Annotated in this window: 61 protein-coding genes and 1 tRNA gene (2 of these 62 only partly in view); 21 read left to right on the top strand and 41 right to left on the bottom strand. The window is 43.5% G+C overall.

The features are described from left to right. From AACV32_RS12055 to AACV32_RS12020, 8 genes are all read right to left on the bottom strand, one after another. A protein-coding gene (locus tag AACV32_RS12055; RefSeq protein WP_170895102.1) for a terminase gpA endonuclease subunit crosses the window boundary here: on the bottom strand, positions 1–1,538 show its 5' portion. 550 nt of this gene lie to the left of the window's left edge; only the first 1,538 of its 2,088 coding nucleotides appear in the window; its start codon is at positions 1,536–1,538; its stop codon lies beyond the left edge, outside the window. Next, positions 1,519–1,989 (bottom strand): DUF1441 family protein, encoded by a 471-nt coding sequence (locus tag AACV32_RS12050; RefSeq protein WP_017042799.1) that lies wholly within the window; start codon positions 1,987–1,989, stop codon positions 1,519–1,521. Before AACV32_RS12050 ends, AACV32_RS12055 begins: the two co-directional genes overlap by 20 nt. 338 nt (positions 1,990–2,327) lie before the next feature. Further along, a complete protein-coding gene (locus AACV32_RS12045; protein WP_064626787.1) occupies positions 2,328–2,819 on the bottom strand; it encodes a lysis protein in 492 nt (163 codons plus the stop codon). Further along, the gene (locus tag AACV32_RS12040; protein ID WP_064626785.1) at positions 2,792–3,280 is read right to left on the bottom strand and encodes a lysozyme; all 489 of its coding nucleotides are present in this window, start codon (positions 3,278–3,280) and stop codon (positions 2,792–2,794) included. The genes AACV32_RS12045 and AACV32_RS12040 overlap by 28 nt, the downstream gene beginning before the upstream one ends. Beyond that, positions 3,264–3,452, bottom strand: a complete 189-nt coding sequence (locus AACV32_RS12035) for a hypothetical protein (RefSeq protein ID WP_232473143.1) — start codon at positions 3,450–3,452, stop codon at positions 3,264–3,266. Before AACV32_RS12035 ends, AACV32_RS12040 begins: the two co-directional genes overlap by 17 nt. Before the next feature lie 374 nt (positions 3,453–3,826). After that, the gene (locus AACV32_RS12030) at positions 3,827–6,307 is read right to left on the bottom strand and encodes a DEAD/DEAH box helicase family protein (protein ID WP_064626762.1); all 2,481 of its coding nucleotides are present in this window, start codon (positions 6,305–6,307) and stop codon (positions 3,827–3,829) included. A 655-nt stretch (positions 6,308–6,962) separates the two neighbouring features. Next, entirely contained in the window at positions 6,963–7,397 is a 435-nt protein-coding gene (locus AACV32_RS12025) for a hypothetical protein (RefSeq protein ID WP_017050076.1), read from the bottom strand. Then, positions 7,384–8,358 carry a hypothetical protein gene (locus tag AACV32_RS12020; RefSeq protein WP_170895103.1) on the bottom strand — a complete coding sequence of 325 codons (975 nt, stop codon included), beginning with the start codon at positions 8,356–8,358 and terminating at the stop codon, positions 7,384–7,386. The genes AACV32_RS12025 and AACV32_RS12020 overlap by 14 nt, the downstream gene beginning before the upstream one ends. A gap of 226 nt (positions 8,359–8,584) precedes the next feature. Here AACV32_RS12020 and AACV32_RS12015 point away from each other — a divergent pair, with 226 nt between their 5' ends. Continuing rightward, on the top strand, positions 8,585–8,800 hold the full coding sequence (locus AACV32_RS12015; protein WP_170895104.1) for a hypothetical protein: 216 nt from the start codon (positions 8,585–8,587) through the stop codon (positions 8,798–8,800). 162 nt (positions 8,801–8,962) lie between these two features. After that, positions 8,963–10,012 (top strand): DNA-methyltransferase, encoded by a 1,050-nt coding sequence (locus AACV32_RS12010; protein WP_170895105.1) that lies wholly within the window; start codon positions 8,963–8,965, stop codon positions 10,010–10,012. A gap of 191 nt (positions 10,013–10,203) precedes the next feature. Here AACV32_RS12010 and AACV32_RS12005 read toward each other — a convergent pair whose 3' ends face one another. The 7 genes from AACV32_RS12005 to AACV32_RS11975 are packed head-to-tail and all read right to left on the bottom strand — an operon-like array spanning position 10,204 to position 13,976. Then, positions 10,204–10,788 carry a hypothetical protein gene (locus tag AACV32_RS12005; protein ID WP_088729460.1) on the bottom strand — a complete coding sequence of 195 codons (585 nt, stop codon included), beginning with the start codon at positions 10,786–10,788 and terminating at the stop codon, positions 10,204–10,206. Further along, positions 10,789–11,421 (bottom strand): DNA N-6-adenine-methyltransferase, encoded by a 633-nt coding sequence (locus AACV32_RS12000; RefSeq protein WP_170895106.1) that lies wholly within the window; start codon positions 11,419–11,421, stop codon positions 10,789–10,791. It lies immediately after the preceding gene. Beyond that, on the bottom strand, positions 11,421–12,155 hold the full coding sequence (locus AACV32_RS11995) for an ATP-binding protein (protein WP_170895107.1): 735 nt from the start codon (positions 12,153–12,155) through the stop codon (positions 11,421–11,423). Before AACV32_RS11995 ends, AACV32_RS12000 begins: the two co-directional genes overlap by 1 nt. A gap of 2 nt (positions 12,156–12,157) precedes the next feature. Then, entirely contained in the window at positions 12,158–12,958 is an 801-nt protein-coding gene (locus AACV32_RS11990) for a hypothetical protein (protein WP_170895108.1), read from the bottom strand. Further along, positions 12,955–13,089 (bottom strand): hypothetical protein, encoded by a 135-nt coding sequence (locus AACV32_RS11985; RefSeq protein ID WP_017042101.1) that lies wholly within the window; start codon positions 13,087–13,089, stop codon positions 12,955–12,957. The genes AACV32_RS11990 and AACV32_RS11985 overlap by 4 nt, the downstream gene beginning before the upstream one ends. Before the next feature lie 44 nt (positions 13,090–13,133). After that, the gene (locus AACV32_RS11980) at positions 13,134–13,682 is read right to left on the bottom strand and encodes a toxin YdaT family protein (RefSeq protein WP_170895109.1); all 549 of its coding nucleotides are present in this window, start codon (positions 13,680–13,682) and stop codon (positions 13,134–13,136) included. A gap of 39 nt (positions 13,683–13,721) precedes the next feature. After that, positions 13,722–13,976, bottom strand: a complete 255-nt coding sequence (locus AACV32_RS11975) for a hypothetical protein (RefSeq protein WP_017042099.1) — start codon at positions 13,974–13,976, stop codon at positions 13,722–13,724. Between the two features lie 105 nt (positions 13,977–14,081). On the opposite strand from AACV32_RS11975, the gene AACV32_RS11970 reads away from it, so the two are divergent. The 6 genes from AACV32_RS11970 (at position 14,082) to AACV32_RS11945 (ending at position 17,271) form a co-directional block, all read left to right on the top strand. Next, positions 14,082–14,798 (top strand): S24 family peptidase, encoded by a 717-nt coding sequence (locus AACV32_RS11970; protein ID WP_170895110.1) that lies wholly within the window; start codon positions 14,082–14,084, stop codon positions 14,796–14,798. Positions 14,799–14,936: 138 nt separating this feature from the next. Then, entirely contained in the window at positions 14,937–15,197 is a 261-nt protein-coding gene (locus AACV32_RS11965) for a hypothetical protein (RefSeq protein ID WP_170895111.1), read from the top strand. 194 nt (positions 15,198–15,391) lie between these two features. After that, a complete protein-coding gene (locus AACV32_RS11960; RefSeq protein ID WP_170895112.1) occupies positions 15,392–15,649 on the top strand; it encodes a hypothetical protein in 258 nt (85 codons plus the stop codon). Beyond that, positions 15,646–16,029, top strand: a complete 384-nt coding sequence (locus tag AACV32_RS11955) for a hypothetical protein (RefSeq protein WP_170895113.1) — start codon at positions 15,646–15,648, stop codon at positions 16,027–16,029. The genes AACV32_RS11960 and AACV32_RS11955 overlap by 4 nt, the downstream gene beginning before the upstream one ends. A 77-nt stretch (positions 16,030–16,106) precedes the next feature. Beyond that, positions 16,107–16,310: a helix-turn-helix transcriptional regulator gene (locus tag AACV32_RS11950; RefSeq protein ID WP_017042942.1), complete on the top strand. Its 204-nt coding sequence runs from the start codon at positions 16,107–16,109 to the stop codon at positions 16,308–16,310. A 103-nt stretch (positions 16,311–16,413) separates the two neighbouring features. Continuing rightward, positions 16,414–17,271, top strand: a complete 858-nt coding sequence (locus tag AACV32_RS11945) for a DNA adenine methylase (protein ID WP_170895114.1) — start codon at positions 16,414–16,416, stop codon at positions 17,269–17,271. 12 nt (positions 17,272–17,283) lie between these two features. Here the strand turns inward: AACV32_RS11945 and AACV32_RS11940 are convergent, their stop codons facing one another. The 4 genes from AACV32_RS11940 to AACV32_RS11925 form a co-directional block, all read right to left on the bottom strand. Continuing rightward, on the bottom strand, positions 17,284–18,660 hold the full coding sequence (locus tag AACV32_RS11940; RefSeq protein WP_170895115.1) for a DNA double-strand break repair nuclease NurA: 1,377 nt from the start codon (positions 18,658–18,660) through the stop codon (positions 17,284–17,286). After that, the gene (locus AACV32_RS11935) at positions 18,650–20,839 is read right to left on the bottom strand and encodes a helicase HerA domain-containing protein (RefSeq protein ID WP_249339487.1); all 2,190 of its coding nucleotides are present in this window, start codon (positions 20,837–20,839) and stop codon (positions 18,650–18,652) included. Before AACV32_RS11935 ends, AACV32_RS11940 begins: the two co-directional genes overlap by 11 nt. 42 nt (positions 20,840–20,881) lie before the next feature. Continuing rightward, positions 20,882–22,075, bottom strand: coding sequence for a tyrosine-type recombinase/integrase (locus AACV32_RS11930; protein WP_170895116.1), 1,194 nt, complete (start codon positions 22,073–22,075; stop codon positions 20,882–20,884). Positions 22,076–22,466: 391 nt separating this feature from the next. Then, positions 22,467–24,473, bottom strand: a complete 2,007-nt coding sequence (locus AACV32_RS11925; RefSeq protein WP_170895117.1) for a DEAD/DEAH box helicase — start codon at positions 24,471–24,473, stop codon at positions 22,467–22,469. A 362-nt stretch (positions 24,474–24,835) separates the two neighbouring features. Between AACV32_RS11925 and rnb the strand changes: the two genes are divergently transcribed. Then, complete coding sequence (rnb, locus tag AACV32_RS11920; RefSeq protein ID WP_170895118.1) at positions 24,836–26,845, top strand: exoribonuclease II; 2,010 nt, start codon at positions 24,836–24,838, stop codon at positions 26,843–26,845. Between the two features lie 61 nt (positions 26,846–26,906). On the opposite strand, the gene AACV32_RS11915 is transcribed toward rnb, so the two are convergent. Further along, positions 26,907–27,257, bottom strand: coding sequence for a DUF3024 domain-containing protein (locus AACV32_RS11915; RefSeq protein ID WP_026027345.1), 351 nt, complete (start codon positions 27,255–27,257; stop codon positions 26,907–26,909). A 174-nt stretch (positions 27,258–27,431) separates the two neighbouring features. Here AACV32_RS11915 and AACV32_RS11910 point away from each other — a divergent pair, with 174 nt between their 5' ends. After that, positions 27,432–28,253, top strand: a complete 822-nt coding sequence (locus tag AACV32_RS11910) for a phosphate ABC transporter substrate-binding protein (protein WP_166538007.1) — start codon at positions 27,432–27,434, stop codon at positions 28,251–28,253. 53 nt (positions 28,254–28,306) lie between these two features. On the opposite strand, the gene AACV32_RS11905 is transcribed toward AACV32_RS11910, so the two are convergent. After that, the gene (locus AACV32_RS11905) at positions 28,307–28,984 is read right to left on the bottom strand and encodes a MaoC family dehydratase (protein ID WP_013868538.1); all 678 of its coding nucleotides are present in this window, start codon (positions 28,982–28,984) and stop codon (positions 28,307–28,309) included. 315 nt (positions 28,985–29,299) lie between these two features. On the opposite strand from AACV32_RS11905, the gene AACV32_RS11900 reads away from it, so the two are divergent. Continuing rightward, a tRNA-Ser gene (locus AACV32_RS11900) sits at positions 29,300–29,390 on the top strand. A 189-nt stretch (positions 29,391–29,579) separates the two neighbouring features. Here the strand turns inward: AACV32_RS11900 and AACV32_RS11895 are convergent. Further along, on the bottom strand, positions 29,580–30,122 hold the full coding sequence (locus AACV32_RS11895) for a GNAT family N-acetyltransferase (protein WP_013868537.1): 543 nt from the start codon (positions 30,120–30,122) through the stop codon (positions 29,580–29,582). Between the two features lie 174 nt (positions 30,123–30,296). Here AACV32_RS11895 and AACV32_RS11890 point away from each other — a divergent pair, with 174 nt between their 5' ends. Both AACV32_RS11890 and dcuC read left to right on the top strand, forming a co-directional pair. After that, positions 30,297–31,424: an acyl-CoA desaturase gene (locus AACV32_RS11890; RefSeq protein WP_017050757.1), complete on the top strand. Its 1,128-nt coding sequence runs from the start codon at positions 30,297–30,299 to the stop codon at positions 31,422–31,424. Between the two features lie 297 nt (positions 31,425–31,721). Then, on the top strand, positions 31,722–33,089 hold the full coding sequence (gene dcuC / locus AACV32_RS11885) for an anaerobic C4-dicarboxylate transporter DcuC (RefSeq protein ID WP_017050042.1): 1,368 nt from the start codon (positions 31,722–31,724) through the stop codon (positions 33,087–33,089). 66 nt (positions 33,090–33,155) lie between these two features. Here dcuC and AACV32_RS11880 read toward each other — a convergent pair whose 3' ends face one another. Together AACV32_RS11880 and narQ are read right to left on the bottom strand one after the other, a co-directional pair. Continuing rightward, complete coding sequence (locus AACV32_RS11880) at positions 33,156–33,788, bottom strand: response regulator (RefSeq protein WP_013868534.1); 633 nt, start codon at positions 33,786–33,788, stop codon at positions 33,156–33,158. Further along, a complete protein-coding gene (narQ, locus tag AACV32_RS11875; protein ID WP_013868533.1) occupies positions 33,775–35,499 on the bottom strand; it encodes a nitrate/nitrite two-component system sensor histidine kinase NarQ in 1,725 nt (574 codons plus the stop codon). The genes AACV32_RS11880 and narQ overlap by 14 nt, the downstream gene beginning before the upstream one ends. 215 nt (positions 35,500–35,714) lie before the next feature. Here narQ and napF point away from each other — a divergent pair, with 215 nt between their 5' ends. The 6 genes from napF (at position 35,715) to AACV32_RS11845 (ending at position 40,290) form a co-directional block, all read left to right on the top strand. Further along, positions 35,715–36,209, top strand: coding sequence for a ferredoxin-type protein NapF (gene napF / locus AACV32_RS11870; RefSeq protein WP_017045373.1), 495 nt, complete (start codon positions 35,715–35,717; stop codon positions 36,207–36,209). Between the two features lie 2 nt (positions 36,210–36,211). Beyond that, positions 36,212–36,517 carry a chaperone NapD gene (locus AACV32_RS11865; RefSeq protein WP_013868531.1) on the top strand — a complete coding sequence of 102 codons (306 nt, stop codon included), beginning with the start codon at positions 36,212–36,214 and terminating at the stop codon, positions 36,515–36,517. Next, positions 36,514–39,003, top strand: a complete 2,490-nt coding sequence (napA, locus tag AACV32_RS11860) for a periplasmic nitrate reductase subunit alpha (RefSeq protein ID WP_115340080.1) — start codon at positions 36,514–36,516, stop codon at positions 39,001–39,003. Before AACV32_RS11865 ends, napA begins: the two co-directional genes overlap by 4 nt. Positions 39,004–39,076: 73 nt before the next feature. Further along, positions 39,077–39,532 carry a nitrate reductase cytochrome c-type subunit gene (locus AACV32_RS11855; protein WP_013868529.1) on the top strand — a complete coding sequence of 152 codons (456 nt, stop codon included), beginning with the start codon at positions 39,077–39,079 and terminating at the stop codon, positions 39,530–39,532. 32 nt (positions 39,533–39,564) lie between these two features. Further along, positions 39,565–40,143: a NapC/NirT family cytochrome c gene (locus AACV32_RS11850; protein WP_013868528.1), complete on the top strand. Its 579-nt coding sequence runs from the start codon at positions 39,565–39,567 to the stop codon at positions 40,141–40,143. Positions 40,144–40,155: 12 nt separating this feature from the next. Then, positions 40,156–40,290: a TIGR02808 family protein gene (locus AACV32_RS11845; RefSeq protein ID WP_170895119.1), complete on the top strand. Its 135-nt coding sequence runs from the start codon at positions 40,156–40,158 to the stop codon at positions 40,288–40,290. 101 nt (positions 40,291–40,391) lie between these two features. Here AACV32_RS11845 and secF read toward each other — a convergent pair whose 3' ends face one another. From secF to srlA (AACV32_RS11780), 13 genes are all read right to left on the bottom strand, one after another. Next, a complete protein-coding gene (secF, locus tag AACV32_RS11840) occupies positions 40,392–41,294 on the bottom strand; it encodes a protein translocase subunit SecF (RefSeq protein WP_013868526.1) in 903 nt (300 codons plus the stop codon). Positions 41,295–41,296: 2 nt separating this feature from the next. Continuing rightward, positions 41,297–43,135: a protein translocase subunit SecD gene (gene secD / locus AACV32_RS11835; RefSeq protein WP_170895120.1), complete on the bottom strand. Its 1,839-nt coding sequence runs from the start codon at positions 43,133–43,135 to the stop codon at positions 41,297–41,299. Between the two features lie 97 nt (positions 43,136–43,232). Then, positions 43,233–43,736: a hypothetical protein gene (locus tag AACV32_RS11830; protein WP_170895121.1), complete on the bottom strand. Its 504-nt coding sequence runs from the start codon at positions 43,734–43,736 to the stop codon at positions 43,233–43,235. A gap of 92 nt (positions 43,737–43,828) precedes the next feature. Beyond that, positions 43,829–44,506 (bottom strand): SH3 domain-containing protein, encoded by a 678-nt coding sequence (locus tag AACV32_RS11825; protein ID WP_237333147.1) that lies wholly within the window; start codon positions 44,504–44,506, stop codon positions 43,829–43,831. Between the two features lie 344 nt (positions 44,507–44,850). Continuing rightward, positions 44,851–45,207 carry a PTS glucitol/sorbitol transporter subunit IIA gene (locus AACV32_RS11820; protein WP_017046963.1) on the bottom strand — a complete coding sequence of 119 codons (357 nt, stop codon included), beginning with the start codon at positions 45,205–45,207 and terminating at the stop codon, positions 44,851–44,853. 6 nt (positions 45,208–45,213) lie between these two features. Then, the gene (gene srlE, locus AACV32_RS11815; protein WP_272870178.1) at positions 45,214–46,185 is read right to left on the bottom strand and encodes a PTS glucitol/sorbitol transporter subunit IIB; all 972 of its coding nucleotides are present in this window, start codon (positions 46,183–46,185) and stop codon (positions 45,214–45,216) included. Beyond that, positions 46,182–46,745, bottom strand: coding sequence for a PTS glucitol/sorbitol transporter subunit IIC (gene srlA / locus AACV32_RS11810; RefSeq protein ID WP_017045367.1), 564 nt, complete (start codon positions 46,743–46,745; stop codon positions 46,182–46,184). Before srlA (AACV32_RS11810) ends, srlE (AACV32_RS11815) begins: the two co-directional genes overlap by 4 nt. 192 nt (positions 46,746–46,937) lie before the next feature. Then, positions 46,938–47,714: a glucitol operon DNA-binding transcriptional repressor SrlR gene (srlR, locus tag AACV32_RS11805; RefSeq protein ID WP_013868510.1), complete on the bottom strand. Its 777-nt coding sequence runs from the start codon at positions 47,712–47,714 to the stop codon at positions 46,938–46,940. Between the two features lie 82 nt (positions 47,715–47,796). Next, complete coding sequence (locus AACV32_RS11800; RefSeq protein ID WP_170895122.1) at positions 47,797–48,153, bottom strand: transcriptional regulator GutM; 357 nt, start codon at positions 48,151–48,153, stop codon at positions 47,797–47,799. A 95-nt stretch (positions 48,154–48,248) separates the two neighbouring features. Further along, entirely contained in the window at positions 48,249–49,028 is a 780-nt protein-coding gene (gene srlD / locus AACV32_RS11795) for a sorbitol-6-phosphate dehydrogenase (RefSeq protein WP_013868508.1), read from the bottom strand. Positions 49,029–49,086: 58 nt separating this feature from the next. Continuing rightward, positions 49,087–49,449: a PTS glucitol/sorbitol transporter subunit IIA gene (locus AACV32_RS11790; protein WP_047688413.1), complete on the bottom strand. Its 363-nt coding sequence runs from the start codon at positions 49,447–49,449 to the stop codon at positions 49,087–49,089. A gap of 10 nt (positions 49,450–49,459) precedes the next feature. Continuing rightward, complete coding sequence (gene srlE, locus AACV32_RS11785; protein ID WP_170895123.1) at positions 49,460–50,452, bottom strand: PTS glucitol/sorbitol transporter subunit IIB; 993 nt, start codon at positions 50,450–50,452, stop codon at positions 49,460–49,462. 13 nt (positions 50,453–50,465) lie between these two features. Next, on the bottom strand, positions 50,466–51,014 hold the full coding sequence (srlA, locus tag AACV32_RS11780; RefSeq protein WP_212752698.1) for a PTS glucitol/sorbitol transporter subunit IIC: 549 nt from the start codon (positions 51,012–51,014) through the stop codon (positions 50,466–50,468). A 674-nt stretch (positions 51,015–51,688) separates the two neighbouring features. On the opposite strand from srlA (AACV32_RS11780), the gene AACV32_RS11775 reads away from it, so the two are divergent. Continuing rightward, positions 51,689–52,033 carry a helix-turn-helix domain-containing protein gene (locus AACV32_RS11775; RefSeq protein WP_026027796.1) on the top strand — a complete coding sequence of 115 codons (345 nt, stop codon included), beginning with the start codon at positions 51,689–51,691 and terminating at the stop codon, positions 52,031–52,033. Here the strand turns inward: AACV32_RS11775 and AACV32_RS11770 are convergent, their stop codons facing one another. From AACV32_RS11770 to AACV32_RS11755, 4 genes are read right to left on the bottom strand one after another with little or no spacing between them, the layout of a single operon-like run. Beyond that, positions 52,034–52,765 carry a hypothetical protein gene (locus tag AACV32_RS11770; RefSeq protein ID WP_170895124.1) on the bottom strand — a complete coding sequence of 244 codons (732 nt, stop codon included), beginning with the start codon at positions 52,763–52,765 and terminating at the stop codon, positions 52,034–52,036. Then, positions 52,762–53,490 carry a type VI secretion system immunity protein TsiV1 gene (tsiV1, locus tag AACV32_RS11765; RefSeq protein WP_094144339.1) on the bottom strand — a complete coding sequence of 243 codons (729 nt, stop codon included), beginning with the start codon at positions 53,488–53,490 and terminating at the stop codon, positions 52,762–52,764. Before tsiV1 ends, AACV32_RS11770 begins: the two co-directional genes overlap by 4 nt. Then, a complete protein-coding gene (locus AACV32_RS11760; RefSeq protein ID WP_170895125.1) occupies positions 53,487–55,409 on the bottom strand; it encodes a lipase family protein in 1,923 nt (640 codons plus the stop codon). Before AACV32_RS11760 ends, tsiV1 begins: the two co-directional genes overlap by 4 nt. A gap of 2 nt (positions 55,410–55,411) precedes the next feature. Then, a complete protein-coding gene (locus AACV32_RS11755; protein ID WP_094147341.1) occupies positions 55,412–56,272 on the bottom strand; it encodes a DUF4123 domain-containing protein in 861 nt (286 codons plus the stop codon). Positions 56,273–56,780: 508 nt separating this feature from the next. On the opposite strand from AACV32_RS11755, the gene ylqF reads away from it, so the two are divergent. Then, positions 56,781–57,132 carry the beginning of a ribosome biogenesis GTPase YlqF gene (gene ylqF, locus AACV32_RS11750; RefSeq protein ID WP_170895126.1) on the top strand. The gene runs 593 nt beyond the window's last position, so only the first 352 of its 945 coding nucleotides appear in the window; it begins with the start codon at positions 56,781–56,783; the stop codon falls past the right edge of the window.

Genomic DNA, 57,132 nt, shown 5'->3' with positions numbered 1-57,132 from the left:
TCACCTGCTGAGCCGCCAGAATCACACAGCGTTAAAACAGGCTTCATCACACGGCCAGAACCATCGGCAAGCGAGTAGGTTTTCTTCATCACTTCATCAACCAGCAAATCCCAGTCTTCTGGGTAAACGGCTGGATTAATGCGATCACCATTGCGGTGTTTAGTGGTGAGTATTTCAAAGCGATCAATCACCCAACGCTGTAGGCCAAGGCCATAAACGTGCGCTTGTACAATAAAGCGCGGGTTAGATTTACCGCCTTGAACATCTATCGACATCACAATAAAACGGCCATCATGAGGAACAACGCTGCGCGGATGATCTAATGCACGCTGCATCAGTTCGTGCGCTCCCACTTCTAAAGCGCGAGATTGCAGAATATAAGGACGACCAACATCGACGTTATAAAACGATTTTAATGAATCTTCATCACCGCTTTCGTCATACAGCTTTTGCGCCGTTAAGTAGTTATAAACTAAGTTTTCCCAACTTTGATAAGAGGCCACAACGCCTTCAAACCAAAATGACGCCCATTTAGATTGACGTATTGCTGACTCATCAAAAACTTGTTCACCGTACTGATCGATCTCTCCTTCACGAAACCAGCGCCCGTGTAAATTCAATTCATGTTTTTGTTGCTCGCTAATATCACAACAACAACGAGGACAGCGGCATACCGTGCTCTTGGCTTGCTCTTGATGATCGACCAACGATTCATTCCACTTTAGCGTTTCAAAGAGAGGTTGAAACCACGCCTTACAATCAGGACAAACCCAATAAAACCGACGTCGATCACCTTGGTTATATAACTGAGCTATCCCGCCGCAAGGCTGAGCCTCATGCGCACCGAGCTGTTCTTCTGGAACGGGGTGCCGAACCACTCGACCGGGTGAGCTTTCTGCCATGGCCATACCAGAGCTTTTGGCATTTTGAATGCGCTTTAGTAACAAACGAAATTTGCTACCCTCTTCCCCGACACCATCGTCAGCACGGTCATAATCAGAGATGCCCGCATAACGAAACGTTTCTGCAGATAAGCTTGATTCGGTAGCCGAATCTAAGTTCAGGTTCATGCCATTTAAAAAATGTTTAAACGTCAGCGTATCATCTGACTTTCGCCCAGTTCTTAGCTTCTTGATTTCCGTAGTGGCCGAAAAGCAACGAGATAAATCTTTTTTAGAAATGCTTTCCGCTTTCTTTTTAGTCGAGTAGATCAGCAACATATCGCCGGGAGATTGAGTAACCGCATAGTTCACCCAACCCTCCACCAATGCCTTAGTTTTTCCGCTTCGTGCTGGCCCCATTAACTGCAAGGCTTCATAAATTCGGCGAGCCAAACAGTTCATTGGCTCGCGCATGTACGGCACTTGGCTCGACAAAAACTTAACGGCATCGGTTCCATCTGAAATCCACAAACCGTCGTCTGCCGCTTCGACTGGGGTTTTAGAGGTAGGTCGACACAGATAAGCTAAATCCCGCCGAATTTGCGCAGCATCGGCGAACTCAAGATTTAAACGAGGATCAAAGGTTTTCAAGCTCATCAGAAACGGCCCTTAAATCATAATTAAGCAAGCGCTCAAGGTCTTCCAACTGATACGAGCTCACGCTAGGAATCGCGGTTTCAATCCGTGTGATAACCTTATCTTTAAAGCCCTTTATTGAAGCGATCAACGCACCAATTTCATGTTCGTATTCTGCTCTAGCAATGCTTTCCTGAGCTTCTTGCATGAGCTTTAATTTTTCAGTTTGGGCTTGAATGTAAGCACGCAACTCTGCAGCCGTTTTAAAGCCCATTAAATCCGGCGCATCACTTTGTTTGATAGGGGCTTGGCAGAGGTAAGGCACAACCTGAACCACATCATAAAGTGGTGTTGAACCTTTGTGCGCAGTCGGTTCTATCCCTGCATTTTTCAGCTTTTTACGAATGGTTGAGCGGTGATATCCAAAGACTTCTAACTCTGACAAGTTCCATAAGCGTTTTTCATTGTTCATTTCTTCCTCAAAGTTATAAAAGTTTTCCCGACTCTCCGAGTGGTCACGCCCTTGTCGCCTATGGTTGACGTTGCCATTAATGTAAGGAGTCTCACCTTTGACTTGCTTCTTTTTGATTCTTAACTCGCGCTCACACGTAAGGAGTAAGCGGTAAACCGCTTCGTGGTCATAGCTAACGAATTAAGACAGCGAGAAGCCAACGCGGGGGAAAGGTCACCGCCGTAAGCACTGTGGATAATGGCCTAAACCTTAGGTGCTCGACGACACCAAAAAAGAATGCACGCTTTTGCTCTTGGCGGTGGTGGGTTTACTTGCTTTAAGGCAGCAAGCGGGCCTCTTTAATCAGAATGACTGGCTAACGAGCATTGAGTGCGAATGTAGCCTTGTAAATAATGGATCTGCCTGATGGCTTTTGCGTTCATTTCTCGGAGATCGAGAATATCTTCTGCAACTGCTCGTTCAACTTCGGCGGCTCCTGCATCGCCCACGCTTCTGGCGCTATCGACTTTGGGCACTGGCTCAGGACAACTGGCTTTGATGAACACCCGCTTAGCGCCGTTGCGAACGTCAGCACGAAGAGAGTCAATTTCTTTCTTTGCATTAGCGGCTTCCTCCGCATGTTTAATGCTGAGTTCATTGAAGGATTGGATTTTGGCGATTTGCCTATTGTTTAGCTCAACCAGTGAATCACGCTCTTCCGTTGTCTCATCAAGCTTCGCTTGCACTGCCTTGCGGTTTGCTTTCTCTACTGAATACAAACTGAAAAGTGCGATGATTACGATGGTGATGACGCCAGCGACAATCATTTTCCAGTAAGCTGAAATTGACATACCTCGTCCTCAATCTGTCTGCGAGTGATCAATCCTTTCCACTTCTGACCGCCCGCATACACCCATCGCTTCAGTTCACTGCAAGCGCCTGTTATATCACCAGCGTTCAGTTTTTTAAGCAGCGTTGAGCGAGAGAACGCGCCCACACCAACGTTATAAGTGAAAGAGTAAAGTGCCGCCTTGGTAGGCTTTGGAAGTGCTGGTTTTATCATTGGAAGGATTTGGCGCTCGATCTTCTTTAAGTCTCGCTGTAAGAAGTATTCACACTCTTCTTTTGTGTAAACCTTCCCCTCGATAACATCTGGCCCTGTAGTGCCGTAGCAAACCGTAAGAACACCAACAACATCTCGGTACGGAACATATTCTATTCCTTCAAGCGGTTTTATCATTGACGTGGCAATGGCGATTGCACCGGCACCAGCCGCAATGAGAGAGCGAGTTATATTATTTACCTTGCTCATTGCCAAACTCCGCTTGAAAACGTTTCTTTTGCCAGTAGTTGTTTATCCACGCGGTCAGCAACATACCGCCAAACGCAATAATCACCATCCACGCATCAGCAGATACCCCACCCAAAAAGGCAATAGAAACGTTCCACCAGTTCGACATTGCGCTGGAGATTTTTTCATTCATACGCATATCCACCCCCTGCTGGAGTGTCCTTTTGCTTACTTGATTTAAAATGAAAAGCCCCACAGAACTGTTGAGCTAGATGAGAAATGACAGGCACAAAAAAAGCGCCATAAGGGCGCAATACAGAAGAATAAATGTTAGAAACACAAAAGCCCCACCAAATAGGTGAGGCTCTGCAATGTGGTAATCCTGCGGCATTTAGTGGTGAATGTCAACGCTCACCCGCTAGATGTAGTAAATAAATTTTGTGTTTATTCTGAATCACACTTCATGGACGAAGTGTCAAACTTGTTTTTGGACAATTCTGTGTTATAAATCTCGCGAGTTACGCAAAAAAGGGGGGGAGCTATTGCTCCCCTTAAATACCTTGGATGTTATACCCTAAATGGCACAGTGTAGCATTCCACCATATCCTGACCTCGAAGCTTGTAGGTCGCTAACTTCTCACGTATCGCATCGACATTATTGATTTCGTTATTTGTTGAGATAGCTTCAAAGAAGCTAAGAGCATTTTGACGAAGCTCCTGCAGCTTTTGCTCATTGATAATACGAATAGTCGGCTTAGGTGAAGATGCGTATTCAAACGTCACAGAAGGATGAATCATTATCGGTGTGTGCTGACTCGTAAAATCATACTGGGTTTCAAACCAAGTAGAGGAACCATTTAGCTGGTTACAATAGCTTTTATTTATTGTGTCAGAGGTAGCTTCATTTTTACACTCAATAACCAAATATTGTTGGTTGCCAATAGACCAAAGGTTGTCTGGTCCCTTGTTATACGCAAGTTCTGGCCTTTGACTATTGAACCCCAACATTTTTGCCAAATCATTCATTGCAGCTTCAAACTTGTTTGCTGACTTAGGTTTGAAAAATAAGTCGTCGATTATGGCATTTGCAGTAATGATCATCTTGTTTTTTACCAAGAACTTACTATTCAAGTAGCTTGAGCATTGCTCAGCCTGCTCTTGCGTTAAGTTGTTGATTTTAGAATAGTTAAGTCCAGACAGTGGCTTTAAAAGCCTCTGGTTATAGATATTTGCATTTAGCAATATCAATTGGGCCTGAGTTTCATCGTTGATATTCGTATATTCAGCTAATACTTGCTTTAGATATCCTTTTAAAGCGTTATCGTCACAAGCATTCGCTGTAGCTTCAATGATGCGACATGCATTATTTACATCACCACGAATAGCCGACAAATAAGCATCATAAAGTGAAAGCTTAATTGGTTTACTATCGGCTCGTTCATCATAAGTCAATTGGGCGAGTTGACCTTTGCTAAACCCAACCCATTGTTGATTTTGAAGTAAACAATAGTCCATCAACTGCTCTAACTCTGAAGCAGGTTTATCTGTAACTTGTGCAGTAACGCTTTCTGATATATTCATTTGCGCACGTGTAGCTGGTGAAAAGTTTTCAATAGCGTTATCTGTATAGATAGTGCTTGTTAGCCCCTTTCCTGTAAGTAGAACTACGCAATAGTCATCGCTTGAACGAACACCCCGTCCCATGCCTTGCTCAATCCGTTGGATTTTCTCAACATTATCATAGTTGCTCGACATCAACGAAGATTGCTTCACTCGATCGATCAAGTTTCTAGCATCGGGTAATCCATCGATAACTAGGAGCCTACATGCTGTTTGAGGTAAATCAATACCATCATAACGATTATTCAACACGACTAAACCAACATGTTGAGTTTTCAAACGAGCAACTCCTTCACTAATATTACTTGAGTTTAATGTGAGATCGGATACGTTCTCCCACTGCTGAGCTCGATATGTAGATGGAGTGATAACTACAACATTATGTTTTTTAGACACGCTTTTACATAGCTGTTGGATATCTTCGTCTGTTATTTTTGGGTTAATAACCTGAGGTAGTAAGATCATACGATCACCGACATCTCCAGCACTATCGGGAGTTATCGGGTTAGATAGTTCATTAGGGTTCACACCAAAATGGCTAGAAAGGATACTGTCGTCTGCAAGTGTTGCAGTCATAAATATTTTTCGTGTTGCTTGCCCCAGTGCAGGTATTACAGAAATGGGGATAAAATGAGGGGAGATCTCTACTTTACTTGCACTAAACACACAGTTTGCTAACTGTAAGTGACTCTTAAGTAACGGGTATGAGAACTCGATAATACGGTCACTCTTGTGTTTCACAAGTGTTTGTGTCACCACTGCTTGTTGTTTTTGCCAACTCCAGAACGGCACCTGTAAGAAAGCACTTGTATCACCACTTAAGATCTCATGGTATTTGGCATAACTCTGCTTTTCCAATACGCTGTCAAAAGTAGAGCGCAGTTCGTTATATAGAGGAGAGGTGCTGGGAACTTCCATTGTAAACTGTTGATCTACAGTGTCTAAACACGCATGAGCATCGTCAATGATAATGCTTCCAATAGGCACTTTGATGCCCTCATCACCCACACCAAAAACAGACCGACCATTAACAAGCTTATGAATATTAATAACAAGTATGCTATTAGATGATAAGTACCGATGATCATGTGGGTTTTTAGTAGTATTAATACCGAGTTCTTTGGCTTCCAATATCACTTGATCTACAAGGTAGTTATCAGGTACCACGTAAACAGCAGGTCCTTTCCTTTCATTTAAGCAACTTTTTAACACGAGTAAACCTACTGACGTTTTACCACCACCAGTATTCATCTTGATCACTAAGTTTTTTGTATCCCTTCTTTCATACCATTTCGCCCAAACTTGACTTTGGACATCACGCGGATACTGAAACTTCCCGCTAACCTTAGGAAGAGCCTGAAAAATCTCACGAGGATTGAAAGAACTATCAACAGGGTTGGTTCCACCAAGCTGACTAAAATCAAGCATTTGCTATCCTTATTATGTTTAATTGTTTAGTCAACTATATGTGTGTATGTGCATCCGTACAACGACCTATTTCACAATAGCTCCAATTGATATGAGATCTAAATAGATTACGACAAAAAAGTTTTTCTAAAGCTACCTGACTAGATGCACTACCCCTGAGAGTCGTAACTAACTTTGAGGCAAAACTGAACTATGCATAGTCGCAGCTGATTGTTGAACAATGACAACACGTAATACAGCCCTCACTGACTCTTTTCATCTACGAATTGCTGGCAAAGTTCCGACGAAATAGCATATGTCCGGCTTGAGTAACGGCTTGATAGTGTCCTTAGTTCAGAGCATTCCACATAGTTTTCGAGATTAGAATGAATTTTGCTATACGTGATAACAGTAAATAACGGTGAAATTACTAAGACAAAAATGATGATCACTTTGTTAATTTCACCGATTGGAAGTGATAGGTTAAACTCATCTTTGACTGAGTAAACAATGAGATAAATGCTAGCGATAACACCGCTAAACCCAGCCCATATATTTAAAACCCCAGAGACCTCAACACTTGAAGGGAGCAAACCAAAGGCTTGGTTTAAGTTCCCTGAAGTTATCCACCAACATAGCCATGTGACCAACAAGCACAGCACAATTCTTATATAGTTCATTGAGAATTGCTTTTTATGTACATCAAATGGATGCCTGTAGGGGTTATCTCGGTTAAGTCGCGGCTATAAACGTAACCGTACCTGTCCAATAAATCGAGAGAGTGATAAGTCCAGCCTGCTGCAAAGGCAACGCCTGCTAATGCAAAATAAATACACACTTTATTTGCCAACTGCATTGCTTTAGGCGAATACACTTCATTTATTTTTTTTCCTAAAAACAAAGCCTTAGGCGACATAAAAAGCATACTCAACAGTACACCTAAAACACCAACAGGAACCCATAATGTAATAACAGACAATCGAACGGTAGGTGCTTGATTCAAAATAGCGAAGTAATCTTCTAGCAAAAAGTCACAAATCCATAACCAACCCATTATGACAATGGTAAGTAGAGCAACACCCACAACTCGAATTTTATTACTCAAGAGCACTTTCTAACCCTCCTACAACTTTATCTGCAATCTTGTACTCTGACCAAACAGCTTCAATGGCAATATACGCAAACACGACCAGAATTGCTCCTGACATGATCGAAACACCATAAAAAGCAGCCGCAAACAGCGCGGCCTCACCAGCCCCAAATTGTACCAAAGCCTTAAACATGTCAGAGCCCACATGACCGAACCAATCCACTAGGTGATAATCATCTTTGAATACTAAGTCACTGGTCGCAATACTGGCAGATACAACAAACGTTAATACGCCAGCCCCTTTAAAATTCGCAGCCCTTGATTTAGGACTAAACCCAGCTTGCACCGATTTGAACGAGTTGAGTGGGTATTTCTTACCATTCATATTGATACGAGTACCGTTAACAAAAGCGTGCTTGAGTGCTTTCCCGTTCTTATCTGTTCCAGAGAACGCAACAAAGGTCTTGCCTTTACTTTCTACCAAATCGGCTTTTATACCCATGTCTCCAAACTGTTTAGCAATAGAGCGAGCATTAAACATTGGCTCGGTATGGTTAAACCATGATTTAGCCGTGTTGATGCTGGCGGCTAAGGCAGCTACATCACGACCAGATTCAAGCCAAACGTTATGCAGTACCTTATGCGCATCCTCTAAATCCGTGATCAACACATGCTGATGATTCTTCGCCATTTCCTCTTCTAATGAACACTGCAAACCAATTGAGTCAGCCAGCCTTTCTGATACCTGAGCTTTCGTTATGCCATAGTAATCAGCAATGCTCACACCCGCTGGGTAAGAGACAGACTGCGATTGCGCTGCTTGTGACGCTAGAACCTGTTCACTGACATAAGACTGGCTCTGTGGTGCTTGAGAGGTCGCGGGTAAAGCCGCAACCTTAACCTGTTCACTGCGGCCGTTTAATGATGACTTTCGCCATATTCCACGAGCTTGACCATAAGCCTTTAGATCTTCTTTTTTCATTTACATTCCAAAGCGTAAATATTGACAGTGACAATATTTACTAAAAAATTAGAGGTTGAGCCTCACCAATATAGTGAAAGCGGGTATTCTACCAACTTGCTAACGATATGAAACCGATAACATTTCCCTCAACATCACACTTCCATGGATAAGTAGAAAACAAGACTGGATGGTTATAGCCCTCAGAGCTAGTGTCGTGACATAGTTATTTTCATGGTAATTCAGCATGTTAAACATTGCACCAGAAGCAAAAACACTCGTACAAACTATCGTGACCTATTCGCGCTATGGCGTGGTTGAACCTCATATTATCGCTCGGCTACATCCAGAACACAGTGAACACCACATTGCGTTTGTATTAGAACAGCTCGCGCAGCAACCCTTCCCCGATTTGCAGCAACTCACTAAAACAACTAGAAATACTGTATATAAACACAGTTAAGTTATGATAGACTCTTGAGGTGTTTTGATGCCTTGAGTACCTGAGACCCAACAATGTTGGAGAGGAAGCAGCAAAACGCCGCCAGCTATATGTTTAAACCGCTATAGCTGGCGGCTACCTATCGCTATTTGTATTCAAGGCTCTTGTTAACAGGAGATAAGAATGCACAAACACACCCTGCACGATGGTCGTGCTACATTAGTCAACGCAGATTGCTTACCGTACCTTAAAACCTTGGCGGATAACTCCGTTGATCTCATTCTAACCGATCCCCCTTATTTCCAAGTTAAACGCAATGCTTGGGATAACCAATGGCCTGACGTTCAATCTTTCCTCGCTTGGCTTGATGAAGTCATTCTTGAATTCTGGCGTGTGTTAAAACCCTCGGGTAGCCTTTACCTGTTCTGTGGATCTAAACTGGCAAGTGATACAGAAATACTGATCCGCAATCGCTTTGAGGTTTTTAACCATATCATTTGGGCTAAGCCTTCGGGCCCATGGCGGCGCATGCACAAACCAGATTTACGCATGTTCTTTCCCGCGACTGAACGCATTATTTTTGCCGGGCATTATAACGCTGAGGGATATGCAAAAGGCTGTTCTGGCTACACCACTCAATGCTCTCAATTAAAAAAACAGGTCTTCAAACCTCTGATTGATTACTTTATGGATGCGCGTAAACAGCTTGGCGTAACCGCAAAAGAAATCAACGAGGCGACAAGCACACAAATGTGCTCCCACTGGTTTAGTGAAAGCCAATGGGCCTTACCAAATGAAGATCAATATCTGAAATTACAGAGGCTTTTTGATAAAAAACGAGGGGAACTGGTTAAATCGCATCATGAATTAGTCGGTGAATACAATGATCTGAATTCACAGTACCAAACGCTTGTTCGTGAATTTGACGGCTTAAAAGCGGAATATGAGCATTTGCGCCGCCCCTTTAGTGTCACCAGTGACGTTCCTTATACAGACGTTTGGCAATTTGCACCGGTGCAATATTATCCGGGCAAACACCCATGCGAAAAACCCCAAGCATTACTTGAACATGTTCTGTTATCCAGTAGCCGTGAGAACGATGTGGTGCTTGATGCTTTCATGGGAAGCGGCTCAACAGGTAAGGCTTGTTTAGCATTGAATCGGCGTTTTATCGGCATTGAAATGGAAGAAGAAACCTTCGACCTCACGTTGAATTCCATGAGAGAGGGTTAAGCTAACCTATCAGAAAAAAGGAAAGGCGCGAAAGCGCCTTTATCCAGAATAAGAAACGCACAAAAGGCGTTTTGTTTACAGCAGCAAATGAAGGTGTTACTTGTTATTTGTCTCAAAATTAACGGAAAAATACTCAAAAAAAAGCGAGAGATAACAAACTTGCGAGCCACTACTTATTATCTAATACTTTTCTAAGCCATTTTCTCGCGTTCAATTCGCTCCATCAGCGCCAGCATAGCCGCATTACGCTTGGCGCAAAGCCATTTAGTGATCGGCTCAAGCACTTCGTGATAGCGCTTAAACATGCTGTAAGTGCAAGCAAACTCACCAGAACACATCGCAGCAAAGCGCTGTTCATAATTCCATTCAATGCGTCCATTATTGCAGTGGCTACAAACTCGTTTATGACGGCATTCACTTAAATAAAAACCCGAACCACCGCAGGATGGGCACACTTGGCCTAGTGGGTTCGTCGACTCTTCAATAGCAGTTCGAACCAATGCTACAAAAGCCTTTTCACATTTCTGGCCACGCCACTTTTGTGTTTGGTTGATCACCTCAAGCATAACCGCTTTTTCAAGCATGTTACGTGAGTGGTGATTATTCTGCATTTCAACAAATAAGATCAAAAAGCCTATGGGTGACTCTTTCCATGTAACGCCAACCATCGCCAACTGCTCTTCTAACGAGAATAAGCCTTTCCCACCACCATTGTGCATTTGTTCGTAATTCAGCCCCTTTAAATCAAATTTCGCTAATAACGTTTCAGGTCGCATTTATGCTACCTCCTGTAACGGATAGATAAAGTTATGTCCCATTGCCTTTGCTACTCCTCTCATGAAAGGAATTTTCGGTGTGTAGTGCATGTGGTGCGGTGTCCAAAGCACAAAAGCCGACGGGAAATTAACACCGCGCTTTTTTGTTTGGCCATCAATATCAAAAAAGTTATAGCGACCATCCGGTTCATAAATGGCGGTGGCTTTACCATCGACCAATTCACGCCACCAAGTGGTTGCAGGCTCATAGGGTAATAGCATCATCCCACTTAGCCCTGCTTTGGCTTCTTGATAAGCCTTTTTGATGAACAACTGCTTTAGGTCAAACGGTGGGTTACACCAAAAATCATTTTCCCAACGCAGCTCAAGTGAATCAAAACCAACTATTTTCGCGTTCGGGTTAAAGTCGTTAGCGGTAAAACCGATACCACGTTGAAAGTAATTACCTGCGCGTTGCTCTAACCATTCCAGCGAAGTAATGAAACGATCCACTTTGGCCGTTGCAGGCTCTGCGCACACATCCAGTTTGAACTTACGCCCGAACAGCGCCTGCCCATCGCCAAAACATTCCCACGTTGTACCCCAACGGTTTTTGTCTTCAGCGGGTGACGTTGAATGAACTAAAATAGCCATTATGCGCCCCCTACTTTGTTGCGTGACTTAGCTCTAAAGCTTTCCCATGCAAATGAAACCCACTCTCCACCGTCATCGAGCAAGCGTTCTACCACTCGCTCACTAAGTAGGCTTTGCAGTTCTTCATACCCAAGGTTGGTGAGAATGCCGGTTGGTAAGTCGTTCGCCCAACGCGCATCGATGATCGTACTCAGCATGATGTTTTCGTGATCGTTCTTGCGCTGCACTCCAACTTCATCAAGCACCAATAAATCGACTTTGCTTAGCACTTCAATAAACTTCGCTTCCGTCATCACACTGCTTGAATTGTACTTATCACGAATTTTCAGCATCAAATCAGACACAGAGATCACCATCACTGATTTGCCACGTGCGAGTAGGTTATTACCAATGGCCGACGCAAGGTGATTCTTGCCCGTTCCCGTCGTACCGGAATACACAAAGCTGCGGTTGTGTGGGGCTTTCAGGAAATCCACCAACCACGTGTTGGCGTGGTTAAACGCTATTCGCTGGCCTTGAGTTTCGGTAATGTAATTATCCAAACGGCACTTGGCGTGTTTTTTACCAATACCACTACGGCCAAGTGCGCTTTGCACTTTGGCAACTTGGTATTGCTGGAAGATCTTACGGCTGGTTTCCTCTTCCTCGCGCTTGCGAATTTCATCCATTTGGGCGCGGCTGTACGGCTGAATATGCGCTGGAATACGTGCTTGAAGATGTTGTAATGATGTCATAGTTACCCCCTGCTTTCCGGTAGTTGGTACTTAGAAATATCCATGCCTTCACGGTAGCTTTCACCGACTTGGGCCGTCGTTGAGGTATTACTCATACCCGCTCTAGCCGCACCCCAAACACCCTCTTTCAGCTCAAACAACCCACTCCAATCGTTATCAATGGATTGATCAACGATGATCTTTTGAGCCTCAGCAACGCCTTTCGATAAGTTGAGCAACTTGGTTATCGCAGCTTGCTCACTACGCTGCGACTTGTAAGGTTTCTTAAGAACTTTCTTGCGATACTCCAACCAAGCCGTCCACGCCGTTTGATTAAGTTCGCTAGGCCAATCCCTTTCAAGAATGAAACTCAAAGCCGTTTTGCGCTTAGGCGCATCACTCTTTTCTGAAGTAGTCTCTGGTAGTCTCTGTGTATTCTCTGTATTAGCTTGCAGGTTTTCCGCAGCCATGCTTGCAGGATTACCGCACGCCTGTTTGCAGGAATCCTGCAAACTAGTTTGCTGTAAACATGCAATCAAGTTTGCAGCATTGATACGGTAATGAAGTCGGCAAGGTACGCCGACTTTTTTCTCCTCCAAAATGCCTAAATTACGCAGTTTTTTACGTGCGGTTTCTAGCTCTGTTCGCGTCATGCCGGTTTCATCTTTCCACTCTTCAGCAGACTTATAAAACCAACCATCGGTATTATTGGTTCTTTTGCTCCAGTAGAGCGATTGGCTAAGCAGCAAAGCCCCCGTCACTCCAATACCAAGCCTCACAAAAGAGCGATGAAACGCCACAGGGCGATCTAAAAATTCAATCATACTGCCGCCCTAGCCGCTTGCATTCTGTGGAAAATAGCCGCTGCTTCATCACGAGAAACGACGCGTTTACCTTCGGCTGTGGCATACATCCAGAAACGGATACCACTGATAAAAACGATATAAAGACTCATTGCACAAAGTTCTCTTATTCGGTGGTTGAAATGCATCGAGGTGGTCAGCCTTTTTGCGCGATTAAAGTTTCAATGTATTTGAGCAAGGGTTCATGAGAACCGGCACTCTCTTGGATCTCTTTGTAAGCGTCTCGAAGTTGGTCACGTGTGGCATGTTCTTTTAGCAACAGAACCGAGCGAAAAGCCTCTGACGATTCTTTACTAAAATTCGCCAACAATTGATCTCGGTTCACCATGCTATCGCATGAGCCAATGGCCGCGACTGAATAGCCCAATGGGTTTAAAAATTGATTAAGTGCCGCTGTTGCTCTTGCTTTTGGCATAGCTGAGATAATGGCAGGAAGTAAGTCCATCACATTCGCCTTGGCTTCAATGCTGGTTCGGCTCATATAACGGAATAAGTTTTGCGTATTATTCAGGTTGTTTGCTGCCGATGGCACTTTAAGAATGTGCTCTCGCTGGCAGTCTTCCTCTTCATAGATTTTCATCTTGTGGTAACAACGGGAGATAAATTCCGCGATCTGCTCTTTAGTGGCATCACTTCGCCAAGCGACAACAGCGTTATGCATAACGCTTTTCAAACTAGGTTGCATGCATATTCCTTACTGGTTGTTTATCCAGAATGTTGGTGATCAGGTCAGCTTCATAAACTCTGCTAATCTAGACTTAAAGCTTGTTGGAGATTTGAACGCTGTAGGCGTTAGCACTTCATAACTCAAGTTAGTCAGTTCATGTGCTTGCTGCGTGCGTCCGTTTTTTGCAGGAAACTCACCAGATTTCTCCCATTTGCGGACTGCTTGAGAACTAACACCAAACAAATCTCCCATTGCTTGATAACTACCTTGGAAATGTTTTTTTAGCACTTTACTCACTATATTTGGTTCCATTTAAGCCCCTTAACTTAACCAAAAGTTAATCAATTAAACATCAACTGATAGTTAGGTGTCAACTAAGTTAAGATAACCTATGGTTAATTTGATAGAAGATAGTCTATGGATCGGCAGCAACTTTTTACTGACAGGCTAAACAAAGCATGTGATTTGGCGGGAATCCCCAGACGCGGGCGTGCAACTTATTTGCAATCACGTTTACCTTTTAAGATATCCTTAGTTGGTGTTCGTAAATGGTTAGTTGGTGAATCGATGCCTAATACTAAAAAGCTTGCCGACATTGCAAACCTACTAGGCACAACTGTAGAAAGCCTCTTAGATAGTAACGATATTGAAATGCTTGACCCTGAAGGAAATAGGTCTTCCGCTGGTCGGGTTTTAAATCTTCAGATTCCAAATGCTCAGTATTTAGACTCTCAAAATTTAAAAGTAATTCCCATTCTAAGCCAAGTACAGGCTGGTAATTGGCAAACGGTAGTCATCGACCAAGATACTGAATTTGAATGGCAAACAGTATCCGCAAATACATCTAACAAAGCTTTTGCGATGAGAGTAACGGGGAACTCAATGACCAACCCTCATGGATCTCCATCTATCCCCTCAGGCTCTATTGTCGTTGTTGAACCATGTAGTTGTCCCGACAATGGAAAGATTGTGGTGGCAACACTGAATGATGCTCCGGAAGCTACGATTAAGAAGCTAGAAATCGATGGCCCTCAGAAATTTTTAGTACCACTAAACCCCAAATACGATCCTATCCCTATCAATGGCAATTGCCGTATTGTTGGTTATGTAAAACAAGTAATTATGGATTTGTAACACCTCAAAGCTCCCTTCCATTTTTAGATAGCTCGCATATGCGGGCTATTTTTTTATCAAAAAAATAACCGCTAGTTATTGACATGCAACTTAACCATAAGTTAGATTAACCATAAGTTAAGTTGATAAGGTGACAAAATGAAACAACTAACAACAGCAACTCTTACTAAAGCACTCGAAGGCTTTAAAGCCATTCAGCTACATAAAACGAGCTTTGAGCAGTTCCTGGCGAACACGCCTAAGTCGGACCCGTTCTACGATGACCTAAAACAACTCATCCAGCTTAGTGACCAATGTGAAAAGCTAGAAATAAACGTTGGTGATGAGAGCCTGAAGATCATCAACCAATTCAACGCTCTTTCTGACCAATTGAGCAACAAACTGAACGCCATCAGCTAACTAGAACTTTGTGCAATGAGACTTGAGGAAAAATGAATGGAGGAAATGTAGAAAACCCCCGTCGGTGACCAAACCAACAGGGGCTAACTTTGTGCAATGAGACTTAACGCCTCGCAATCAGTATATAACTGGCTGACCACCAATTTCAAGTACTTAGGCTGATTGCTGGGTTTCACCCAAAAAAGGAAAGTGCAATGAGTACTGTGAATACACGCAACTCTTATGAAGATTTTATTCATAAAAACGTAAAACACATTTTACTTGGCGAAGGGTATGGACCTTCTGAAGTCATGCGAGCCTCAGACCTCGCAGTGAGTACTTACCGAACCACAGCATCATTTGGAGGTTCACGCGGAGGTAAATGCTTTGACTACTGCTTATCTCGTGCTCGGCAATTACTGTCACCAGTAAAAAAACAGGCGGCTAAAGCAAGGAGTAAGGCGAAAAAATGAGTACTGAACGCCAGAAGAAGCTTGCGGCCGTACGTGCCAAGCGCTTAAGAGACAAGCGCAAGGCCAACGGTAACAATGACATTCGACTTACGTTATCACCAAGCGAATTGAATAAGCTCGATACCATTTGCCAGTTTTTTGCTTATCCAACTGAGCCCTATGCTCAAATTGAAGCCTTACAATCGCTCATTCACCGTGTACATGCGGAGATTCCAGCGATTGAAAAAGAATTGGGCTGCTGTGGTAAGTGTGGTGAACAACTCCCACAAGGTTGCGCCAAGCTACGTGAAGGCGGGCTGTTTATGGGTGATGCCATGTGTTGGCACACAATCAACCGGGTACGCTTGATACCACAACACAAGGGGATAGCTTATGACTAGTTTTATCGTTTACGCCGTAATTTGTGTCGTGTTTTATGTTTGTTATATGAATAAACCAGCTAAAAAAGGAAATTGAAATGGCCACTCAACAATTTACAACAACTACCATCCCACGCATGTTCATCAGCGATAAAGAAGTTCGCGAACTGTTAGACATTAGCCAACCTACCCTTTGGCGCTGGACGCAAGATCTAGGCTTCCCAAAAAGTGTGAAAGGCATGAAAGGAAAACGCCCATACAAAGAGTTCATTGCATGGGCAGAAGAAAGAGGAATGGTTTGATAATAGGCAATTAGATGGCGTAACGTAAAAATTACGCCATTTGATCGTCACAATTATTGTTAACCAGTGATAGAATGCGTGCTGAATTTTTTCGGAGAAATCAATGCCTGTAACGCCATCTCCCCTACGCTATCCCGGGGGTAAAACAGCCATAGCACCAATGGTTGAAACAATATTATGCAGTAATGGGTTAAAAAAAGCTCATTATGCAGAACCCTATGCGGGAGGCGCAGGTTTAGCTCTATCTCTACTTTACAAGGGAGCGGTTTCGCATATCCATTTAAACGACTATGATCGTTCAGTTTGGGCTGTATGGTACTCAATACTTAACCATACCGAAGATTTTGTAGAATTGATTAACTCCACCGAAATAACAATAGAAGAGTGGCATCACCAACGTTCGGTTCAAGAAAACAAAAATAAAACCGACCCCTTAACCTTAGGTTTCTCCTCATTTTTTTTAAATAGAACAAACCGTTCAGGAATAATTGAAAAAGCAGGAGTGATTGGGGGCCTTCAGCAAAAGAGCAAATACCCGTTATCTTGTCGTTTTAACAAAAATAACCTTATAGAAAAAATAAGGAAAATTGCTTCGTTTAAAGAAAATATACACCTTTATAATTTAGATGCTTTAGATTTTATAGATGAAATTGAAGCTCTTGACGAAAAGATTTTTTATTTTATTGACCCACCTTACTTTGTAAAAGGCCAAAGTTTATACACTAATTTCTATGAACCATCCGATCATAAAGATTTAGCAGATAGAATTCGATCTATTAATGGAAAATGGATTCTAACTTATGATTATTCTGATTTTATTCGATCTTTATATTCAGACTTTCGTCAATTTAGATTTAGCCTGAACTATAGTGCGGCTGAAAAAAGGAAAGGAACGGAGCTACTTGTTGTAAATAAAGGTTTAAAATTAATAAAAAAATTGGAATTAGAAAAAGCGGCTTGATGCCGCTATTTCCTACACATTTAGCCCTTTCCTTGTTAAGATTTCGAGAACTTTACCTCCGGGCACAAGACTAATTGACGCGTGTCTATGTGCTAAAGCGATGGGAACAATAGCATCGTCATATAGTTCAAGTTCGAAATGAGATATCACTTTCATCGCTTTACCCAGATTATTATAATAATGTTCTAATCTAACTTTCTCATTTGAAAATGAGGATTTAGATTTTGTAGCACCTTCACTCTTATTAGCAAATGGGTAAGGTAGACCAAAAACAAAAACTTTTCCTGACTCTGTTTTGTAAATAAAATCCTGTCCATAGTATGTTTCATTTCCAAAATTTTCAGACTTTTCAGCTCTCGCGGCTATATGTTTGTGTCGGTAATCATCATCTATAACTCTGAAAGTACCATTTTCAATATATCGACCTAGAGCTTTAGCATGCTCAACTGCCGCACCAGTTTTCTGAACGCCAAGAATCAAAGGAGCGTCAAGATTTTTCGCCCGCATGTATTCATTGACTTTATTATATAGCTTCATCAATCGAGCATGGCTTTTGGCTGGTTGACCAAAGATCGCTAGTGGCCCGTCAATAATGAAGGCCATTTGAGATAATAATTCTGGATTATGCTTACCTAGCATTCGAATAAAAGATGCAATGATGAGGTGTTCAACAACATTCATAAATCGAGTCATCGCTGAACCATTTTCGCCATGGTCAGATATTTGTTCATGTATACGAAGTGTGTCCGTAACAAATACATCTTCACTACAACTATTGCAAGTTTGGACCTCTTCATTTGGTTTAAATACAAATTTTTGTGAAGCCTTACAGGCTGGGCACTTATCTAATTCAACTTCATTATCATCAATAGCCAGTAATGTACCTACAACATTATAAGTTTTATCATTTGTAAAACTTGTTCTAATATCAGAAAGTTGCTCATATACTGCTCTTCGAAATCCGTCCTGGACTGTTGTCGAACCTTTATACTTTATGTTGCTTCCCGGCAATGTAAAAGATATTGGGTCACCATTACGATGTAGCTGGGCTATGCGGAATGGATCAACATAATTGGAGTTGACTGGTTTCAAACCATCATAGCTAGATACATCAATAATAACTAAGCTATTTTTTACATATCCAATTTGTGTACTTGGGAAAAGTCCATTAACGGGTTCTGAATAAGGGCTAGCATCCGATGCTACAACATGCAGTGGCATCCATTCCGATCCATTCTCAAGCCTAGCGAAATCAGCGACAATTTTTTTCGCTTCTTCTTCACTTGGTGCGGTAATAAGATCGCAATTATCTAAGAAATTTTGAACATCTGGGTTTTTAATAATATCATTATGCCCACCCTTAGCTGCAGTCTGATTGTTATAAGGCATTTTTTTCACCTTTTAACTTTAAATATATTGGTTTTAATTCGCTTGGTGTAAAACGATGTATTTGAGTAGGAACAACAAATGGAGAAGATAAAGTTTTTATTCTTGCAAAACCGACATCTTGGGCTGTTTTAAGTGACATGTGGAAATCCTTAAAGTCATAGAATTTGCCTAAAGATCTTAGCTCATCTTCATTGTTTAAATGTGTCACAAACCAGTTTTCTGTATTTGCTAATATATTGGGATGTATTGAAGAAGGCTCTTGTGTCGCATAAACAAAGGCGATTTTTGCTTTGGCACCTTCTTTAGCAATTCTTGGCCAAACGCCAATAAGATCATCTTTCTTCCCTATTAGGTTATGTGCTTCTTCAACATATATAACGATATTTGTATTCTGTTCACCTGAATGGAACTTATGCATTGAACGCTTTAAAATAGTTGAAGCAATTCTCAAAGACATAGCCTTTCGTACTGTTTCCGTACCTACTGAAAGATCAAGAATCACTATTTTTCCTTGAGCAAGAAAATCATAAATTTCGTTTTCTACTTCTCCCTTTCGAACTGGAGAATGATACTGAGCAATAGGACCAAGGTAGCTTTTGACTCTGATAGGCATATCAGACTCATTTTTACCAACGATCAAATTTGTTACGGCCTTTAGATTATCATCTAGCCAATCATCAGAATGAGTTGAGCTTCTTAAAGCCGCATACAGACCTGCTGGGTATTTTTCACCTTTAATTTTGTTCTGTTTTTTTGCATCTTCATAAGCTTTTCTTATTTCTTTATCGGCTTCTCTAGCATCTTTAAAAAACTTAACAGCCTCAGATAAGCTGACTCCCTGATCATACTTAGGAAAAAAGGAGTTAGCTTTAATTTTTAGCTCCTCTTGTGTGGGTTTATGGCCTAAGGACTCTGCTAATTCAGAAACATCTTGAGGATATACGTGCTCAAGTATCTGTCTTTTCACTTGAGCTGATACTGAGAATTTCACTTTATGATCAGTAGGTACTTCAAATCCTCTTACCGATAAGAGCGCTTTAAATGCTGCAGTATTACGTTCATGACGACTAATTTCACTTTGATCCGCATCATCAGGTAATTCATCCAATGAAAATGATGATATGAGTATTTTCATATCATTCGCACTGATGTTTTCATCCTTGAGGATATCTTGAATTATATTCAAACCAATATCTGGTCGTTCATAAAAGTTATTTCTTAAATCTTTAAAATCGCCTTTGGTTTCAATACCACGATACCTAATTACCGCATCGCTAAATACATCAGCAATACTACTACCATCATCCTGCTGGTTAGCATTGGCGTATTCACCATTTATATCAAAGATTATTTGTCCAACTGGGGTAGAGTCTTTAGCCGCCGACATCGCAACTGCTGAAACTGTCGTCTTTAAAGTATTTGATTTACCAGTACGTGTCATACCTAGAATGGCTGTTCTTCTGGCCAAAAAATCTGTCGGTTGAATGTTGACTGGAACCAAAGTTTCATCTTCACTACGATGCAACCGCGCAGTGGATGTATAACGCACAGTACCGATTTCTATTGGTGATGGCATCGTTTGGAAGCCCGACTTGATTGCCTCTTCTAATGCTTTTTTTTGTACTTCTTCGTTAACATGGTTAACAATCTTCCCTAAAGCATCCCCCCTTGGTTTGAACACACGTAACCGGCAGGAAGACATATAGTTTTCTATATCGCTTCCAAGACGAAGATGCCCATTATCTATGAAAAATGTCCCTAATACACGACACGTTAGTCCACCAGCTTGTAGCTCTGAATGAGTTAGAACATCTAATCCATCTAACACATCTGTCGAATACATTTCATCTACAGTTCTTCTCTGGTGATGTTCAATTCTTGTTTTAATAAAATCACTCTCAAAAGGTAAACTAGACGGTCCGAGAACTCTTAATAATATAACTTCACGATCCCAGTCAGAATTCGTTGAAATGCTTTTAGGATTGATCGATGTTGCTACAAGAAAACTATTGTGTGGTATACCTGAAACTTTCTCTTTAAATGCGTCATTGGTAAGAATCAACGCTTCTGAAAAATTCATGGAATAGATATAGCCAACAAAGTTATCGTCTGGATTATCACCGAGTAGCTGTACTAGCTTGTCATTCTGTCCTAGCAAATTAGTTATATTTTTCATCATTAATTGTCTCTGTTATTGATTTCTGACGTCTGCCAACTTTATCTAAGGAATTAATTTCTCTGCCCAAAGCTGATAATAAAGTTCTTGTTCATTCAAGTAATCGTAATCAAGATAATGGCTCTGCACGCCTTTGTGAACTTTATGTCCTAGCATAGTCTCCGCCACATGGAATGGAACACCTATCGCTTCCCACATGTTACGAGCCGTTCTTCGCATATCATGGTTTGTTGTTCGTGGAAAACCTGCCGCTTCTATCGCGTCAGCTAACTTGTTCCCAAACTCCACTGGTATGTTTGGTGACATTGGCCTGTCTTCCCCTTTATTCACAGGTGGAAACATAATCTCGAACTCTGGCCATATCGCGAATTGATTGTGGATGACCTCTACCGCTAATGGTGGAATTGCGCGGCGAATCGCACCACCCTGCTTTTTGCGGATTTTGTTGTTCTCTTCTGGAACTGTCCAAACCAAGTTATCTAAGTCAAAGTCTTGCTTCTTTGCCAAGCGTAGCTCGTTGCTTCGGTTGGCAAATATCATCATTAGGCGTAGAAAGTTTTTGTTGCTTTCATGTACGGCAATATCATCAATCGCTTTCCAAAGCGCTTTCACCCCGGCTTCATTCTGCTTGCCTTTTTTAGTGTCTGTTTGCACACCCACGTCGGCTTTTTTTACTTCAGACAAAACATTGTATTTCAGTAAGCCATGACGAACCGCATACGATAGCACTTGTTTAAATCGAGCCATGAGGTTTGCAGAATGCTTTGCGCTGACACGCTGCTTTGCTTTTTTAAATATCGGCATGAAATCAGCCAATTCTAGATGCTTGGCTTGATGCTGCCCAAGGTAAGGGCTGATATCTGTCTTGAACATCTTCTGCAGCGCTTCCCACTGCTTTACGTTGTCTTTGCCGTGGTTTTCTACCCAGTAGTCAATTAAGTCGTCTATGGTGCTTGGGAGGGCTTTTTCTGAAAGGTTAACGCCAATGCGAGGATCAACACCCAACATAACGAGTTCGGCTTTCTTATCGCGTTCACGCAATGCGTCACGCATTTTCATTGCCGGGTATTCACCAAGCTTCATTTTGATCGGTTTGCTTAGGTAAATCACCCGGTAGATCCAAGTGATTTTTCCCTTAGGGCTAACGCGCACGCCTAAACCGTCACGGTGAGTGACTTCGGGTTTCCCCTTATAGGGTTTCCCTTGGGTGGCTCTAAGCCAAGCGTCTGTGATTGCCATTCGTTTGTACCAAAAGTATTTGGTACAAATTTGGTACAAACCCACAATGAATGCAAGTGAAACCTGTTCAGTATGAGTGATCTAACGTTGAATTATAGAAATGATATAAAGAAAGCTAAGTGTTTGGATGTTATGGATTAATTAGATGGTCATGAATGGGTGTCGAAAGGAGGGGATTTGTTCGATTATGCTGTCTTGTAACATACCAAGCAACACGTGTTGAGTTTGATTGAAAATAACCCATCGAAGCTCACTCGGTAACACGAATACCGGAACTTCAATGAAGCGAAGATTTTAACTAGCTCACGCTAGAAATGCAAAGATCGAATTATATAAATCAAAAGAAAAAGCCCATGATAAATATCACGGGCTTTGGAGTTTCAATAATTGATTATGCTTCAGCGCGACGAGGACGACTTAACGTACCCGCATTGGCACTAGCATTGCCGTGACCACGTTCACCACGGAAGTTACCACGATGGTCGCCACCACGGTTGCGGTCAAAACGACGCTCACCATCACGACCAGTCGCCGTTGCACCGTCACGGTTGCCACGGAAGCCACCTTCACGGCCACCACGACCTGCGCCAGCCGCAGGAGCACCGCCTTCACGATTACGGAAGCCACTGTTTCCGCCTTCACGACGGGCACCACCACCGTTACCACCTTCACGACGACCACGAGACTCGCGGAAGTCATCAAAGTCACATACAACAGCACCGACTTCTTTTTGGCGAATACGCAGTTTACGCAATTTGCCTTCAACATCTGAAGACATTGATTTAGGAAGCTGTACGAATGTATGGCCTTGAGCAAGTTTAATTGCACCAATTGAACCTTTGGTTAAACCAAGTTCATTAGCTAAAGCACCAACGATGTCTTTCACTTGCACGCCTTGCTCACGGCCGACTTGTAACTGATAAGTATCCCAGTCATTGCTCGCAGTACCATATTCGCGGCGACCTTCGCGTCCATCACGGCTATCGCGACCGCCTTCACGGCGTTCACCACGCTCACTACCCTCTTTACGATCACGGCGACGTGATTTTTCACGCTCGATCGCGTCGACCATTGGATCTGGGCCGACATAGAACAGTGGACGATTGCCTTGTTGGCGCTTCAGTAAAATGGCCGCCAGTGTTGTGGCATCAATCTCTAGGCTTTGTTGAAGTTTTTCAATGAGCTCAACAAATTTGTCTAAAGCAGTATGACCTTTGTCAGCTTCTAGCTCTGCACCCAGTTTGATGAGACGAGCTTCAGCAACTTTGTCACGCATTGGAAGTTGAATCTCTTCCATTTGAGAACGAGTTACGCGCTCAATCGTACGCAACATACGAATTTGGTTCGTGCGAACTAGAAGGATCGCTTTACCTTTGCGTCCAGCACGGCCAGTACGGCCAATACGGTGGATGTATGATTCTACATCGAATGGGATATCATAGTTGAACACGTGTGTAATACGTGGAACATCAAGACCACGAGCAACAACGTCTGTCGCAACAAGAATGTCGATTACACCCTGTTTGATATGATCAACCGTGCGCTCACGCAGTGATTGCGGAATATCACCATGAAGCGCTGCCGCTTTAAAGCCACGAGATAATAACCAATCAGCTAAACGCTCGGTGTCTTGACGAGTACGTACAAAGACGATTGACGCATCGGTTTCTTCTGTTTCAAGAAGACGAGCCATCGCTTCGTCTTTCTCAACACCTTTAACAACCCAATATTGCTGCTCTACTTTCGCAACAGTTTGGTTTGAACCTGCTACGTCAACACGAGCAGGATCACGTAGGTAACGGTCAACAATCGTCTTCACCATAGGAGGCATAGTCGCAGAGAACAGCACGCGTTGAGCGGTGCCAGGTGCTTGTTCCATGATCCAAGTTACGTCATCAACGAAGCCCATTTTGAGCATTTCGTCAGCTTCATCAAGGACGAAGGTATGACATTCGTCTAAATGAAGGCGGTCACGAGTGATCAAATCTTTTACACGACCAGGTGTGCCAACCACAATATGAGCACCATTTTTCAGAGCGCGCATTTGGTCAACAATAGAAGCACCGCCATAGATCTCAAGTACTTTAAGGCCTTGAATCTTTTGGCCAAGGTTTTTGATTTCTGCCGCAACTTGGATAGCAAGTTCACGAGTTGGTGCCATCACAATTGCTTGTGGCTTGTGTTGAGAAAGGTTTAATTTGTTCAGTAGAGGTAGAGAAAACGCAGCCGTTTTACCTGTACCTGTTTGTGCTTTACCTAGCGCATCTCTTCCTTCAAGAAGAAATGGAATAGCAGCAGCTTGGATAGGAGTTGGAGAAACGAAACCCATTTCATTTAGAGCAGAAAGGATTGAGTCGTTTAGGGCTAATTCACTAAATTGAATTACAGAGTCTTGCATGGAGATCCCACTAGATTAATTAACAAAAGGTCCCACGTGCTCTACCAATTCCAATACCGATCCATTAAAAAGAGCTGAGTTCCGTTCAGATGCGGATAAGTCTTAAAACGCATCAAGCCGCTAGGGACATATAAGGGACGCGGATTATTCCCTAAAAGCATAAAAAAAGCTAGTAAAAATTGAATTACATCACAAAAATTCGTCATAAATGGCCATTAAGCTCATTAATTCACCCAAAACGAACACAGAAGCTGCATTTACAGCGCACTGTTAAAGCAGACTAGCAAAAATAACGCTTTCGGTAGTAATCATCCCGCTCAATGATTATAGTGTGCCCAATCGCATTTGTTAGAAAAAGAAACATGTTTCAAGATAATCCGCTCCTTGCTCAACTCAAGCAACAAATCCAAGAGAACTTGCCTAAGAAAGAAGGCACGATAAAAGCCACTGAAAAAGGCTTCGGCTTTTTAGAAGTTGACAGTAAGAACAGCTTCTTTATTCCACCTCCGTATATGAAGAAATGCCTACACGGAGATAAAGTGGTGGCCATCATTCGCACCGAGAATGAGAAAGAAGTGGCTGAGCCTCAAGAGCTTCTTGAGCCTTCATTAACTCGCTTCATTGGCCGTGTAAAGCTGTACAAAGGTAAGCTGAATGTCACGCCCGATAACCCGCAACTAAAAAGGCAATCGCTGAAAGCCAAGGTGCAAAAAGGATTAAACCCTGAACATTTCTCTGAAGGTGATTGGGTTGTTGCACAGCTTATTAACCATCCACTGAAAAACGATAGCGGTTTTATGGTTGAAATCACCCATAAAATTACGGATGCCAACGATAAGATTGCGCCTTGGTGGGTGACTTTAGCTGAAAATGACCTGCCTAACAGTGAGCCGGCTGGTATTGAACATTGGCAGCTCAAAGATGATGTCGACCTACAACGCATCGATATGACCCACCTTCCTTTCGTGACCATCGATGGGGCATCAACTAAAGATATGGATGATGCACTGTTCGCCCAAAGAACCGAGGACGGTGACTTCACATTAACCATTGCTATTGCAGACCCAACCGCATACATCACGCCAGATGACGAGATGGACAGTGTCGCGCGTGAGCGGGGTTTCACTATTTATCTCCCTGGCCGCAATATCCCAATGTTGCCACGTGATTTAGCCGATGATTTGTGTTCGTTGATGGAAAATGAAGTTCGCCCTGCCCTTTGCTGTACCGTAACAGTGACTAAAGAAGGTGTGATTGGCGATGACATTACCTTTTTTGCGGCCAACATTAAATCGCACGCTCGATTGGTTTATGATCATGTATCAGATTGGTTAGAAACGGGCACTTCTGCCGATTGGCAACCAAGTGACCAAATCGCTTCCGTTGTGCGTGATTTGTATGATTTTTCATTAGCGCGCGCACAATGGCGCGAAACATACGCGGTCGTGTTTCCTGATCACCCTGATTATCGATTTGAACTGAGTGAAGACAACGACGTAGTGGCAATTCATGCGGATCTCCGCCGTAGTGCTAACCGTCTTGTTGAGGAAGCGATGATAACCGCGAATATCTGTGCGGGAAAAACGCTCAAAGCGCATTTTGGCCAAGGCGTGTTCAATACGCACGCGGGGTTCAAACCCGAAAAAATTGCCGATGTTGTCGAATTAGTCAACCCAACGGGTGAGCTTGAATACACTGCCGATAACTTAGCGACTCTAGAAGGCTTTGCCTCTTTACGTCGCTGGTTATGTAAGCAAGAGACCCGCTATCTGGATAATCGTATCCGCAAGTATCAAGCTTACAGTGAAATAGGAAACCAACCCCTTCCGCATTACGCAATGGGTTTGGATATCTATGCCACTTGGACTTCTCCTATCCGTAAATATGGCGATATGATCAACCATCGTATGTTGAAAGCACATATTTTAAACAAAGAGCCCGTACAAACACCGGATGAAACCGTTGGTGAAGAGTTGGCACTACACCGCAAACACCACAAAATGGCCGAACGTAACGTAGGCGACTGGCTCTATGCTAGAACGCTAGTAAACGAACCGAGCAAAGGCACCCGTTTTACGGCTGAAATTTTTGATATCAATCGAGCTGGCATGCGCGTACGTCTTTTGGAAAATGGCGCAGCCGCATTCATTCCTGGTTCTTTAATCTTAGACAACAAAGAACGTATTGAATGTAATGCGGAAAGTGGAACGCTGCTTGTCGATAAAGAAGTCGTCTTTAAGCTCGGTGATACGCTCGAAGTCGTGCTCGCAGAAGTGAATATGGAAAACCGCAGTCTGATTGCAAAACCGACTCAGGTTTTCGAACCGTTACCTATACCTTCAGAAGCTAATACCACTACCCAAGGGGAGTGATTTTAGCAGCATAGACATTTCTATCAGGCATTCTTCGGAGTGCCTTTTTATTGCTTATTGATCACCAAAAGTAAGATTTAGGATCTTTTTCAATTTCGCGGATCAACGCCGTCAAATCCGTTGTTTTAGGGAGAAAAGGATACGGCAACCAATCTTCAATTTCTTTATCGGGATCCGTATTGGGAATATACAGCGCCCATTTAGCTTCTTCCCAAATCACTTTCGCCACGATACTTGAATAGTCGCAATGCGTTGAATCTAATTTGTAATGGTGTTTGATGAAGTGCACACCGTTAACGATCGGCTCAAAACAGGATTTGCCTAATTCAACAGACACACTTTGGTTACGATTATGGCAAACAAGCTCTGCTCTTCGTTCTAGTTGACGTTGCAACAAATTCACTACCGCCATTTTACCCTCGCTCAAACACGGCTTCCTGACATCTCGACTATAGCTGACTTCGCTTATCTCTGATATGAAAAACCGTAAGGCTACAAACCACTTACCTTTGTGGTTCACAAAAGTGTCATCTATACGACATATTATGGTGGCTCAATTTTTCTAAATAACCATATTGGAGCCACTATGTTTCGAGTCGCGCTTGCTACACTGCTTTCAACTTTGCTACATACCCAGTTTGCCTTCGCAAGTGAAGTTAATATTTCTGGCTCGACCTCGGTCGCTAGGATCATGGAAGTATTCGCCGAGGACTACAATACCGCACACCCTGAAACTTATATCGCGGTTCAAGCCGTAGGTTCGAGTGCTGGCATCACATTACTGAAAAAAGGTGTCGCAGATATCGCCATGAGCTCGCGCTACCTCACAGAAAGTGAGCAAGATGAGACGATGAGCACCTTGCCGATTGCCTATGATGGGTTGGCTGTTGTAATCAATCGCTTAAACAGTATTGAAAATCTGACTCGTGAGCAGTTATTTGATATTTATAAAGGGAAAATAACCAACTGGAAACAAGTCGGTGGTGCTGATCAAAAAATCGCAGTTGTGACCAGAGAAGCATCATCAGGTTCCCGCTATAGCTTTGAAAGCTTATTAGGCCTGACTCGTGTGATTAATGATCGCTTAGTGTCAGACATCAGTTCCAATAACTTAGTGGTCAATAGCAATAGTATGGTTAAAACACTGATTAACCATAACCCTCAAGCGATCGGTTTCATCTCTACGGGATCGGTAGATAAATCGATTAAATCGATAAAATTTGAGGGAGTAGAAGCCACTGCAAAAAATATTGTCACTCATGAATATAAACTTTCCATGCCATTTTTAGTGGTCTATTACCCTGAAAAAATCACTAAAGAGACTCAAGCTTTCATTGCATCTTTAAAATCAGCGGAAGCAAAGGCTCGCATAGAAGAATATGGTTATATTCCTTTGAAAAACAAATAAATACAAAAAAGGAGAGTGATCGACTCTCCTATTTCCATGTCATTTTTCTAAAGTTAAAAATGGAGTTGGATTACTGAAACCACGACACAGCCTGGGCGACGAATACCTTCAATCTCCACTTTAATTTCTCTCTCGATCTCCAAACCTTTTTTGATTGGCGTAACTTTCAATAGAGTACTAATCGCTCTTACTCGGTTTCCTGATTTCACTGGATACGGGAAACGAACTTCATTTAAACCGATATTCACCACCATTTTTGCGGTCGGAAATATTGGTTTGTCAGGATCAACGCTATCCGTCAATTTAGGTAACAAGGCCAAGGTCAAAAAGCCGTGCGCAATTGTGGTCCTAAATGGAGAATCAACTTCCGCTTTTTGAGGGTCGGTATGAATCCACTGCATATCCTCGGTTACTTGACCAAACTGGTTAATGCGCTCTTGATCAACCACCAGCCATTTACCCGTATGAATGACTTCACCAATCTGAGTCTGGAGCTGTTTATACAGACGTTGCGCTTCAGGTTTGAGTATCAAGGGTTCGGCAATAGGAGCATCTTCATTCACTGCTGGTTGGTGAAAATCTCTAACCCAAGAAAACAACTGGCGACTGTTTGTTTTATGTAGAAGCTCGCCCCAGTACTCACGTACTGAAGGTGATACCCACTGCATAAGCTCAGAGGAGTACTTGTTCATTGAATCGCCACGATGCTTAAAAAGATTCTCGACTTTCATCTAAACCTCGGTGATTAGTTAGAATGCCCTTGGATTGAGGTAATTTTGAAGTACTTCACACTTAGCTGCAAACACTTTCGAGCGTACAAGCGTTCCCTGAAACACACAAATTACATATAAATCAATCAAATAAAAATAAAACACCATTTTATTAGATAACTAGGTTGCAGAGTATATAGCTCATAAAATCAAGGGAAGCGGTAAAAACAGTGCTTTACTGTAACTGAAAACGTTATTGCGGTTAGCCAAACCGAGTCGATGACTCAACTTATTGCTTTACAATATTATGGTGGCTATCTATTATGCGCACCACACGGAGAGATGGCTGAGTGGTTTAAAGCACCGGTCTTGAAAACCGGCGATGGTTAATAGCTATCCTAGGGTTCAAATCCCTATCTCTCCGCCAAATATCAAAAAAAAGCCTTTGATTATCAGAGGCTTTTTCTATTTATAGCATTTGGAAACTTTAGATGATTAAAAACTCATGTGTCTGGAAGATGCAATCATGTTTGGTCATCGCCTCTTCCTCAATACATCAAGAACGAATCACACGAATACCGATAGGTAAGAAGACATAGCCCGCGCACTATGCGTTTCAATCAACCGTAGAAGAGACCGAAGCCAGCAAATCTGTTGGGCTAGTCCAAGTATAAACCCACTCTTTAATATCTTGCCCACAGGGAGACCGCCATAAACGCTCTCCTTTAGGTCGACCAGCTAAGTAGTCGTAAAATTCGATGGCTTGCTTATTGTCTGCCATCACTTCCAAATACACACCGCTATTAGGGAAATACTGCTCAAACCATGCCGCCATCTCTTGAATCAACTGGCGACCAATCCCCCTTCCTCGATAATTTTCATCAATGTGCAGAGACTCGATAATGCTGCCTTTGTCAAAATCGTGGTTACCAAAGGCGCAGATAAACCCACACAGCAGCCCTCCCTCTTCAATCAGTAGGACATGTTGATTAAATGGTGGATTGATTAAGCGAGTTTGCCAAATCAGTAAACGGTCTTCTAGAACGTCGTTATCAAGGTACTCTTTGCCTAATATGCCTTGGTAGTGAGTTCGCCAACTTTGAGCGTGTAGCTGAGCAATTCTTTCAAAATCGCAATATTCAGCTGCTTTTATTTCCATATTCTAGTCCTTATTACTTCCTGTAAGGATTAACATCGTCTTTCATACTATTCGGTTCAAATAGAAAAGCAAAATATACTAGTCACAATCCCTTAAAAGAATCATTAAACCTCTTTGACTTACAGTTGTTCGCTGATATTCTAGCGAACAACTGTAAGCTCAAGAATTTTAATCATGGAATCGGCATCAAAACCACCACTTATCTGGATAAACATCGTCATTTTTAGCTTCAGCTTGGGCTTAGCGACGATTGCAGCCCCTTTGTATGGATGGCAATTTGGCTACGGCATGGAGCATTGGCTTTGGCTGATGATTTGTTTTTCCTTTTGCAACCTTTCCATTACCGCGGGCTATCACCGTTTATGGTCACATAAAGCCTATGAAGCACATTGGGCACTGAGATTATTGTTTGCATTAGGTGGGGCGTTTGCACTGCAAAACAGTGCGCTACATTGGTCTTCTGATCACCGAGTTCATCACAAGCATGTAGACAATAATGACAAAGATCCTTATTCAGCCAAACGTGGATTCTGGTTTTCACACATAGGTTGGATGCTGCGTCACTACAATAAAACCACGTACGATGACTACTCCAACTGCCGTGACCTGCAAAAAGATAAGATCGTCATGTGGCAGCATAAATATTATGTACCTTTGGCACTCGCAATGAACTTGGGCGTTCCTCTGATCCTTGGTTTTATTTATCACGATATACTGGGCATGTTACTGATCGTGGGTGCACTGCGTTTAGTGCTCAATCATCACACGACATTTTTCATCAATTCGCTGGCTCATATATGGGGTAGCCAGCCTTATACTGATAAAAATACAGCCCGCGATAACGGTATTTTGGCTTTCTTCACTTTTGGCGAGGGCTACCACAATTATCACCATATTTTTGAAAACGATTATCGTAATGGGATTTATTGGTGGCAATACGACCCAACAAAATGGCTGATCAAGCTGTGCTCGTGGCTTGGGTTGGCTGGTAAACTGCGCACTTCGCCTCCCCTTAAGGTAGAAAAAGCGAAAGCGTTAATGGCATTAAGCCATGCGCAAAAACAGATCGCCGCGTTGCCCAATCAGCAACTCGTTATGGCCAGCATACAACGTGAATTTGACGCTTTAGTCATGCAGTTGCAAGAGTATTATGAATTAAAGAAACAGCTGATCGAAAGTAAAAAAAACAATATGGTTCGTAGATATGAACACTCCCTATTGATGCTGCGCTATCGACAAGTGAAGCAACAATTAGCACTACAAAAATCCAATTGGCAGCTCATTGTGCGTCAGTACTCCTAAATTCATACTTTACAGATTTGATGAAGCCACGCCTTAAGTGGCTTCATTTTTCTTAGCTTAAATTATTCCCCCCTCTAACAGAACTTCTAGCCGCATATTTGCTAAATGAATAGTTAGAACGACTAAAACATATTCAAAGTTAAAGAATTTTCAACTAGGTTATCAATTGATAATTTTATTGTTTTAGATCATCTAAAGCTCAACTTGCTCTCGTGCTACAGCATTCTTTTCGGTAAATTCCTTGTCATAAATTGATACACGTTTTTGCAATATTGTTCATAATTTCAGGAGACTTAAATGCTAGAGCTTTTAATTGGCTTGGTGGTAACAGTAGCGGTGGGTTATTTCATTGTTAAAGGTTACAAGCCAGCCGGTGTGTTACTCACCGCAGGTATCGTTTTACTGCTATTAACTGGCGCACTTGGCTATTCAGTGCTGCCAGCCAAAGTACCCTCAACCGGTAACACAGTAACGGATGCACTCGAATTCGTGAAATACATGTTGCGTTACAGTGGTGGCGGTTTAGGCATGCAAATTATGTTGCTGTGTGGTTTTGCTTCGTACATGACACACATCGGCGCCAACAATGTGGTTGTAAAACAGTTTTCTAAACCTCTTTCGGTTATTACATCCCCTTATATCTTGCTGGTTGCTGCTTACATTGTGGCATGTTTGATGTCTTTAGCAGTGAGCTCAGCAACGGGTCTTGGCGTGCTGTTAATGGCCACTTTATTTCCGATGATGGTAGCTATGGGGATCTCTCGCCCGGCCGCAGTTGCGGTATGTGCATCTCCTGCTGCGATCATCCTTTCCCCGACATCCGGTGATGTGGTTATTGCGGCGGAAAAATCAGGCCTACCTTTACACGTTTTTGCCGTGGAAACGGTTCTTCCTGTTTCGATCTGTGCCATTATCGTCATGGCGATCGCGGCCTTCTTCTGGAACAAGTATCTCGATAAGAAAGACAATACACCGATGGAAAAAATCGATGTTTCCGCCATCGAAGTAAAAGCACCGGCTTACTATGCGGCTCTTCCATTCTTACCTATTGTGGGTGTGTTCTTATTCAACGGAGAAACCATTCAAGGTTTGAGCCTTGATATTTACACCATTGTGGTCGGATCCATCTTCATCGGTGCATTGGTTGACTTCGTGACGAAGCGTTTTAAAGGTAAAGAGACGTTAGAAGATCTAGAATCATGCTACGCAGGCATGGCCGAAGCATTCAAAGGTGTGGTGATGTTATTGGTTGCTGCGGGCGTGTTCGCACAAGGTTTGATGTCGATTGGGGCGATTGATAACCTGCTTCATCTTGCAGAAACCGCAGGCGCAGGCGGCATAGCCTTGATGCTGATTTTGACAGGCCTTACCGTAGCAGCCGCTATTGCGACGGGTTCAGGCAACGCTCCGTTCTACGCCTTTGTTGAGTTAGCGCCATCGTTGGCGGCTAAATTGGGCGTGAACCCAGCCTTTCTGATTATCCCAATGCTGCAAGCCTCCAACCTTGGGCGTACCATTTCTCCAGTATCAGGCGTCGTTGTAGCAACAGCTGGTATGGGCCATATCAGTCCATTTGAAGTGGTAAAACGCACTTCCGTTCCTGTCATCCTCGGTTTAATCACGGTCATTATTGGTACAGTAATCCTTGTACCGATGACAGCATAACGTTGACAAACAATCAGGGCGTTCAACAGGACGCCCTTTTTTCAAACCGCTATTTCCAAATAGGTGTTATTTACTCTCGCTATAGCGTTCCAAGTATAAAATCGTTGCTGCCGTGCGCGATGGGACGCGTAGCTTCTTCAGTAAACTCTTCATGTGCACCTTTACTGTCGACTCAGAAATGAACAGACGATCCGCAATTTGTTTATTCCGATACCCTTTCGCGACCTCTTTTAAAATCTGAGTTTCACGGTCGGTTAATGCCTCAAAAAGATCTTCATGCGTATGACGTTCGGCAAGGTACTGAGTAACAAACTCGCTGTACGCTTTTACACCCGTCGCTGCCTGTCTAAGCAGTTCCACCAGCTCATCTGGTTCTGTATCTTTAAGAAGGTAGCCATCAGCCCCCGCTTTCACCATAGCTTCAATATCGAGCGCACTGTCTGATACGGTTAAAATAACAATGGTAGCGGTTGATTCATCCGCACGAAGCGCTGTTAACGTATCGAGCCCTGACATGCCTTTCATATTCAAATCAAGCAGAATGAGATCCGGCTCGATGTCATGCGCCAAAGCGATGGCTTCACTGCCGTTACAAGCTTCAGCAACCACTTCAAAGTCATCTTCAAAACTCAATAGCTGGTTGATACCACGTCTCATCAAAGGATGGTCATCTACCAACATTACTCTACATCTCGTCAAAATTTGTATCCTTTGAACGTTTATATTTCAATATAACTTCACACCCAGCATTAGGTGCGGAGGTTACTGACACTGCGCCATGCAGCCGCGCCGCTCTTTCTTGCATAATGCTTAATCCATAGTGATTGAGCCTAGCACGCTGTTGATCAAAGCCAACCCCATCGTCTTTGACCGTCACCATCACCTGATCATCTAATTCATCACAGTTGACTTGAATAACATTAGCTTGAGCGTGTTTGATAGCATTGATAGTCGCTTCTCGGATCAATTGCAGTAAATGCACTTGTTGATGCGCATCTAAATCAATCGATGACAAATTATTATTAAGCACTATCTCCGCCGTAGTTTGCTCGCCAAGTTCCTCTAGCATGCCCTTGAGTGCTTGACCAAAATTGCCTTCTTTAATCGTTAGCCTAAAGGTGGTTAATAACTCTCTTAACTGGGTGTAAGCGCCCGACAAACCTTGATCAATATCTAAAATGATTTGCTCTTTTTTCTCTGCGGCGTGCGGGGTCTCTGCTCGGCCAATCACGCGTTTTAATAGTGATACTTGTATCTTCAGATACGAAAGCGATTGAGCCAACGAATCATGCAGTTCCCGAGCGATGGTGGCGCGTTCTTCCATCAAGATCAACTGTTCGGCTTGTTTCTGTGCTTGATTATAATAAATGGCACGCGACAATATTTGTACGAAGTTATCAATCAAGGCGCTATTTGGACAAGGCAAGCTGTATTGCAGATACAAGTAACCCAGTTGCATCCCATCTAAGCTCAGCAAAAGCGGAGAAAGGGAGAATCCATTGCTCTCACCTTCGGATAAGCGCGTACTTTTACCCGCGTCATCACCAATTTCTAACTGGGCAAATGTGACCCCTTCAATGGTGACCAAGTGTTGCAAAATCGCTTGAAAATTATCTTGGCTAATGCGCGATGCGGTTAACTCTTGCGAGCAGTCATACAACACTTGCAGTGCTTGGTTGGCATTTTGCAACTTATGGGTTTTCTCATTCACCGCTTGCTCCAAACCGAGGTACAGCTTACCAAGGTCGGTGGCCATTTTATTAAACGTGCGGGTTAAGATCCCCATTTCATTATGGCTGGTGACATTGAGCGATACATCAAATGAACGGTTTTGGATCTGCTCACTGGCGGTCACTAGCGAACGCAATGGCCCCACCACTTCCTTACGAATAAAATGCACCACAAACAATGAGATACATAACACACCACCCAACCCCATGCCGCCAAACCAAGCCAGTTGGATCAGCTTTTGTTCTGAGAAGTGCTGCAACTTAAAGACAAAACGGTCGATTTGGCTGACAAATTTCGCTACCTCATCAAGATAGCGGTCTTTGTTCTCGCTATTTAACAAGCTTTTCAGTTCGTGCCAACGAATGATCAACTGATAATAATCTTTGGTGATGTCGTTTGGCACAGGCCAACGCTGCAATGCTTTCATTGATGGTGAATAAAGCGAACGTTCAAAAAGATAAATGTGAGATGAATAATCCACCGAGTTACTTTGAATATCATGTGCCAATCGATAGCTTTGCATACGCATTGAACCAGCAACGTTCACCGCTTCCGCATCATTGAGTGAGGAAGCGAGTGTAAAAATGGCGTAGCCTGTGATGGCAACCGATAACAGTAAAATCGACACCATGGCTTTGGCAATGGTGCTGGTGACCGACTGTTTGGATCGTTTTCTCAAAACATCTCTCCGTGAACCTCTCCTTGCCTATTGTATCTGATTGGGCGCCGCTGTCGTTAAAGCCATTCAATATGTGATCACTCGCGCTTGAATTTATTGATCTAAAACAACATGACTAGCCAATTACCTCCTTGGGGGTATTTATAGAAATAGGACAAAAACTACAATTTGTGTATGGATAAATGAAGATTTGTTAACAAATACAGGAATGCACTTTGGTTGATCTCTCGAAAAGGCGTTTTTTTTCTCGTAATCAGGTCGATGACACCATTGTCCGCTTGCCTTGGATTGCTCACCCCCTCTCCTTTTCAGATGAGTGCACTCGCTGTGGCCGCTGCCTAGACGCGTGCGAAACAAAGATCATCACCTTAGGTGATGGCGGCTTCCCAACCATAGATTTTCATATTGATGAGTGCACCTTTTGTTATCAGTGCGCGCAAAGCTGCCCAGAGCCGATTTTCGCACCGCGCTCAACACAACCGTGGCTGGCTAAAGCAAAGCTCGAAGAAAGCTGCTTGGCTAAACGCAATGTGGAGTGTCGTAGCTGCGCTGAGTCATGTGAAGTCAGCGCTATAACGTTCAATTTAGTGATCGGAAAAGTGGCGCAACCGAATGTCGATATTGATGCCTGTAACGGATGTGGCGCGTGCGTTTCCATCTGTCCAACCTCAGCCATCCGTGTGAGCAATATTAATAATAATGAGAGATAAACATGTCACTCAATGAAGTACATATTTCAAGTTTGATCGTTCACGTCGTACCTGAACATTTAGCAGCGCTCAAAGCGACAATCGAATCGTTTGAGAACGCCGAAGTGTATGGCCAAAGCAACGAAGGGAAAATGATCGTCGTTTTGGAAACGGAAAATCAAGGCTTCGTTACTGACACCATCGATGCGATTAATAATTTACCACATGTTCTCAGCACCGCTTTGGTTTATCACCAAATAGAAAGTGGGCTGGATGACACGGATACCAACACTGGAACACAACATTCCCACATTGAGGATGACGTATGAAAATGACAAGACGCGCGTTTGTGAAAGCAAACGCAGCCGCATCCGCAGCCGCTGTCGCCGGTATTACTCTACCCGCCAGCGCAACAAACTTGATTGCCAGCTCAGACCAAACAAAAATCACTTGGGATAAAGCGCCTTGTCGTTTCTGCGGTACGGGCTGTTCAGTATTAATCGGTACCCAAAACGGCAAAGTGGTTGCCACACAAGGTGACCCTGAAGCGCCCGTTAACAAAGGGTTGAACTGTATTAAAGGCTACTTCCTTTCAAAAATCATGTATGGCAAAGATCGCTTAACACAACCACTGCTGCGCATGAAAGATGGCCAATACCATAAAGATGGAGAATTCACGCCAGTGTCGTGGGATCAGGCTTTCGATGTGATGGCTGAAAAGTGGAAACAAGCTCTAAAAGCGAAAGGGCCAACCAGTGTTGGCATGTTCGGTTCAGGCCAATGGACCGTGATGGAAGGTTACGCCGCCGTTAAACTAATGAAAGCGGGTTTTCGCTCTAATAACATTGATCCAAACGCTCGCCATTGTATGGCTTCAGCCGTTGTTGGATTTATGCGCACCTTTGGTATTGATGAACCGATGGGCTGCTATGATGATTTTGAACACGCTGATGCCTTTGTGCTTTGGGGTTCAAACATGGCCGAAATGCACCCGGTTCTTTGGACTCGTATTACCGATCGCCGTTTAAGTCACCCACACGTTAAAGTAAATGTCCTTTCGACTTATTATCATCGTTCGTTTGAGCTGGCCGACCACGGTTACATTTTCCACCCACAAAGTGACCTTGCCATCGCCAACTTCATCGCCAACTACATTATTCAAAACGATGCGGTGAACTGGGATTTCGTCAACAAACACACTCATTTCAAACAAGCGACAACAGATATTGGTTACGGTCTGCGTGACGAGCACCCACTGCAAGTTAAAGCGAAAAATGCCAACTCCGGTGATGTTACTGCGATTGACTTTGAAGCTTATAAAGCCTCTGTTGCACCTTATACGGTTGAAAAAGCCGCGCAAATGTCAGGCGTTGCCGAAGATAAACTGATCGCGCTTGCAAAACAGTACGCTGACCCTAACACCAAAGTGATGTCACTGTGGACTATGGGCATGAACCAACATACTCGCGGTGTTTGGATGCAAAGCTTGGTCTACAACCTGCACTTACTGACGGGCAAAATTGCCACACCTGGCAACAGTCCATTTTCATTAACAGGCCAACCATCCGCTTGCGGCACAGCACGTGAAGTCGGAACCTTTTCTCATCGCTTGCCTGCTGACATGGTGGTGGCAAACCCCAAACATCGCGCGATTGCTGAAAAAACATGGAAGCTTCCGCAAGGCACCATTCCTGAAAAACCGGGCTTCCACGCGGTACAGCAAGACCGAATGCTCAAAGATGGCAAACTCAACGCTTACTGGGTGCAGTGTAATAACAACATGCAAGCAGGCCCGAATATTAACGAAGAACGTTTACCGGGTTATCGCAACCCAGAAAACTTTATCGTCGTGTCTGACCCGTATCCAACAGCCACAGCGCAAGCGGCCGACTTAGTGCTCCCTACCGCAATGTGGGTGGAAAAAGAAGGCGCTTACGGCAATGCTGAACGCCGCACTCAAGCTTGGTATCAACAAGTTGGTACTGTGGGCGAAGCAAAATCAGACTCATGGCAAGTGATGGAGTTCTCTAAACGCTTCAAAATGGAAGAAGTGTGGCCAGAAGAATTGCTCGCCAAAGCGCCACAATATCGCGGTAAAACCCTGTTTGATGTGCTGTTCAGAAACGGACAGGTTGACCAATTCCCGCTTGAAGAAGCGCGTGAACTGAACGATGACGCACATCACTTCGGTTTCTATGTACAAAAAGGGTTATTTGAAGAGTACGCCAGCTTCGGACGCGGTCACGGCCACGACTTAGCTCCTTATGATACCTACCATAACGTTCGCGGCTTACGTTGGCCGGTTGTGGATGGCAAAGAAACGTTATGGCGCTTTAAAGAAGGCTCTGACCCTTATGCGAAAAAAGGATCTGATTGGGATTTCTACGGCAAACCGGATGGTAAAGCGTGGATCATCTCCGCTCCTTATGAAGCTCCGCCGGAATCACCTGATGCCGAATTTGATATGTGGCTGTGTACGGGCCGCGTGTTAGAACACTGGCACACCGGCACTATGACGCGGCGCGTGCCTGAACTTTATAAAGCCGTACCCGATGCGCTCTGTTACATCCACCCAGATGACGCCAAAGCGCGTGGGTTACGACGTGGTGATGAAGTATTGATTTCCAACAAACGCGGCGAAGTTCGTGTTCGTGTGGAAACGCGCGGCCGAAATCGTCCACCGCATGGTTTGGTCTTTATCCCATTCTTTGATGCTCGCATTTTGATTAACAAGCTGATTTTAGATGCCACGGACCCACTGTCGAAGCAGACAGACTTCAAAAAATGTCCGGTAAAAATCACTAAAGTAGCGTAAGCCAGTTAATGAATGCATCGGCTGCCCTGTGGGGAGCCGATCTCAGAATGAGCCATTAGGCGGAGAATTTAAGATGAAAAAACTACTGATCGCCCTTTTATCTTTTGGGGCTTTATTTGGCCAAACGGTACAGGCGGAACTGAATAACCCCGGCGGCAACGGCGGGCTGGAATCGCTGCGTGGCGCAACGCAACTTGAAGAGACTCGTCCTGCAGACGACTTTAAGAAGTACCCAAGAGATCAAGCGCTTGAAAGCGAATACGTCTATCAGCCACCTTTGATCCCGCATAACATTCGTGGCTACGAAGTGTCGCTAAACGCCAATAAGTGCCTTGCTTGTCACAGTTGGAAAAATGCCAAAGAGATGGGCGCAACCAAAATCAGTGTGACCCACTATGTTAACCGTGAAGATGCGGTGCTAGCTGACGTCTCACCGCGCCGTTATTTCTGTTTACAGTGCCATGTACCGCAAGCCATTGCGAAGCCTTTGGTGGAAAATGAGTTCAAATCCGTTGATTCACTTCGCTAATCGTAGCCAGATAATAACTTAAGAGGCTATTTATGAAATTATTAAAAGCGTTTTGGAAAAGGCTCACAAGCCCAAGTAAAGCGGCCGTTGGCATCGTATTGTTCATGGGGTTTGCAGGTGGTCTGCTATTTTGGGGCGCATTTAACACCGGTATGGAAGCAACAAACTCAGAAGAATTCTGCTCAGGCTGTCATGCACCGATTGTGGCTGAGATCCAAGAGACGATTCACTATTCTAACCGTTCCGGCGTACGTGCTATCTGCTCTGACTGCCATGTTCCCCATGAGTGGACAGACAAGATTATCCGCAAAGTGCAAGCCTCCAAAGAGTTGTTTGCTCATGTGGTATTAGGCACCATTAGCACACCCGAAAAGTTTCAAGCACGTCGAGCACATCTCGCGGAGCGTGAGTGGTCTCGATTGAAAAATAATGACTCATTAGAGTGCCGCAACTGCCATGAGTTCGAATACATGGATTTTTCAGAGCAAGGTCCACGCAGTGCCAAACAGCACTCTACCGCCCTTGCTAGTGGTGAAAAAACCTGTGTCGATTGCCATAAAGGTATTGCACATAAACTGCCAGACATGCAAGGCGTTGAAGGCTGGCAATAGGAGAATTAACCCATGAGTACATTAGAATCGATAATTTGGCATATTCTTGGTTACAGCGCGATGCCTGTTATTATCTTCGGCGGCTTTGCGGTGGTTGCCGCCGTTTCACTTTGGTTGCTGTCACTGAGTAAAGATAAAGAACTATAAATTACACTTCCTACCGTAATTTATAGTCAACTACCAATGAAAATCCGCCTGTACATAAGGCGGATTTTTTTACTTCACTTTAAATGACATGCGCAGAAATACTAAGGCGCGGAATCCACCACTACGGGCAAGTAATGTTTAGGTTCAAGTTTCAACCACTCTGGTAACACAGTCCCGATTGAGATTGAAGACCAAGTTCCAGAAATAATACCGATGAACATTGCAATAGCAAACCCTTCAAGCGGCTCCCCGCCCATTAACCACAATGCGGAAACGGTGAGTAATGTCGTACCCGAAGTCACCATAGTGCGTGAGAACGTCGCAATCACGGCTTGGTCGGTAATCTCTTTGGTTGGCGTACTTTGCTTGGCCACGAGCAGTTCACGAATACGGTCGGCAATGATAATAGAGTCGTTCAATGAATAACCCAATACCGCCAGTACCGCCGCAAACACAGTTAGGTTGAACTCCATCTGTGTCAGAGCAAAGAAACCGAGCACTAAAATAACGTCATGCAGCAAGGCTAACAAAGAGCCGCTCGCTAAACGCCATTCAAAGCGGAAACACAAGTAACCTAAGATACACAGTAAGCAGATCATCAACGCTAAACTACCTTGCTCCACCAGATCTTGTCCCACTTGCGAGCCGACCATACTGTTGCTCACCACCGTCACATGCTCAGAGACGTCGCTGAGCAAAGTTGGAATGTTAGGCGTCTCTTGATCGCTTTCAGGAAGAGCGTAGCGGATAACCCAACGCCCTTCTTCACCTGCTTTGGTGATCATCGTTGAATCCCCTAATGTAGGTTTCAACGCTTGCAGTAACTCTTTGTTGGTGAGGGTTTTATCGACCGTGACTTCGGTGACCATCCCACCAGTAAAATCCAAACCCATGTTGAGGCCTTTCACACCAAACGCCACTAATGAGATCAGCATCAATGTCACAGAGAGTACGCTCGTGATGTAACGAATTGGACGAATATGGTTTTTCAAATAATCAATCATGTTTATACCCTTACATCACGACGAGCATCTCGTCCCCAAATGAGATTGATAACCGCACGCGAAGCAAATACACCGCTGAACATACTGGTCATAATGCCGAGCCCTAAAGTCAGGGCAAAGCCTTGGATTGGACCATTACCGATCGAATACAGAATCACGGCGGTGATCATAGTGGTGACGTTGGCGTCAAGAATGGTGCTAAAGGCGCTGCTAAAACCTGTATCAATCGCTTGCGCAAAGCTGCGACCTTCCGCGATTTTGTCTTTGATGCGTTCAAAAATTAGCACGTTGGTATCGACGGCCATGCCAACCGTCAAAACTAGACCTGCAATCCCCGGCAAGGTCAGCACAGCACCCGGCAATAAGGCAATCAGACCAATGAGACACACCATGTTAAACAGCAACGCCGCGTTCGCCACCCAGCCCAAACGGCGATACCAAAGCGCCATAAAAGTCAGCGTTAATGCCATACCTAAGGCTAATGCGGCAAAACCATTTTGAATATTTTCTGCGCCCAATGAAGCGCCGATGGTACGCTCCTCTACGATAGTCACAGGCGCGGTTAATGAACCAGCACGCAGCAATAAAGCCAGCTGCTGTGCTTCTTCCATCGAACCTGCACCAGTGATTCTAAATTGGCTACCCAGCTGCGATTGAATGGTCGCAACACTGATCACTTTTTCGCTACGCTCTGTTTCGCCACGAGCATTGGTGGTGTATTCACGGTACACGGTCGCCATCGGCTTACCGATATGCTTGGATGAAAAATCACTCATGATTTTGCCACCCGCGTGGTCAAGTGAGATGTTGACCTCAGACATTCCCACTTGGTCAATACCTGCGCGCGCATTAACAATGTGATCGCCGGTTAATACAGGGCGTTTAGTAAGTACAACATTGCGGCCATTTTCATCTTTTAGCACAATGTCTTGCGACGTAAACGCTTCACTGGGTGATTTCGCCTCATAAAAAGCCAGGCTCGCCGTCGCACCAATCACGTTTTTCGCTTGTGATGGGTCTTGCACGCCCGGTAATTCGATACGAATGCTGTGCTCGCCTTGGCGCTGAACCATGGCTTCAGTGATGCCCAGCTCTTCAATGCGATCACGCATAATCTTGAGGTTCTGTTGCAGCGTCGTTGATTGGAAATCGACTCGATTCTGTTTTGAAGGCTTGATCAGCAGTTGATCAGAAGAGCGTTGAATATCCCACCCTGAGTAAGTTTCTTTGAGGAATGCATTGATTTTATTGAGATCTTCCGCTGAATTGCTCATTACTTTGAAGCCATCAATGCCTTCAGAGTTAACTTTCACGCTGCGAAGACGCTCGTCACGCAGCTTATCTTTCACGGTATCGATCATGCTGTCACGTTGCTCTTGGAACGCTTTATCCACGTCAACGTTCAGCAAAAATTGCACACCACCACGCAGGTCCAACCCTAGTTTAATCGGGTTAAAACCTAAATTTGTCAACCATGTTGGTGCAACCGAAACGTAAGAGAACGTAATACTGTCTTCTTTTTCAATCATGCCATCGAGTAATTCTCTGGCGTGCGTTTGCTGGACTTCATCAGCAAAGACTAAGGTCGTTTTCCCACCTTGCTGCTGTATGTTTTGTACCGCAATATCGTTTTTTTCGAGTAGATGAGTTAATTCCACGACTGAATTAAGCGTCTCATTTTTAGCGGAGACTTGCAGTTGAATCGACGGCTGTTCGCCGTACCAGGTGGGTATAGCGCTCAAGGCAAGCACAACCAAAGTGGCGGCCAATACGATATACTTCCACGCAGAATAGTGATTAATAAGACGTGCTGACGCCTTTTTATTTTGTGTTTTTTTCATACCAATCCTCTCAGCAAAGCTGAGTTGTTATTACTTTAAATGAACAAGTTAAATGAACAAGCGAGTGACTTTGTCACTTGATATAAAGTAAGAGGGATCAGTACTGGCTATTTAACGCCACATACATGGCATTCGTTTCTTTCCAACCAGAAATTCTATGGTTAGAACTATAGGGGCGAGCTTGCCATGCCGCCAACTCAGCGACAGGGAAAAGATAAAGCCTAAAGGGAGCGACGGTGACGTCGTAATTGGGCGTGTTATCGACAAAAGTGGGGCCATCGTATTCAACGACTCGGGAAGTTACCCCCCAACGAGATGCGGTGACGATTGCAGCAGAAGTGTCTGAGTGAAGCGATTTTGATACGGGTGGAGCCGTTTGTTTATCTTGTTGATCAGAGATAGGTTGTTGAATAGCAACAGCTTGAGGCAATGTTTGCTGATGAACAATCGCCGTGAGCGAGGTTTTTTCACCATATTGTGGGATGACTTTAGGTTCAGCGTGGCTGTGCGTTTCACTCTCAATTAAATAGCCGAACGCTTGCGAAGGCAGAACCACCGCGAGAAGCGTAAACCAAAAACATTTAATAAAGTGCCAATGCATGAAAAAATCATTCCTCTCAACTCAAGCAGGCATCATATTCCTGACAACGATAAGCCTCAAGTAAAAAGATCTAAATGCTCTTACCACTTTAGCTAATGAGAAGCGTAAAATATTTCTTTGCTTTGTATATCAAAGTAAATTTTGTTGGCTAACTTGCGGCCACCACAATACACAAAATAAACCTCACGTTCTTGATATTTGAGTGACTTTACCCAACCACCAAGCTCTTCAAAATCTTCTGGTACGCAGGTTTCATTTTTCAGCAACTCATCGGTTTTCTGCACAAAAGCCGTTTCATAGAGTTTAAAATCATCCGAATTCGCAATGTACTGCGTGACCGTTTTACGGCGCTCCTCTGCCGTGATCAGCGGGGCTTGCTCCACTAAACCATCCAGAGGTATCCACTCCGCGACTTCCGGCCCGTTTTCCTCATAGACAAAATAATCGGTAATGCGGCCAAAACCTGCTTTGCGCTCCAAGATTTTAACCTTATCACCACGGTATAGAACTCGCTCAACAAACGCTTGTGCATCGGGCTTTTCTCTTACTCCGAGCCTTGCTAAATCGACATATAAATCATTAACGAGCGGTTTTGGTGGCAAGGCCGTTTTAGGAGCCGTCTCAGTAGTTGGCACTTGTTCTTCATCGTTCGAACTCGACGAATCGGCCTGCAGTGCTTCTTGCTCGGGAAGATAATAAAGAAAGTAATAGCCAGCGCCTGCGCCCGCCAGCCCAAGCAGCAATAATAGAAACATCAGCATTTTTTTCATCTTGCTGCCCATTCCTTTCTTGTTGTGCGCAACCTTGTTCGGCGCGGCACGCTTTAATTGTTCGTTAATTATAGTTGAAATCTCCGAATGTCATTTTTACTCACTATTCGAACCCATAGCGATACTAACGACAGCCTAATCCTGAACTTGATGCTATGCGTCAATCTTCTGCAAAATCAGTCCCTTTTATTGGGTGAAGCTCCCACTATCATCATGAACCATATCATTATCAAGTTCATGAATCGTACCGATACGACAGCGCTTACCAGCTATTTGGCTCCTTTTAAAACAGGAGCCTTTTTTCTTAGATATGCCTAATCACAATCAAGCCACATTCCACCACTTTAACCAAACATCAACACATCACCATGTTGAAGCACTTCTAATTTAGGACCGAGTAAATGGATGGTACCCGGCAATTCTGGGGTTCGCTGACCGTCAAACTTAAGTGTTACATGCCCAAGCTCCGCAAGATTTTGGTTCGCCACACTGCCGACTGCCGTCACAACAAAACCGAGATCCCCAATTAATAAAGTGGTGTTGTGGTCAATCAATCCATACAACGAAGATCCAGAGTGTATGAAGCAATATTCCTTCACCGCATCAGGGGCGCTCGGGCCGAATAAAATCACCATATCATCATGCAGTGAGTCTTTAGCATAATCGCCAGCGGACAAAATCGTCGTTTGATACTGAAGCATATGCCCTCACTGATAAATGAAGAATGAGATAAGCCAAGCAATCAGCACCGTTGGCGCACCTGTAAGAAAACGAGAGTAAAGTACCGAAGGCACACCGACCTGTACCGTTTCGGGCTTAGCGTCTGCAAGGCCAAGCCCTACAGGGATGAAATCACAAGCAGCTTGAGCATTTATGGCAAACAAAGCGGGTAATGCTAAGTGCGGTGGGATATTTCCCATACCGATCTGAGTCCCGATAAGTACACCGATCACTTGCGCAATCACCGCACCTGGTCCAAGAAAGGGTGACAGAAACGGAAATGAACAGATCAAGGCAATCGTCAGTAAACCGATCGGGTTCCCTGCTAATGGCTCCAAAGTATGAGCAATTAAATCACCTAACCCAGACGCGAGAATAACCCCAATCAACATTGAAACAAACGCCATAAAAGGCAGAATGGTTTTAAGTACGGTATCAATGGTTTCACGCCCAGCCTGATTAAAGGTCGCCATCACCGAGCCCATACCGATCCCCACTTTAGCCAGTAAGCTATCTGTTTGTTGGCTAAGCTTCTTCGTCGTGTCAATGGATTGGGGCTGAGATAGGATTGGCTCACAAAACGTAGTTTTGTGATCATCTACCAAGGAAAAACAACCACTGCGTATGCCAGATGCATAAATATCTTCCTGAATATATTGTGCCAAAGGGCCACTTTGGCCTGTAGCATGGATATTTAATGTCGGAATACCTTTTTGGGGATAAAGCCCACAACGCAATGTGCCACCACAGTCAATCACTACACAAGCGACTCGTTCATCGGGAACAAAATGTTCAAAGCCGTTAACCGCTTGCATGCCCGTCAACGCCACCATCTCATCAATAAAATGGGGACGAGTCCCTGCTGTGATGTAGATGATCTTCTTGTCAACCTCAACCGGAATGAATAGCGGGCCACCCCATCCACCCTGCCCTCGGTTTACTTTCAATACCGTCATCATTTTTCCTCAACCACGTTAAGATCGACTTTATCACTGAATACTACACCTTGTTGTCTAGCCACAAACATAGTCGTCATATCGGTTACCCAACCGCGTAAAAAGTTGGTCACTAAGCCAACCAGCAAATAGGAAATAGCGAGAGGACCGAGCGATAAGCCCTGTTGAGTGATCCCAGCGGCAATGCCTAGATAAATAAACAATTCACTAGGATTTACATGAGGGAACATACCATTCATGGTGTGGCAACTGTAGGAGGCAGAGGCATAATAAGAAGGTTTGTACTTTTCAGGTAAGAAACGCCCTAGGCTGAGCACCATGGGATTACAAAAAACAAAGGTTCCTACTGTCGGCAAGAGCAAATAGCGAGATATAGGATTAGACGCACTTTTCTGAGCTAACACTTCTATGCGCTGTTGGCCAATAAAACGGATCAGCGCATTCATGGCAACTAATAAACAGATCAGCACTGGGAGTACTTGTGCCACCATTTCGCTAAACACTTCACCGCCTTTCTCAAACAGACCAATAAACCATTCCGCTCCCTCGATTATCCAATCCATACCTTCGGCTCTTAAATTATGTGGGGATAGTTGGAGTGTTTCCGTTATTGATATATTGAAAAAGAGGCAAAAGAGAAAAGCGTGAATTCAATCACCGATAACTTTTATTTTAAAAGTAAAAAATTGAAATCGGCGACAAAATAAAAAGAAAGCCAACTGGCCTCCTTTCATAAATGGGGTTTATGGAGTGACTTAGGAGCCAACGGTGATCACTTGGATACCTTTCTCTTCCAAATACGTCCGATCCTCTGCTGCGATAAGGTTATCTGTGACAACTATATCGATTTTATCTAGCGGAACCACCACGTTAGGACTACGACGGCCAAACTTACTTGAATCGGTCACGACAATGATCTGATTGGCTGCTTGGCACATCGCCTGGCTGACTTGATACGCTTCGTTGTAGGTTGTTGTTCCCTGCGCGAGGTCAAAACCATCAGCACCAATAAAGAGTTTATCGAAAGAAAACTGTTTAAATGCTTGCTCTGCCAGCGTGCCATGGAAAGACGCTGATTTTCGGCGATACGTTCCGCCCGGAACCAATACAGTATGTTCCGCATCCAAATTCGCTACTGCGTTGACGATGTGAATACTGTTCGTCATCAATGTCAGTGACATCACCTGTTCAAAATGCGGCACCATCTGCAGTGTGGTACTGCCACAGTCCAGAATGATCGAATCCCCATCCTTGACCAGTTGTGAAGCGGCTTTAGCGATTAAGCATTTACGTTCAAGGTTCACCGTCTGCTTTTCATCCATCGAACGGTCTTCCAAAATGACGCTATTAGCGATACAAGCTTCAGCTGCTCCGTAACGGCGAATAACAAGCCCTTCTTCCTCTAACGAACGTAAATCACTGCGTATTGTAGCTCCTGATGTTTCAAAGGTATCGGCCAGATCATTCACTGACGTTTTCCCATTAACACGCAGATAATCCAGCAACTGCGCTCTTCTGTTATCTAAATTCATAGCATCAACTTCATTATTAAACTGATAGCAGTTTACAACAGTTCCCTTTCAACTTAAAAGTAAAAGGGGGAACATTCTTTCATTACTGCCTAGAAATTGCGACGTTTAACGCTTCTTGAACATTAGAATCCAGTTGAAATATGAGTGATTCAGGGATAGGTAGTGATTGACCAATGAGTTGATCTAGTGTCTTTGGTCTAGCAAATACAGAAATACCCTTCATCACTTGGGCATCTACAACATGCTGATCTTCATCTTCAACCAACACCAGTACGGTACGCGGTTTCCATCGGCTTTGGGTGCGGCCTATCTTGACTTTCCCTTTATGAGTCATAGATTGAAGCACCCGATTAAAAGATCGAATCTGCAAATAACCTAAGACGATCTGTATCATCCAAGCTCCTGCAGCAAAATAAATAAGTACCGTTGTTGAGTCCATCTCATACCTCTTGTCAAAAAGGGGCAAGCATAACGCCTGCCCAATATAAGCTGCCCTTATTCTAGGAGCATAGGGCTTAATCCATGGGGGATGGATTAGAACATTACCTGACCACCCGTGATATTGATCGATTGACCAGTACAATAGGCGGCTTCATCGCTGGCGTAAAACTTCAGTACATTAAGAACATCCTGATATTCACATCCTGCCTTAAGTGGTACTTTATCGATATAAATCTGTTCAACCTCTGATTCCGGTACACCCAATTTTTTCGCATACTGAGGTAGCAGTGATTGGAACATAGGGCTTTTCAACAAGTTACCCAACATCAAAGAATGCACCGTGATTTTGTGTTCCGCTAAATCTAACGCAAGTGACTGAGTCAGACCAACCCCACCAAATTTGGCCGCTGAGTAACCACTGTTATGCTTTGAACCCACTTTACCCGACTTTGAGTTGATCTGAATAATGCGCCCACCACGTTGTTCACGAATCATTACTTTTGATACTTCTCGTGCACAGAGGAAATACCCCGTTAGGTTTACGTCAATCGATAGCTGCCAAGCAGTCAGTGGAAAACCGTCAATCTTGCCAGCCTGAGCCACACCAGCGCTGTAAACCAGCAGATCAATCCTTCCAAAAAATTCATCTATTTGCCTAACCATATTCACTACACTTTGCTCTTTGGTGGCATCTACCTCCACACCCAGTGCTGTAGCCTGACCGTATTCTTGATTAATTCTATTAGCCACCTTTTCAGCACTGCAACCATTTAAATCGGCGACCGCAACTCGGTAACCTTCATTAGCCAAACCTAAGCACAGAAATTCACCTAGAGTCTGACCACCACCAACCACTAACGCAACTTTACTCATAACTTACACCTTACTTAGAGGGTGCCCCATCGTAGGCATAGAGCACCCATACTGACTATTAATTTAAAAAGACAATTTCATCACCGCAGCGCACTTGCTGAGGTCGATCACCATTGACATGAAGACAACCCGGATATTCAGCTTCAACTAAGGCATCAAACCGTATGGTAATGTGCCCAAGTTCTGCAAGGTTTTGATTGACCACCTCACCAACCGCTGTAATCGGATACTGATACCTTCCCAATTGCATCACACCACCGGGTTTGATATTCCCCTTGAGTGCGTCATGCGAGTGGATGAAGCAATACTCTGCCGCATCTTTTGGGGCAATATTACTGAAGATGATCATCATATCGTCTTCCAACGCACTATTGGCAAACTCACCAATGCTCTCGATCTTGACTTGATATAGTGGCGACATTGCTCACCTCCTATTGATAGATAAATAGAGACACAAACCAAGCCAGTAGAACGGTAGGTGCGCCAGTAAGGAAGCGTGAATACAGTACCGAAGGAACACCTATTTCAACGGTTCTCGGCTTCGCTTCTGCCATACCCAACCCAACCGGGATGAAATCACAAGCCGCTTGAGCATTGATGGCAAATAAAGCGGGCAACGCGAGATGTGGTGGTATATTGCCAAGACCAATTTGGGTGCCGACTAAAACACCAATAACTTGAGCGATAACCGCTCCGGGGCCAAGGAATGGAGAAAGCAGCGGGAACGAGCAGATCAACGCGAGCGTTACTAACCCTAGTGGATTTTGCGCCAAAGGCGTCAATACATGCGCGATCACATCGCCCAAACCAGAGGCAATGATCACCCCAATCAGCATGGAGACGAATGCCATAAACGGCAAAATCGTTTTCAAAATGGTATCAATGGCTTCACGCCCAGCTTGGTAGAAGGTCGCCATCACCGACCCCATCCCAATGCCGATCCGAGCCAACAAGCTGTCACTTTGCTGAGTTAGTTTTTTACTCGTATCGTATTTGTTTGTCGCCAGACTCTCGTTAGAGAGTTCATCTCTTAGTGGTGGTTGCATTGATCCACCCTCGCTGCCTACTAGTTGAATGTCACGCTCACGCACACCCGATACATAAATATCTTCAGTGATGAATTCAGCCAGTGGTCCACTTTTACCCGTAGCGTGAATATTAACTGTCGGTATCCGTTTTTTGGGATACAAACCGCAGCGCAATGTTCCACCACAGTCGATGACCGCTACGCCAATGTCTTCATCGGGCACACTAGTTTTAAAACCATCAACCGCTTCATAACCGGTAAGCTCAACAATACGGTCGACAATTGCAGGGCGAGTACCACCCGTAATGTAAAACACCTTTTTATCGGCTTCGATCGGCAACTCCAATGGGCCACCCCAACCGCCACTACCTTTCTGTATACGTAATACTTTCGTCATTTTTATTGCCCCATTAACCTACGTGAACCTGACGCTCTAACTGAACACCCTGTTGACGTTCAACCATAGTTGTAGTGAAGTCAGTGACCCACCCACGGAAGAAATTAGTCACCATACCAACCAACAAATAGCTAACCGCAAGAGGTCCAAGCGGCAGACCGAGCGTTGTCAGGCCACTAGTAATACCTAGATAGACAAACAACTCACCAGGGTTAATGTGCGGAAACAAACCATTCATCGAGTGACAGCTATATGAAGCCGCCGCGTAATAGGAAGGTTTATAACGTTCAGGTAAAAAACGACCGAGACTCAATGTCATCGGGTTACAGAAAATGAAGGTGCCGATAACTGGCAATATCAAATAGCGAGAGATCGGATTGCCAGCACTACTCTGTGCCAGTTTCTCCACTCGTTCTTGACCCACCAATCGGATAAGCGCATTCATCGCCACCAGCAGTGCAATTAGTAAAGGTAAAATACCGGTTACCATCCCCGTAAACACCTCTCCTCCTTTTTGAAATAGTCCGATAAACCATTCCGCTCCGTGAATTATCCATTCCATAATCAAACCTCATTGTTGTTATTGGCTTAGTGTCAAAGTACGTATTTATACTTCCACTTTACATTTCAAATTAAAATAATTGGCTTTCATTTTAATGACGATGATCACGAAATAATTTTCACAACGAAAACAATAACAACGAAATAACAAGGGATGAACACGAATTAACAACCAAGAGGCATCACCCATTCCTGAGCGACTTTAAACACTAAAAATCAATAACCCCAAAACCCAAGCAAAACATAACTTATTGTATTTTATAGACATTAAATACAATAAGCTTTTATTAGGCCGTATTCGACAGGTATTATCTGACCGTAAAAACGCCACGACTCATCAGTGTCATGATTAAAATAACTACAGACAATCCTTAAAGCAGTTTAATCAGAGCCACGCACTATTTTTCAAACCAAAAGAAACAATAGAAATATCACAAGCCTGCTTTCAGTATAAAAATCCATAAAGCAGGCTGTAAGCGCTACTGAATCACGCTTTACATTTTTTGAGACGGTGGCTCGATATCAAACAGGAAGAATCCGAGAGCAAGAAAGAGTTTTGGTAGGGAAATTGATTAAAAATTTAAACTGGCCTTAACCTCTCATTGACACTACCTCAACTCGTTTTTGTCACTCTGCACACCACCAATAAAGGTGATAACAAAAAGAGGATGGACTATGGTGTTTAGCGAAGAGGATCGCCAAGCCTTATACAATGTATGGATGTCACAAAAGGCTAAAATGCATTTGACTCAGATGGAGATGGCTAAGCGACTTAACCTTACTCAACTTGAGTTCTCACATCTTTTACGAGGGGATAGCTCTTTATCGATGACGTTTATCAGTCAATTCTGTCGTCATCTACATATTGAGCCGCACAGGGTACTACCGAGTTTGAAACAGACCGCCACCAGCGAGGTAAAAGCGATCTGTTTAAAAAACCGAATAAGTGTTGATGGTGATATCCAGCATGTTTCTATAGAAGGTAATCAAGTGATCATTGAATACATTCATTATGCCTAATTATTGCGCTACAGCGACTTGTTCTTGCACTAACTGCTCAGAGCGGTAATTTTCACCGGCTAATATATCGTAATGAATCACAGTGTCGTTATTAAATTTCGAGAAATCGTAGTAGACGGTGTAGGCGTTTGATTCTGGTTCCTTGGTTTTAATTATATCATTTACGAAATAAAAACAAGTCATAGCTCCTGACCATCTATCTTTGCTTGCCCATTGCCAAATTTTGGCATTACATTCCTTTGCTTGTACGATTGAATTAATATCAATCGCCTTATCATAGCTATTTGTTGGAGAATAAATTCGCAATTCAGCAAAACCATTTTCATCAAAATCGTTGTACACATGAATAGAAACATCTCTTAAGGCAACCGTACACTGATTACTATCTACTACTGATTTATAAGGTAAACGCAATTCATAGCGGTTTGGTTCGTCTGAAAAATCATAGGTATATTTTTTATCAATTTTCCCTCCCTTGTGCGCTTTACGGCCAAACATATCATAGGAATAGGTTTTACATTCATCGCCCATTACCCAAAATGCAGCCCATGCAACTATGTGAGTATCGGTTGGTTTTTTACCTGTGATCGTAATATAGGATTCATCAGGTTCATCACCCCAAATATTCGGTTGAGAAGTCTGGTAATAGTCATACCCAAGGAAAAATAATGCGATGAATAGTACAACAATTGATATTCGCTTTTTCCTATTGGTATTAGTGATAAATTTCACTCTTGCGGCCCTTTCTCTTTATCTAACGGCTCAGAGCGGTAATTCTCACCGGCTAATATATCGTAATTAATAACGGTGTCATTATTGAATTTCGAGAAATCGTAATAGACGGTGTAAGCGTTAAACTCTTCATCTTTAGTCTTTTTCTTTCCATCGACATAAAAATGACAACCAATGGCCCCTGCCCACTCTTTTCTTACACTTTTAAATATATCACTATTGCAATTATCTGCTGTAATCAATGAGTTTAGCTCAACCTCTCGATTGTAATATTCTCTGCCTGCCGGAGAAAATCGCAACTGAGCAAAGCCTACAGTATCAAAATCATTGTGAGCTTGTATGGAAAAGTCTCTTAATTCCACTATACAATTTTGTGAGTTCTTATACGTTTGGTAAGGAATTCTAAATTCAAAATTTGAACCATCTTTAGCAAAATCATGCGTAATTTTCTGACTTATCTTTCCTCCTTTATGAGCTTTTTGACCAAATAAATCGTAGGAATAAGCCTCACACTCATCTCCTGTCACCCAAAAATGAGTCCAAACTTCTAAATAAGCATCTATAGGCTTTTTGCCTGATATAGTAATATAGGACTCATCAGGTTCATCACCCCAAATATTCGGTTGAGAAGTCTGGTCATAATCATACCCAAGGAAAAATAATGCGATGAATAGTACAATAATTAATATTCGCTTTTTCATTGTGAGGTTATTCAATAACTTCATTGTAGTTGATCCTTAATTTCATCAGGCAATGTTTTTTGCGCTATTAATAACTTCGCTAGTGGTAAGCGCTGAGGGTCAAAGACTATCTGCTTGAGCTCTCCTCTTATTTTATTGCGATTTTCTATTAGTTTATTTATAGAATTCATCTCATTCATCAAACGTCCAATGCTCAACGCTGGTGTAGCATTTCCTAAAGATTCAGCCCAAGTTTGTTTAACGGTGAGATAATTTTTCTGTAAAGTAGCAATTTCTTGATCGAGAGCTGATATCGCTTGCTGGTAATGCACCATTAAACTTTCATTACTTAAAGAATACATTTGTTGCCACAAATTAGGGATATAATATTCCATTCCATGCTCTGCAATTGAAGCGTCGGATAAGCTATTTACCAAAGTAACAGAATCATTACTGGCTAATTTTGCCAGATCTAGCATAGTGATTTGTGTTTGCCTTGGCGTCAGTAAAATCTGGTCAGAATCATTATAAGTTAATAACTGCGATAAATGACCATGGTGGAGATAATTATCATCGTCGTTATCGGTAAGCATTTTTTTAATCAATGTTATACCACTACTAAATACATCCCATTTATCTAGCCCCTCTGTAAGATCGGTATTTGCCCATGTCATGGGGATTTGAGCAACCAAATCATGGTTATTAACATGACGATAATGCAGAATATTCTGATACCGAGTAACAAAACTGCGCGTTCCTGTACGTGGCATTCCATATGTATATAAACGCAATACTGGGGGATGATAGCTATCTTTAATCAATGCGCTTAGAAGTAATGCACCAGCGCCCCCTAAGCTATGGCCACAACAGTAGAATTTTTTTATTTTATGTAGTCCTAGATCTTTCTCCATCAAAGATAACAAAGCCATCGTATATTGGTAAAACCCCCGATGGATATACGTTCCACCAAACTCTTCGGGGGCGATTTGCGCAGCATCAAGGTCCGTTATAATAAGGTCTTTCATTCCTGGTGAATCGGTAGCACTTTCTATCTTATCCGCAATCACAACCGCCATACCTGAAGCCGCTTTTATAATTTTAAATTTCGTGTTGTCAACAGGTGGTTTCTTACTCTGGAAATAAGGCTCTGTACCTCTCACACCTATAATCGCCAATTCATCGTTAAAGATGATGTAACCTTCACTGCCAACATCATCCTCAGCATAATATTGAGCACTTAAAGCTCTGCTGTATGGTATCTCTTCTAGTAGCCATTTCGCCTGTAAATCCCCAGAATAAGTTGGTCTTTCTTTGCGCTTTAACTGAGAAATTACCGTACTAATCGCACCCTGATTATCTGTTGTCTTACCATCATCCCTATTAAAATCGTTAGTCGCATAAGCCAATTTCGATAACAACGCAAAGGTATAACTATTCACCAAACTAAATTCATCGGTATCAATAATCACTGGCATATAACTGCGCAGTGCTTTGATTTCGAAAACGTAACTTTGGTTGTGGCTAAGGCTGAACCCTGCTTTTTCCGCAGAGGCATTGGTATCTATCCCTTTATGATGCTCTTGCAAAAACTCATCTTGAGGGGCTTCATCCCAAAAATCACCTATGGTGGTGCTGTGATACCGTTTCGGGCTTTGCTCAGCAGCATCACGCTCTGCCGATGCGCGGGTTTTCACTGGCGACTCTTGCCCTTCTTTACGGCTGGCGTACTTTTCAACTTCGCTTAACAAAGAGGCTTGGCTGACGGAAGCGCGCCATTCACCTGCGGCAATATTTGCAAATAATACTTTACCGGCGCTGGTGGTTTGCGTGTGTGTGTTGGAGGTAATTTTGTTCGTAATAGTGACGGCAAGGCCATCAATCGGTTCATCGTTTTCACTCATGAACTCCAGTTCCAACCAGTTTTTCTCGGGGTTGCACTGCACGCAATGGTTAAATGAATCCATGATTATCCCTCATGTTGTAATTGACGACTTAAGGCATGCAGAGCGTATTTAATCTCTTCATTTTGATTGTCTTTGATCAGTTCTATCATGCTAGGCTGAGCCAAGTATTCGTTGCCCATGATCGCCGCGATGGCCGCGCTCATCACACGATACGTTAAGGTTTGCTCAGCAGCAGAGAGAAACGGTGTGAGCATGGAAGCGATATCACGCCCTTGGGTTAAGTGCTGGTCCATTGCCTTGGGGAAATGCTGCCATAACCAAGATTCAAGGTTAGCTTTTAACAAAGGTAAGTTCTCTTGTTTATCAAGATGATGCGCTTTTATTACCCACCAAGAGCCTTGCTGAGCATTAAATGGCGCGTGCGAGGTGTTGTTAAACGTGACTAAGTGGCCTTGATCTCGATCGTGGCCTTGGTCTCCATCACCTAATGCAGCCAATTGATTGATATTGCCCAAAAACTGGTTCACTTCTGATTGGTCCATTCGCGCTAACATAGCAATAATGACCGACCTATCGTAAAAGCGAAACATCACTTCCTCGCCCTCTAATCCGGCAATTAATAAACTGCGAAGATGCTGCAAAACTTCATCACCCACGGCATGACTTGACAGCCCAATACCCTGTTCAAGTAACGCTTCAGGGAGCGATAATACCGATTCAGAAACAGGGATTAACCATGGAGAGAGTGCCATCACCTCAGTAAACATTGCACCATAAAACAGAGGCACGGCTTCTTCAAATCCAAAGCCCCCATTTTGCTGTAAGGCCTGCTTATGAAGCTTGCGATCAACTAACCAATAGCGATGATTTTGCTGCTGTTGAAACCAAGAGAGGATCATGACGGTTTCCCCTGCGTAGAGCATAATCTTACGGCTGGCATATGGGCTTGCTCTGCGTTTAATAACGCTTGGTAAGAAATGGTTCGAAGAGCGGCTGGCATGGTTTGGTCCTTTTTCGTGAATCGCATCGCATAATGTAATGCCTCACTAAGCAAAAGCAATGCCAGTGTTAAATTATTATATTTCAATAGGTTAACTTTATCGTTTGACTACTTGAGCAATAAATTGCTCCGCTGGGCAAAAACTTGCTTAACCAAGCACGATCTGACCGAATTTTTGCTCGGTTCAGTGCTCTCTCACCGACAAGAGATGTAACTGCACGAGCGTCGTCAATCCTAAGCCATCTCATCATTGACAGAACACGTAAAGTTCACCGCACAGCTTAGATTCCAGCCTCGCCAATTAAATGTTAACATCATCACATCTAAAACTGCGGTGGTTATCAGTAAACCTTGTTGATGATTCTCATAAACATCAATAAAAACTCTCTTCCTCCACCAGCAGAATTTTTACATTAAAAGGCAGTTTTCAAATGGTTAACAACACAATTCAATGGTTTCCGGGACACATGCATAAAGCACGTAAGGAGATCGAAGAGGTCATTCCGCAAGTTGATGTGATTATCGAAGTGTTGGACGCTCGTATCCCGTTTAGCAGCGAGAATCCACTTATCTCCCATTTGCGTGGTAATAAACCGTGTGTGAAGGTACTCAATAAACGTGACCTAGCAGACCCAGAAATGACGCAATTGTGGATCGACCATTTTGAGAAAGAACAAGGGGTGAAAGCAATGGCGGTAACCACGTCTAACCCTCAAGAAGTGCATAAAATCATGGAGCTTTGCCGTAAGTTGGCACCACATCGTGAAGAAGTGGGGAAAAATA

The organism is Vibrio sp. B7 (genome assembly GCF_963888765.1).
GTDB lineage: Bacteria > Pseudomonadota > Gammaproteobacteria > Enterobacterales > Vibrionaceae > Vibrio > Vibrio anguillarum.
Note: the sequence above shows the minus strand (reverse complement) of the source record. Positions and strands in the feature narration are given on the sequence as shown.

Excerpts from the sequence above, each read along its gene's own strand:
- AACV32_RS11915 (WP_026027345.1), bottom strand. The coding sequence starts at position 27,257 with ATGGCGGTAGTGAATTTGTTGCAACGTCAACTAGAACGAAGAGCAGAG.
- tsiV1 (WP_094144339.1), bottom strand. The coding sequence starts at position 53,490 with ATGAAGTTATTGAATAACCTCACAATGAAAAAGCGAATATTAATTATT.
- AACV32_RS11820 (WP_017046963.1), bottom strand. The coding sequence starts at position 45,207 with ATGCTTCAGTATCAAACGACGATTTTGTCCGCTGGCGATTATGCTAAA.
- AACV32_RS11850 (WP_013868528.1), top strand. The coding sequence starts at position 39,565 with ATGAAATTATTAAAAGCGTTTTGGAAAAGGCTCACAAGCCCAAGTAAA.
- AACV32_RS11945 (WP_170895114.1), top strand. The coding sequence starts at position 16,414 with ATGCCTGTAACGCCATCTCCCCTACGCTATCCCGGGGGTAAAACAGCC.
- AACV32_RS11950 (WP_017042942.1), top strand. The coding sequence starts at position 16,107 with ATGGCCACTCAACAATTTACAACAACTACCATCCCACGCATGTTCATC.
- AACV32_RS11985 (WP_017042101.1), bottom strand. The coding sequence starts at position 13,089 with ATGAGTCTTTATATCGTTTTTATCAGTGGTATCCGTTTCTGGATGTAT.
- AACV32_RS11890 (WP_017050757.1), top strand. The coding sequence starts at position 30,297 with ATGGAATCGGCATCAAAACCACCACTTATCTGGATAAACATCGTCATT.
- srlA (WP_017045367.1), bottom strand. The coding sequence starts at position 46,745 with ATGGATTGGATAATCGAGGGAGCGGAATGGTTTATTGGTCTGTTTGAG.
- AACV32_RS11935 (WP_249339487.1), bottom strand. The coding sequence starts at position 20,839 with ATGATGAAAAATATAACTAATTTGCTAGGACAGAATGACAAGCTAGTA.
- AACV32_RS11960 (WP_170895112.1), top strand. The coding sequence starts at position 15,392 with ATGAGTACTGTGAATACACGCAACTCTTATGAAGATTTTATTCATAAA.
- AACV32_RS12030 (WP_064626762.1), bottom strand. The coding sequence starts at position 6,307 with ATGCTTGATTTTAGTCAGCTTGGTGGAACCAACCCTGTTGATAGTTCT.
- srlE (WP_170895123.1), bottom strand. The coding sequence starts at position 50,452 with ATGACGAAAGTATTACGTATACAGAAAGGTAGTGGCGGTTGGGGTGGC.
- AACV32_RS12020 (WP_170895103.1), bottom strand. The coding sequence starts at position 8,358 with ATGAAAAAAGAAGATCTAAAGGCTTATGGTCAAGCTCGTGGAATATGG.
- AACV32_RS11825 (WP_237333147.1), bottom strand. The coding sequence starts at position 44,506 with ATGAAAAAAATGCTGATGTTTCTATTATTGCTGCTTGGGCTGGCGGGC.
- AACV32_RS12010 (WP_170895105.1), top strand. The coding sequence starts at position 8,963 with ATGCACAAACACACCCTGCACGATGGTCGTGCTACATTAGTCAACGCA.
- AACV32_RS11925 (WP_170895117.1), bottom strand. The coding sequence starts at position 24,473 with ATGCAAGACTCTGTAATTCAATTTAGTGAATTAGCCCTAAACGACTCA.
- rnb (WP_170895118.1), top strand. The coding sequence starts at position 24,836 with ATGTTTCAAGATAATCCGCTCCTTGCTCAACTCAAGCAACAAATCCAA.
- secD (WP_170895120.1), bottom strand. The coding sequence starts at position 43,135 with ATGAAAAAAACACAAAATAAAAAGGCGTCAGCACGTCTTATTAATCAC.
- srlA (WP_212752698.1), bottom strand. The coding sequence starts at position 51,014 with ATGGAATGGATAATTCACGGAGCGGAATGGTTTATCGGACTATTTCAA.
- AACV32_RS12050 (WP_017042799.1), bottom strand. The coding sequence starts at position 1,989 with ATGAACAATGAAAAACGCTTATGGAACTTGTCAGAGTTAGAAGTCTTT.
- AACV32_RS12015 (WP_170895104.1), top strand. The coding sequence starts at position 8,585 with ATGTTAAACATTGCACCAGAAGCAAAAACACTCGTACAAACTATCGTG.
- AACV32_RS11930 (WP_170895116.1), bottom strand. The coding sequence starts at position 22,075 with ATGGCAATCACAGACGCTTGGCTTAGAGCCACCCAAGGGAAACCCTAT.
- secF (WP_013868526.1), bottom strand. The coding sequence starts at position 41,294 with ATGATTGATTATTTGAAAAACCATATTCGTCCAATTCGTTACATCACG.
- AACV32_RS11865 (WP_013868531.1), top strand. The coding sequence starts at position 36,212 with ATGTCACTCAATGAAGTACATATTTCAAGTTTGATCGTTCACGTCGTA.
- AACV32_RS12000 (WP_170895106.1), bottom strand. The coding sequence starts at position 11,421 with ATGGCTATTTTAGTTCATTCAACGTCACCCGCTGAAGACAAAAACCGT.
- napA (WP_115340080.1), top strand. The coding sequence starts at position 36,514 with ATGAAAATGACAAGACGCGCGTTTGTGAAAGCAAACGCAGCCGCATCC.
- AACV32_RS11790 (WP_047688413.1), bottom strand. The coding sequence starts at position 49,449 with ATGTCGCCACTATATCAAGTCAAGATCGAGAGCATTGGTGAGTTTGCC.
- AACV32_RS12035 (WP_232473143.1), bottom strand. The coding sequence starts at position 3,452 with ATGAATGAAAAAATCTCCAGCGCAATGTCGAACTGGTGGAACGTTTCT.
- AACV32_RS11800 (WP_170895122.1), bottom strand. The coding sequence starts at position 48,153 with ATGGACTCAACAACGGTACTTATTTATTTTGCTGCAGGAGCTTGGATG.
- srlD (WP_013868508.1), bottom strand. The coding sequence starts at position 49,028 with ATGAGTAAAGTTGCGTTAGTGGTTGGTGGTGGTCAGACTCTAGGTGAA.
- srlE (WP_272870178.1), bottom strand. The coding sequence starts at position 46,185 with ATGATGACGGTATTGAAAGTAAACCGAGGGCAGGGTGGATGGGGTGGC.
- srlR (WP_013868510.1), bottom strand. The coding sequence starts at position 47,714 with ATGAATTTAGATAACAGAAGAGCGCAGTTGCTGGATTATCTGCGTGTT.
- AACV32_RS11830 (WP_170895121.1), bottom strand. The coding sequence starts at position 43,736 with ATGCATTGGCACTTTATTAAATGTTTTTGGTTTACGCTTCTCGCGGTG.
- AACV32_RS11775 (WP_026027796.1), top strand. The coding sequence starts at position 51,689 with ATGGTGTTTAGCGAAGAGGATCGCCAAGCCTTATACAATGTATGGATG.
- AACV32_RS11970 (WP_170895110.1), top strand. The coding sequence starts at position 14,082 with ATGGATCGGCAGCAACTTTTTACTGACAGGCTAAACAAAGCATGTGAT.
- AACV32_RS11995 (WP_170895107.1), bottom strand. The coding sequence starts at position 12,155 with ATGACATCATTACAACATCTTCAAGCACGTATTCCAGCGCATATTCAG.
- AACV32_RS12045 (WP_064626787.1), bottom strand. The coding sequence starts at position 2,819 with ATGTCAATTTCAGCTTACTGGAAAATGATTGTCGCTGGCGTCATCACC.
- AACV32_RS11910 (WP_166538007.1), top strand. The coding sequence starts at position 27,432 with ATGTTTCGAGTCGCGCTTGCTACACTGCTTTCAACTTTGCTACATACC.
- dcuC (WP_017050042.1), top strand. The coding sequence starts at position 31,722 with ATGCTAGAGCTTTTAATTGGCTTGGTGGTAACAGTAGCGGTGGGTTAT.
- AACV32_RS11980 (WP_170895109.1), bottom strand. The coding sequence starts at position 13,682 with ATGCAACCTAGTTTGAAAAGCGTTATGCATAACGCTGTTGTCGCTTGG.
- AACV32_RS11760 (WP_170895125.1), bottom strand. The coding sequence starts at position 55,409 with ATGGATTCATTTAACCATTGCGTGCAGTGCAACCCCGAGAAAAACTGG.
- AACV32_RS11940 (WP_170895115.1), bottom strand. The coding sequence starts at position 18,660 with ATGCCTTATAACAATCAGACTGCAGCTAAGGGTGGGCATAATGATATT.
- AACV32_RS11965 (WP_170895111.1), top strand. The coding sequence starts at position 14,937 with ATGAAACAACTAACAACAGCAACTCTTACTAAAGCACTCGAAGGCTTT.
- AACV32_RS11845 (WP_170895119.1), top strand. The coding sequence starts at position 40,156 with ATGAGTACATTAGAATCGATAATTTGGCATATTCTTGGTTACAGCGCG.
- AACV32_RS11755 (WP_094147341.1), bottom strand. The coding sequence starts at position 56,272 with ATGCTCTACGCAGGGGAAACCGTCATGATCCTCTCTTGGTTTCAACAG.
- AACV32_RS11990 (WP_170895108.1), bottom strand. The coding sequence starts at position 12,958 with ATGATTGAATTTTTAGATCGCCCTGTGGCGTTTCATCGCTCTTTTGTG.
- AACV32_RS11955 (WP_170895113.1), top strand. The coding sequence starts at position 15,646 with ATGAGTACTGAACGCCAGAAGAAGCTTGCGGCCGTACGTGCCAAGCGC.
- AACV32_RS11895 (WP_013868537.1), bottom strand. The coding sequence starts at position 30,122 with ATGGAAATAAAAGCAGCTGAATATTGCGATTTTGAAAGAATTGCTCAG.
- AACV32_RS12005 (WP_088729460.1), bottom strand. The coding sequence starts at position 10,788 with ATGCGACCTGAAACGTTATTAGCGAAATTTGATTTAAAGGGGCTGAAT.
- AACV32_RS11855 (WP_013868529.1), top strand. The coding sequence starts at position 39,077 with ATGAAAAAACTACTGATCGCCCTTTTATCTTTTGGGGCTTTATTTGGC.
- AACV32_RS12040 (WP_064626785.1), bottom strand. The coding sequence starts at position 3,280 with ATGAGCAAGGTAAATAATATAACTCGCTCTCTCATTGCGGCTGGTGCC.
- AACV32_RS11905 (WP_013868538.1), bottom strand. The coding sequence starts at position 28,984 with ATGAAAGTCGAGAATCTTTTTAAGCATCGTGGCGATTCAATGAACAAG.
- AACV32_RS11975 (WP_017042099.1), bottom strand. The coding sequence starts at position 13,976 with ATGGAACCAAATATAGTGAGTAAAGTGCTAAAAAAACATTTCCAAGGT.